53 protein-coding genes (1 of these 53 running past the window's edge) are annotated in these 56,466 nt (G+C 63.9%); 39 read left to right on the top strand and 14 right to left on the bottom strand.

Going from position 1 to position 56,466, the window contains the following annotated elements; translation table 11 throughout:
* Nucleotides 1–258 precede the first annotated feature (258 nt).
* The 3 genes from NYQ83_RS10340 to NYQ83_RS17785 all read right to left on the bottom strand — a co-directional run bounded on the left by NYQ83_RS10340 (nt 259) and on the right by NYQ83_RS17785 (nt 7,257).
* A complete protein-coding gene (locus NYQ83_RS10340; RefSeq protein WP_261214513.1) occupies nt 259–1,467 on the bottom strand; it encodes a porin in 1,209 nt (402 codons plus the stop codon).
* 379 nt (nt 1,468–1,846) lie between these two features.
* A complete protein-coding gene (locus NYQ83_RS10335; protein ID WP_261214511.1) occupies nt 1,847–4,480 on the bottom strand; it encodes a diguanylate cyclase domain-containing protein in 2,634 nt (877 codons plus the stop codon).
* Between the two features lie 344 nt (nt 4,481–4,824).
* Complete coding sequence (locus NYQ83_RS17785) at nt 4,825–7,257, bottom strand: lytic transglycosylase domain-containing protein (RefSeq protein ID WP_314733302.1); 2,433 nt, start codon at nt 7,255–7,257, stop codon at nt 4,825–4,827.
* Between the two features lie 194 nt (nt 7,258–7,451).
* Here NYQ83_RS17785 and dapA point away from each other — a divergent pair, with 194 nt between their 5' ends.
* Complete coding sequence (gene dapA / locus NYQ83_RS10325; protein ID WP_128291848.1) at nt 7,452–8,330, top strand: 4-hydroxy-tetrahydrodipicolinate synthase; 879 nt, start codon at nt 7,452–7,454, stop codon at nt 8,328–8,330.
* A gap of 23 nt (nt 8,331–8,353) precedes the next feature.
* Nucleotides 8,354–8,827 carry an SsrA-binding protein SmpB gene (gene smpB, locus NYQ83_RS10320; protein ID WP_128291372.1) on the top strand — a complete coding sequence of 158 codons (474 nt, stop codon included), beginning with the start codon at nt 8,354–8,356 and terminating at the stop codon, nt 8,825–8,827.
* A gap of 29 nt (nt 8,828–8,856) precedes the next feature.
* Here smpB and NYQ83_RS10315 read toward each other — a convergent pair whose 3' ends face one another.
* The 3 genes from NYQ83_RS10315 to NYQ83_RS10305 form a co-directional block, all read right to left on the bottom strand.
* Nucleotides 8,857–9,216, bottom strand: a complete 360-nt coding sequence (locus tag NYQ83_RS10315) for a hypothetical protein (RefSeq protein ID WP_261214508.1) — start codon at nt 9,214–9,216, stop codon at nt 8,857–8,859.
* Nucleotides 9,217–9,321: 105 nt separating this feature from the next.
* A complete protein-coding gene (locus NYQ83_RS10310) occupies nt 9,322–10,011 on the bottom strand; it encodes a uracil-DNA glycosylase (RefSeq protein WP_261215174.1) in 690 nt (229 codons plus the stop codon).
* 29 nt (nt 10,012–10,040) lie between these two features.
* Nucleotides 10,041–10,682 carry an NYN domain-containing protein gene (locus NYQ83_RS10305; protein ID WP_261214506.1) on the bottom strand — a complete coding sequence of 214 codons (642 nt, stop codon included), beginning with the start codon at nt 10,680–10,682 and terminating at the stop codon, nt 10,041–10,043.
* A gap of 185 nt (nt 10,683–10,867) precedes the next feature.
* Between NYQ83_RS10305 and rpoZ the strand changes: the two genes are divergently transcribed.
* The 14 genes from rpoZ to gatA all read left to right on the top strand — a co-directional run bounded on the left by rpoZ (nt 10,868) and on the right by gatA (nt 22,893).
* Nucleotides 10,868–11,239, top strand: a complete 372-nt coding sequence (gene rpoZ, locus NYQ83_RS10300) for a DNA-directed RNA polymerase subunit omega (protein WP_092810689.1) — start codon at nt 10,868–10,870, stop codon at nt 11,237–11,239.
* 180 nt (nt 11,240–11,419) lie between these two features.
* Nucleotides 11,420–13,618: a RelA/SpoT family protein gene (locus NYQ83_RS10295; protein WP_261214504.1), complete on the top strand. Its 2,199-nt coding sequence runs from the start codon at nt 11,420–11,422 to the stop codon at nt 13,616–13,618.
* A gap of 52 nt (nt 13,619–13,670) precedes the next feature.
* Nucleotides 13,671–14,261: a DUF2062 domain-containing protein gene (locus NYQ83_RS10290; RefSeq protein ID WP_261214502.1), complete on the top strand. Its 591-nt coding sequence runs from the start codon at nt 13,671–13,673 to the stop codon at nt 14,259–14,261.
* On the top strand, nt 14,258–15,019 hold the full coding sequence (locus NYQ83_RS10285; RefSeq protein WP_261214500.1) for a pyridoxine 5'-phosphate synthase: 762 nt from the start codon (nt 14,258–14,260) through the stop codon (nt 15,017–15,019). The genes NYQ83_RS10290 and NYQ83_RS10285 overlap by 4 nt, the downstream gene beginning before the upstream one ends.
* Nucleotides 15,016–15,417, top strand: coding sequence for a holo-ACP synthase (gene acpS, locus NYQ83_RS10280; RefSeq protein WP_128291379.1), 402 nt, complete (start codon nt 15,016–15,018; stop codon nt 15,415–15,417). The genes NYQ83_RS10285 and acpS overlap by 4 nt, the downstream gene beginning before the upstream one ends.
* A gap of 116 nt (nt 15,418–15,533) precedes the next feature.
* On the top strand, nt 15,534–16,304 hold the full coding sequence (gene lepB / locus NYQ83_RS10275) for a signal peptidase I (RefSeq protein WP_092810699.1): 771 nt from the start codon (nt 15,534–15,536) through the stop codon (nt 16,302–16,304).
* On the top strand, nt 16,301–17,002 hold the full coding sequence (gene rnc / locus NYQ83_RS10270) for a ribonuclease III (protein WP_128291381.1): 702 nt from the start codon (nt 16,301–16,303) through the stop codon (nt 17,000–17,002). The genes lepB and rnc overlap by 4 nt, the downstream gene beginning before the upstream one ends.
* Entirely contained in the window at nt 16,993–17,943 is a 951-nt protein-coding gene (gene era / locus NYQ83_RS10265) for a GTPase Era (protein WP_261214499.1), read from the top strand. The genes rnc and era overlap by 10 nt, the downstream gene beginning before the upstream one ends.
* A gap of 295 nt (nt 17,944–18,238) precedes the next feature.
* The gene (gene ppa, locus NYQ83_RS10260; RefSeq protein ID WP_261214498.1) at nt 18,239–18,781 is read left to right on the top strand and encodes an inorganic diphosphatase; all 543 of its coding nucleotides are present in this window, start codon (nt 18,239–18,241) and stop codon (nt 18,779–18,781) included.
* A gap of 148 nt (nt 18,782–18,929) precedes the next feature.
* Nucleotides 18,930–19,670 (top strand): DNA repair protein RecO, encoded by a 741-nt coding sequence (gene recO, locus NYQ83_RS10255; protein ID WP_261214497.1) that lies wholly within the window; start codon nt 18,930–18,932, stop codon nt 19,668–19,670.
* Between the two features lie 103 nt (nt 19,671–19,773).
* Nucleotides 19,774–20,478 (top strand): metal-dependent hydrolase, encoded by a 705-nt coding sequence (locus NYQ83_RS10250; protein ID WP_128291385.1) that lies wholly within the window; start codon nt 19,774–19,776, stop codon nt 20,476–20,478.
* A gap of 152 nt (nt 20,479–20,630) precedes the next feature.
* Nucleotides 20,631–20,918, top strand: a complete 288-nt coding sequence (gene gatC, locus NYQ83_RS10245; protein WP_092810711.1) for an Asp-tRNA(Asn)/Glu-tRNA(Gln) amidotransferase subunit GatC — start codon at nt 20,631–20,633, stop codon at nt 20,916–20,918.
* A 3-nt stretch (nt 20,919–20,921) separates the two neighbouring features.
* Nucleotides 20,922–21,401 carry a GNAT family N-acetyltransferase gene (locus tag NYQ83_RS10240; RefSeq protein ID WP_205649834.1) on the top strand — a complete coding sequence of 160 codons (480 nt, stop codon included), beginning with the start codon at nt 20,922–20,924 and terminating at the stop codon, nt 21,399–21,401.
* Between the two features lie 10 nt (nt 21,402–21,411).
* Nucleotides 21,412–22,893 (top strand): Asp-tRNA(Asn)/Glu-tRNA(Gln) amidotransferase subunit GatA, encoded by a 1,482-nt coding sequence (gene gatA / locus NYQ83_RS10235; RefSeq protein ID WP_261214496.1) that lies wholly within the window; start codon nt 21,412–21,414, stop codon nt 22,891–22,893.
* A 74-nt stretch (nt 22,894–22,967) separates the two neighbouring features.
* Here the strand turns inward: gatA and NYQ83_RS10230 are convergent, their stop codons facing one another.
* Both NYQ83_RS10230 and NYQ83_RS10225 read right to left on the bottom strand, forming a co-directional pair.
* A complete protein-coding gene (locus NYQ83_RS10230; protein ID WP_409976989.1) occupies nt 22,968–24,332 on the bottom strand; it encodes an MFS transporter in 1,365 nt (454 codons plus the stop codon).
* Between the two features lie 493 nt (nt 24,333–24,825).
* The gene (locus NYQ83_RS10225) at nt 24,826–25,167 is read right to left on the bottom strand and encodes a DUF6455 family protein (protein WP_128291388.1); all 342 of its coding nucleotides are present in this window, start codon (nt 25,165–25,167) and stop codon (nt 24,826–24,828) included.
* Nucleotides 25,168–25,381: 214 nt separating this feature from the next.
* Here NYQ83_RS10225 and NYQ83_RS10220 point away from each other — a divergent pair, with 214 nt between their 5' ends.
* From NYQ83_RS10220 to NYQ83_RS10185, 8 genes are all read left to right on the top strand, one after another.
* A complete protein-coding gene (locus tag NYQ83_RS10220) occupies nt 25,382–25,690 on the top strand; it encodes a hypothetical protein (protein ID WP_261214494.1) in 309 nt (102 codons plus the stop codon).
* Between the two features lie 142 nt (nt 25,691–25,832).
* Nucleotides 25,833–27,329 carry an Asp-tRNA(Asn)/Glu-tRNA(Gln) amidotransferase subunit GatB gene (gene gatB, locus NYQ83_RS10215; protein WP_128291390.1) on the top strand — a complete coding sequence of 499 codons (1,497 nt, stop codon included), beginning with the start codon at nt 25,833–25,835 and terminating at the stop codon, nt 27,327–27,329.
* A gap of 71 nt (nt 27,330–27,400) precedes the next feature.
* Complete coding sequence (locus tag NYQ83_RS10210) at nt 27,401–27,751, top strand: hypothetical protein (RefSeq protein WP_261214491.1); 351 nt, start codon at nt 27,401–27,403, stop codon at nt 27,749–27,751.
* Nucleotides 27,752–27,905: 154 nt separating this feature from the next.
* Nucleotides 27,906–28,262, top strand: a complete 357-nt coding sequence (locus NYQ83_RS10205) for a hypothetical protein (RefSeq protein ID WP_261214489.1) — start codon at nt 27,906–27,908, stop codon at nt 28,260–28,262.
* Between the two features lie 392 nt (nt 28,263–28,654).
* Nucleotides 28,655–29,116: a GNAT family N-acetyltransferase gene (locus tag NYQ83_RS10200; protein WP_261214488.1), complete on the top strand. Its 462-nt coding sequence runs from the start codon at nt 28,655–28,657 to the stop codon at nt 29,114–29,116.
* 58 nt (nt 29,117–29,174) lie between these two features.
* On the top strand, nt 29,175–30,758 hold the full coding sequence (gene guaA / locus NYQ83_RS10195; RefSeq protein WP_261214486.1) for a glutamine-hydrolyzing GMP synthase: 1,584 nt from the start codon (nt 29,175–29,177) through the stop codon (nt 30,756–30,758).
* A 93-nt stretch (nt 30,759–30,851) separates the two neighbouring features.
* Nucleotides 30,852–31,463: a transglycosylase domain-containing protein gene (locus tag NYQ83_RS10190; protein ID WP_261214484.1), complete on the top strand. Its 612-nt coding sequence runs from the start codon at nt 30,852–30,854 to the stop codon at nt 31,461–31,463.
* A 301-nt stretch (nt 31,464–31,764) separates the two neighbouring features.
* The gene (locus NYQ83_RS10185) at nt 31,765–33,096 is read left to right on the top strand and encodes a sodium-dependent transporter (RefSeq protein ID WP_261214482.1); all 1,332 of its coding nucleotides are present in this window, start codon (nt 31,765–31,767) and stop codon (nt 33,094–33,096) included.
* A gap of 137 nt (nt 33,097–33,233) precedes the next feature.
* Here NYQ83_RS10185 and NYQ83_RS10180 read toward each other — a convergent pair whose 3' ends face one another.
* Nucleotides 33,234–33,734 (bottom strand): Lrp/AsnC family transcriptional regulator, encoded by a 501-nt coding sequence (locus NYQ83_RS10180; protein WP_128291396.1) that lies wholly within the window; start codon nt 33,732–33,734, stop codon nt 33,234–33,236.
* A 99-nt stretch (nt 33,735–33,833) separates the two neighbouring features.
* On the opposite strand from NYQ83_RS10180, the gene NYQ83_RS10175 reads away from it, so the two are divergent.
* Nucleotides 33,834–34,241 carry a DUF2000 family protein gene (locus NYQ83_RS10175; protein WP_128291397.1) on the top strand — a complete coding sequence of 136 codons (408 nt, stop codon included), beginning with the start codon at nt 33,834–33,836 and terminating at the stop codon, nt 34,239–34,241.
* 168 nt (nt 34,242–34,409) lie between these two features.
* Here NYQ83_RS10175 and NYQ83_RS10170 read toward each other — a convergent pair whose 3' ends face one another.
* Nucleotides 34,410–35,309, bottom strand: a complete 900-nt coding sequence (locus NYQ83_RS10170) for an SDR family oxidoreductase (protein WP_261214480.1) — start codon at nt 35,307–35,309, stop codon at nt 34,410–34,412.
* A gap of 127 nt (nt 35,310–35,436) precedes the next feature.
* Between NYQ83_RS10170 and NYQ83_RS10165 the strand changes: the two genes are divergently transcribed.
* Both NYQ83_RS10165 and NYQ83_RS10160 read left to right on the top strand, forming a co-directional pair.
* Nucleotides 35,437–36,243, top strand: a complete 807-nt coding sequence (locus tag NYQ83_RS10165; RefSeq protein WP_261215172.1) for a helix-turn-helix transcriptional regulator — start codon at nt 35,437–35,439, stop codon at nt 36,241–36,243.
* 551 nt (nt 36,244–36,794) lie between these two features.
* Nucleotides 36,795–37,466, top strand: coding sequence for a hypothetical protein (locus NYQ83_RS10160; RefSeq protein WP_261214479.1), 672 nt, complete (start codon nt 36,795–36,797; stop codon nt 37,464–37,466).
* A gap of 15 nt (nt 37,467–37,481) precedes the next feature.
* Here the strand turns inward: NYQ83_RS10160 and NYQ83_RS10155 are convergent, their stop codons facing one another.
* The gene (locus NYQ83_RS10155) at nt 37,482–38,294 is read right to left on the bottom strand and encodes an IclR family transcriptional regulator (protein ID WP_261214478.1); all 813 of its coding nucleotides are present in this window, start codon (nt 38,292–38,294) and stop codon (nt 37,482–37,484) included.
* A 118-nt stretch (nt 38,295–38,412) separates the two neighbouring features.
* On the opposite strand from NYQ83_RS10155, the gene NYQ83_RS10150 reads away from it, so the two are divergent.
* From NYQ83_RS10150 to NYQ83_RS10095, 12 genes are all read left to right on the top strand, one after another.
* Complete coding sequence (locus tag NYQ83_RS10150) at nt 38,413–39,972, top strand: M81 family metallopeptidase (protein WP_261214477.1); 1,560 nt, start codon at nt 38,413–38,415, stop codon at nt 39,970–39,972.
* A gap of 66 nt (nt 39,973–40,038) precedes the next feature.
* A complete protein-coding gene (locus NYQ83_RS10145) occupies nt 40,039–41,622 on the top strand; it encodes an ABC transporter substrate-binding protein (protein WP_261215170.1) in 1,584 nt (527 codons plus the stop codon).
* A gap of 97 nt (nt 41,623–41,719) precedes the next feature.
* Nucleotides 41,720–42,661 (top strand): ABC transporter permease, encoded by a 942-nt coding sequence (locus tag NYQ83_RS10140; RefSeq protein WP_128291404.1) that lies wholly within the window; start codon nt 41,720–41,722, stop codon nt 42,659–42,661.
* A 94-nt stretch (nt 42,662–42,755) separates the two neighbouring features.
* Nucleotides 42,756–43,550 (top strand): ABC transporter permease, encoded by a 795-nt coding sequence (locus tag NYQ83_RS10135; protein WP_234629372.1) that lies wholly within the window; start codon nt 42,756–42,758, stop codon nt 43,548–43,550.
* A gap of 1 nt (nt 43,551) precedes the next feature.
* Nucleotides 43,552–45,237: an ABC transporter ATP-binding protein gene (locus NYQ83_RS10130; RefSeq protein ID WP_261214475.1), complete on the top strand. Its 1,686-nt coding sequence runs from the start codon at nt 43,552–43,554 to the stop codon at nt 45,235–45,237.
* Nucleotides 45,234–46,403 (top strand): M20 aminoacylase family protein, encoded by a 1,170-nt coding sequence (locus tag NYQ83_RS10125; protein ID WP_261214473.1) that lies wholly within the window; start codon nt 45,234–45,236, stop codon nt 46,401–46,403. The genes NYQ83_RS10130 and NYQ83_RS10125 overlap by 4 nt, the downstream gene beginning before the upstream one ends.
* A gap of 82 nt (nt 46,404–46,485) precedes the next feature.
* A complete protein-coding gene (locus tag NYQ83_RS10120; protein ID WP_261215169.1) occupies nt 46,486–47,622 on the top strand; it encodes a M20/M25/M40 family metallo-hydrolase in 1,137 nt (378 codons plus the stop codon).
* Nucleotides 47,622–49,187, top strand: coding sequence for a gamma-glutamyltransferase (locus tag NYQ83_RS10115; RefSeq protein WP_261214471.1), 1,566 nt, complete (start codon nt 47,622–47,624; stop codon nt 49,185–49,187). Before NYQ83_RS10120 ends, NYQ83_RS10115 begins: the two co-directional genes overlap by 1 nt.
* A 9-nt stretch (nt 49,188–49,196) precedes the next feature.
* Nucleotides 49,197–50,714, top strand: a complete 1,518-nt coding sequence (locus tag NYQ83_RS10110) for an amidase (protein ID WP_261215168.1) — start codon at nt 49,197–49,199, stop codon at nt 50,712–50,714.
* Between the two features lie 103 nt (nt 50,715–50,817).
* Nucleotides 50,818–51,438 carry a biliverdin-producing heme oxygenase gene (locus NYQ83_RS10105; protein ID WP_128291410.1) on the top strand — a complete coding sequence of 207 codons (621 nt, stop codon included), beginning with the start codon at nt 50,818–50,820 and terminating at the stop codon, nt 51,436–51,438.
* 278 nt (nt 51,439–51,716) lie between these two features.
* Nucleotides 51,717–54,191: an ATP-binding protein gene (locus NYQ83_RS10100; RefSeq protein ID WP_128291411.1), complete on the top strand. Its 2,475-nt coding sequence runs from the start codon at nt 51,717–51,719 to the stop codon at nt 54,189–54,191.
* On the top strand, nt 54,188–54,556 hold the full coding sequence (locus NYQ83_RS10095; protein ID WP_128291412.1) for a response regulator: 369 nt from the start codon (nt 54,188–54,190) through the stop codon (nt 54,554–54,556). Before NYQ83_RS10100 ends, NYQ83_RS10095 begins: the two co-directional genes overlap by 4 nt.
* 24 nt (nt 54,557–54,580) lie before the next feature.
* On the opposite strand, the gene NYQ83_RS10090 is transcribed toward NYQ83_RS10095, so the two are convergent.
* From NYQ83_RS10090 to NYQ83_RS10080, 3 genes are all read right to left on the bottom strand, one after another.
* Nucleotides 54,581–54,880: an Hpt domain-containing protein gene (locus tag NYQ83_RS10090; protein WP_261214469.1), complete on the bottom strand. Its 300-nt coding sequence runs from the start codon at nt 54,878–54,880 to the stop codon at nt 54,581–54,583.
* Between the two features lie 243 nt (nt 54,881–55,123).
* Nucleotides 55,124–55,768 (bottom strand): HAD family hydrolase, encoded by a 645-nt coding sequence (locus tag NYQ83_RS10085; RefSeq protein ID WP_261215167.1) that lies wholly within the window; start codon nt 55,766–55,768, stop codon nt 55,124–55,126.
* A gap of 105 nt (nt 55,769–55,873) precedes the next feature.
* Nucleotides 55,874–56,466 carry the 3' portion of a LacI family DNA-binding transcriptional regulator gene (locus tag NYQ83_RS10080; RefSeq protein ID WP_128291415.1) on the bottom strand. Its footprint extends 445 nt past the window's final position, so 593 of the gene's 1,038 nt are visible here — the last part of the coding sequence; its start codon lies beyond the right edge, outside the window — the gene reads right to left on this strand; its stop codon occupies nt 55,874–55,876.

Genomic DNA, 56,466 nt, shown 5'->3' with positions numbered 1-56,466 from the left:
TGTCGCTCTGCCAAGTTCGTTTCGCGCAGTTCCGATCAGCCGGGCCGATTGGGCCCTGGCCGAGCCTGCATGTTCGTCCGAACGGGGGAGCTGAGGCTTGTCGCGCGAGCCTGATAGGATTTCACGCAAAGGGTGCCACGCTTTGAGGCTCTTTGGCGCTCTGAAAACCCGCAGAGTCGGAAGAAGCCGAGCCGCTGGCCCAAAAGAAAAGGCCCGGCGTTGCCGCCGGGCCTTCCCAATTCCGATCGCTTGAAGCGATTAGAACGTGCGCTGTGCGCGGAACATCACGCCCCAGATGTCGTCCGGAGAGTCTTCGTCGGCGAACTCCCAATCGACATTGTTGTAGGCAACTTCGACGCCCATCAGGAAGCCAGAAACCGGCGTCCAAGCGACGTTACCCGTGATGCCGTAGAAGTCGAGGTCACCAAGGGCTTCGTAGTCGATGTCCGTGTAGGACGCATTCAGAGACGCCGTCCACTGCGTGGCGAAGTCAGCCGAAATGCCGCCGCGGACGTTCCATGCCTTCGTCAGCTCGAGGGAGCCGTCTTCGTCGATGGTCACGTCAGAGAGCGTGTTCTCGAGGATGAGGCTGTTCACGCCGGCGGTGATGTAGGAAACAGCACCCTGCGTGTAGTTGGCCTGAACCGAAGCCTCGAAGCCCGTGCCCGGGATGCCGGCGGTCACGCCAGCGCCGATGGCCCAGCCGAGATCGCTGTCGTCGTCGTCGAGCAAGCCGAGGTCGTCAGACACGGAGTCGACGCCGGTGTCGTGAAGGACACCCATGATCTGGGCCGAACCCCAGCCCTGATCGACGCGCACGTTGGCGACGACGTCCGGGAATTCCTGACCGTCGATGACAACGCCATCGAAGTGCGCACGACGGCCGCCGGAAGCGGCGTCTTCGAACGACAGCGTGGCGGAAACGCCATTGCCGACGTTGAAGGTGTACGCGAAGAGCGTCTGCTCGGTCGTGTTATCGTCGATGCCGATACGCGTGCCGTAGCCGTAGGTGCCGAAGAAGTCGAAGAACGACGAGGCATGACCGACGGTGAGGGTGCCCATGTCATTCGAGAGCTGGATGAAAGCGTTCTCGAGATACTGGCCCTCATCGTAGTTGTCGGCGAAGCTCGACGGGCCGATCTGGAGCGAAGAGCTCACATAGGCGCGCAGAAGACCGAAATCGGTCTGCGTACGAGCGTCGAGGCGGACATAGCCACGAGCACGCGAGGTGAACTCGTTGAACGTGTCGCCCTGGTCGTCGCCATTGACGTAGTGCGCTTCAACGCGCACCCGACCGCCGACCTTCAAGCAGGTGTCGGTGCCCGGGATGTAGTAGAATCCAGCGCCAAACGCGTCGCAAATCCGCACGTATTCAACCGGCTCCGCGACCGGCAGATCGGCGGCCTGTGCTCCGGTGACGGCCATCACAGCAGCCGCCGAGCCGAAAAGAAGGCTCTTGAGTTTCATTTGTAGACCTCCAGTCCAAGTTGCACGAGCCGGGGGAGTTGCGTTCCAGTCCGCGCCGTTGTTGGCATCGGTTCTGAGTGGCGTCCCCCGCCCCTCAACCTTCTCCGTTTCGAAGAAGTGGGCTGCCTCGTGGCTGCCTGAGGCCACACTATTCATCCGCCCTGCACAGGCAACATCAGAATGCCCGCGCTGCCGGCTTTGGCAATCGATGTTGCACAATTGCCACGAAGCGGGCCCCAAACCCTAAGAAAGGCTTAACGTGGACGCCGTTTCGCGGCTCTTTCGTGCCTCTGGGGGCCTTGCGCACAGCCTTCAAGGTCGGGGGCCGGGAGAGAATCGTGCGCCGAAGCCACACATTTTGGATGGGCTCAGATTCGGATCAGGCGAATCTCTGTTGCGTCAGCGGGGCCGCGCGGAGGGGAATCACCGGGGACGCGAATCTCTCTTCGAAAACCTGGGGCGGCATCGGCGCTCCGGACAAAGGCCCCTGGATGCGGTCACAACCGGCGGCTGCCAGAGCCCGCCGCTGCGCCTCCGTCTCGACACCTTCGGCGATGACCATGAGGTTGAGGCTGTCGGCGATGCGCATGACCTTGCGGATGAGGGGAGGCGGCTCGGCTGCGATATCGCGCATATGCGCCGGATCGATCTTGATCTCGTCGAAGGGCAGCGCTTTGAGCTGGGCGAGGCGCGTGAGGCGGGCGCCAAGACTCTTGAGAGTGAAGCGTACGCCGGAACGGCGCAGCCGATGCATCTTGTCGGCGAGCGCCACATCGTTCTTGCCGACGATGATCTCCGGCAATTCGAGCGTGAGGCGCCTGGGGTCGGCGCCGGCATCCAGAAGAAAGCGGTTGATCCGTCTGACGGCGCCGCGTTCGTGCAGCATGCGCGCGTTGACACCCACGGAAAGCGACAGCCGGCAGAGTTCCGGCCTTGTGCCCCAGCTGCCGAGGAGCGCGCAGGCCTGAGCGATCGCCTGGCGCGTCAGGGCTTCTGCCTGCCCGGCCTCTTCGGCGAAGCTTGTCAGCTCCTGGCTGCGGAAAGCCCCCCATCTTTCATGGTGCCAGGAGGGCAGGAGCTCGGCGCCACGGCAGTTGCCGTCGACATCATATTGAGCGTCGAGCAGGAACTCGATGTCGCCGCTGTCGATCGCACGGCGAAAGTCGGCAATTGCGCCGACATGCTCGCGGGCGGGGTTTCGCGTTGCGGCGCTGAAGACGCTGAGGCCGTTGCGGCCGGCGGCCTTGGCTTCGTACATCGCGAGATCGGCGCGTTTGAGGAGTTCTTCCGGATCGCTCTCGCGTCCGTCCAGCAAGGTAAGGCCGATCGAGCAGGTGGTCTGAAAGCGCTGCTCGTTGAGGAGGCAGGGCTGGTCGACCGCCTGCAGCACTTTGCGCGCCACCCTGTCGGCGTGGCGCATCGCCTGCGCTTCCGTATCCCCCAGATCCTGCAAGAGCACGACGAACTCGTCGCCCCCGAGCCGGGCGACGGTATCGAGCTCGCGCAGGCACAGACGCAGACGCTGGGCGGTGCTGGCGAGGAGCAGGTCGCCGACATCGTGGCCGTAGCTGTCGTTGATGACCTTGAAATTATCGAGATCGATGAAGAGGAGGGCGCCGAAGCCTTTGCGCCGCCGGCTCGCGGCGAGCGCCATCGCCAGCCTGTCGCGCAGCATCTGCCGGTTCGGCAGGCCGGTCAGCGAATCGAAATAGGCGAGCTCATAGATCTGCCGCTCATTGGTCTTGAGGGCGGTGACATCCGAAACGAGGCCGTGCCAGAGGACGGAGCCATCGGGCTCGCGGTCGGGCACGGCGCGACCGGAAAGCCAGATCGTGCCGCGATAGGGATGATTGACGCGAAATTCCAGCGCCCAGGGCGTCATGCGGGTTGCCGAGCGCAACAGGCTCGCCGACAGACGCAGGCGGTCGTCGCGATGGACGGCGGCGAGGAGAGGAGAGGCGTCGTTGCGCACGTCCTCAGGGGCGACCCCGAAAAGCGGTTCAAGGCCGAGACCGGCATAGGGGACCGCACTGGTCGCGTTCGGCCGCCGCCGCAGTTGAAAAAGACAGGCCGAAATGACGGCGCCGATCCGTTGCAGGCGCTCATGCAGCTTTAGCTGTTCGATCGTTCCGGTCACCTCGCGGACGGTCCCCTCATAATAGAGTGTCTCGCCGGTCGCCGGGTCGCGTACGAGATGGGCGTTCTCCTCCACCCAAATGCGCTCGCGCGTCTTGTGACGGTAGACCTCGGAGATGAACCTCTCCACCCGACCGTGTTCGCGCAGGGCGGTCTGGAACTCGGCTCGCCGCGTCGGGTCGACGTACCATTCGGTGGCGATGTCGTGGACATTCGCCAACATCTCCGCCTCGCTGTCGTAGCCGTTGAGGCGCACGAGGGCGGGATTTGCCGCGAGCTGGCGGCCGTCGATGGACGAACGGTACACGCCTTCCTGAATGTTCTCGTAGATGGCGCGGAACGTCGCCTCCGGCTCTTGCTCTGTCCGGAGAGCCGGGGCCTGTGCAGGCTCGGGCGCGATGCCATGAAGGATGGCGACGCATTCATCGGCGCGCGTGCCGCCGCTCGTGAAGGCGCTCAGCGTGAGATTGACCCGCACGGGACAGCCATTGCCGCCGATGCAGTGCATTTCGCCGCTGCATTCCGAAAGAGCACCGCAGCTGAGGCTCGTCAGGCGCTCGCCCCAGATATTGCGCTCCTCCGGAATTGCGAGAGAGATCAGGGAGCGGCCGGCGAGCCCCTCCGGCTCGAATCCGAGAAGGCTGGCACAGCGATGGTTGATCCGGGTGACGCCGCCGTCGGCGAAACGGATCTGGGCCGCGGCGACGATGTTCTGATCGAACAGAGACGCCGGTGCGCTCGTCTGGAGCGCGCTCGATTGAGGTGCATTCGCCTGAGGTGCATTCGATTGCGGCCCACCCGTCTGCGGGCGCGTGATGGGACACGGCGGCGGCTCAGAATCCGCGACAGCTCTCGCACTCGCCGCTTGTTCCCCCATCGGCTCGTCCTCTCCAACCACCGGTGCAGATTCCCCCAGCCTTATGACCAATTTCCTAGAGGAACGATGCTCCCTGAACCTGTCTGGTCAGTAGGTGAATATAATATTAATTCTGACTGCGTATTTGTATTGTCTCCACCTGCAAATGTAAAACAGGTTCTGCTCGCCTATCAATTGTTCTTTTGTACGACTTTCGCGTCACCGAATAATTTCGGATACGCGACGGTGCGCCGGCCGATGGAGTCTGCCGGCGTCACGTCCGAATGAATACCTGCTTGCGGTTTTAGGGGCGGTGCAGCCCGTCTTGGACGGCGGTCTCTGACGGCAGAGGGCGCGTGAAAGGGCTAACGGACCGGATCGCCGTGCGCCAGATCCTCGGAGATGGAGAGCGTATGGCCGAGGCGGCTGCGATAGGCCTGAAGGTTTTCCATCACCTTCTGGACGTAGTTGCGCGTCTCGTCGAAGGGGATGCGCTCGACCCAGTCGACGGGATCGGTCTCCGCCCCGCGTGGATCGCCGTAACGTTTCACCCAATCGATGGCGCGGCCTGGCCCGGCATTATAGCCCGCGAAGGTCATTATATATGAGCCGCGCAGATTGGTCAGAAGTTCGCCGAGATGGGCGGCGCCCAAAGTGGCGTTGTAGGCGGGGTCGCTCGACAGGCGCACGAGAGAGAAGGGAAGGCCGATCTGCCGCGCCGTATAGCGCGCGGTCGCGGGCATGAACTGCATCAGCCCGCGCGCCCCGACATGGCTGGTGGCCGACGGGTTGAAGGCGCTTTCCTGTTTGGAGACCGCATATAGAAGTGCGCGATCGACGATTGCCGGCTGCGGAATGTCCGGCGGGACGACGATGAGCGGCGCGCGCAGGGCCCCGACCTCGACGCCGCGGGCATCGGCACGGGCGGCGGCGAGCATGCCGTAATGCGGTTCGTTGATGCGCCGGGACAGCGTATCGAGAAGGGAAAGCTCGCCAGGACTATCAAGCTTGTCGCCGAGCGCCATGAAAAAGGCGCGGGTGCGGAAATTGTGCTGTGCCGCCGCGAGGCGTTTGATGGCGTGCACTTCCGGCCTTGCGGCAAAGCGCAGCCTGTCGAGTGCGGTCGGGCGCGGCCGGAGTTCGAGTCCCGTATGGGTGAGGCCCAGCGCTTCGCGCGACAGCTGACCATAATATGTGGCGCCATGGCGGGCGGCGACGGAATAGGCCTTGGCCGCCTGATCGGCATGGCCGCTCGCGGCATGGGCGCGACCGAGCCAGTAATAGCCGCGCGCGATGGAGCGCGGCTGCGTGGCGACGGCGGCGATCCTCGCAAAATGCGCCCGCGCGGCACGCGGGGAATCGAGATATCGGAGTGCCAGCCAGCCGGCATGGAATTCCGCTTCGACAATCGCCTCAGGCGATTGCGCGGCATGGGTGGCCGCCACTGAATAAGCAAGGGCGGGGTAGCCTTCTTCCAGGAGCATGCGCGCCAGATCCTTGCGCAGCTCCCACCACCGGTCGGCATCGCCCAGCTTGCTGCCGTCGCGCTCCACCAGGCTCATGCGCAACGCGGCTTCGACAAGCTGGTCTTTGCGAATGAGCATCAGGATGCGGGCGTATTCCCAGGCGGGCTCGCCACGGAAACGCGTCTTGATGGCCATCAGGCTCGCGGTCGAGCCGCCGCGGTCGACGGCGGCGGCGACGGCACGTGCCAGCTGGTCATAGCCCGGGCCGATCGCCTGGCCGACGCGGATCGCCTCGCCCGTGCGCTTGTGCAGGAGAAGTCTGCGGAAGCGGTAGAGGTGGTCCTCTCGTGTCAGCGCGTCGGCATGCTCGGCCAGAATATGCGCCATCTGCGTGCTCGACAGCGATTCCTCGCGCCAGATCCGGCGAACGATTTTCCGGCTGCGCTTGTGCCAGCCGCGCTCCGAATAGATATCGGCGAGCCGCAGCCAGCCATCATCCGTCATCGGCGCGCCTTCGGCATAGAAGGCGAGAAGGGCTTCGCCCGTCGGATGCGTGCGCAGGAGCGCCTGTTCGGCGCGCAGCCTGAGGAGGTCGGGATCGGGCCAGTCCGGATGGTCGCGTGCGACTTCCTCGATCGTGGCCGGGGCGAGGCCGGAGAAGGGCGCGCGGGCGACGAAGAAGCGAATGAGTTCGCGGTCGAACGCGTTCGGCAGGGTCTCGGAGAAGGCGAGCGCGCTCGTATAGGCATCGGCCGTCACGAGATCTAGGCCGCGCTTCAGGAGGTCGGCCTGCGAAAAGCCGTAAGGCGGGCGATCGTTCTTCATCCGGTTCAGCCGCTCAGCTGCGGCACCCATCGGGATCGGACGCGGGCGCGGCGCCAGAAAGGCAAGCTCCTGCGATCCGGTCTTCTCTGCAGCGTTCTCCTGTGACGGGGCCGGCTTCTCCGTTTGGGCCGAGAGCGTCTCGCCGGTTCCGATCGAGCCGGTGGTCGTTTCGGGCTCGCCGCTGGCCGAGGCGTCCCCATCCGTCTCCTGGGCCGGGTTTTCATCGGCGCTGGCGGCTGCGGCGTCGGCTGCGGCCGTTTCTTCAGGCGCAGCGTTTTCGGGGGCCGCATTCTCGGGGGCCGCATTCTCGGCGGTCGAATCTTCGGATGCAGAGGCGGGTGTCGCCTTCGCTTCCGCGACATCGCCCGGCTTTGCGTCTGGAGTTGCGTCTGCGGCAGGGCGGGGCGCGGGCATGGCTTCAACGCTCGCCGGGGCCTTTTCCACCGGGCGCGGCTTCGGCAGCATCGGCGTTGCGGGTGCGGCGGTCGCCACGGGGGCTGAAAGCACGAGCAGAGACTCCCCAGCCGCGATGGCCAGGGCGAACGCTGCGGCGATCGCCGCGAGTTTCCTGCTCGGCAAGATCACGTGTTCGGTTCTGCTTCCTTGCGGCCCCAGAGCGGAGGCGGTGCGCTTGCTCTTGCCAGGATGCGCCACTATCGTCCGCCGCCACAGTCAAAAGGACAGAATTTTTGGGCCAAGTTATGTTCAAGGGGTCAATTCCGGCGCTGGTGACGCCCATGCGCAACGGTAATGTCGATGAAGAGGCGTTCCGCAACTTCCTGGAATGGCAGATCGGCGAGGGCAGCCACGGCTTCGTGCCGGTTGGCACGACCGGCGAATCACCGACGCTGTCGCATGCCGAGCACAAGCGGGTGGTGGAATTGTGCGTCGAGGTCACGGCCAAAAGGGTGCCGGTGATCGCCGGCGCAGGCTCCAACAATACGCGCGAGGCGATCGAGCTTGCCGAACATGCGGAGAAGGCGGGTGCCGATGCCGTGCTGGTGGTGACGCCTTATTACAACAAGCCGAGCCAGAAGGGCCTCTACGCACATTTCAAGGCTGTGGCGGACGCGATCTCCATCCCGATCATCATCTACAACATCCCGCCGCGCTCGGTGATCGACATGAGCGTGGAGACGATGAAGCAGCTCTTCGAGGATTGCCCGAACATCACCGGCGTCAAGGACGCGACGGCCAATCTGGTGCGCGCCAGCCTGCAGCGCCAGGCGATCGGCACGGAGTTCAACCAGCTCTCCGGCGAAGACCCGACGGCGCTCGGCTTCATGGCGCATGGCGGGCATGGCTGTATTTCGGTGACGGCGAACGTCGCGCCGAAACTCTGTTCGGAATTCCAGAAGGCCTGCATGGCGGGCGATTTCTCAACCGCGCTCGACTATCAGGACCGACTGATGCCACTCCATCGCGCATTGTTCCTTGAGCCGAGCCCGGGACCCACCAAATATGCACTCTCGGTGCTCGGAAAGATGAGCGAGGAAGTGCGCTCGCCGATCACCACGATCGGAGAGGAGACCAAAAGCGAGGTGCAGGACGCGCTTCGCCATGCCGGGCTCCTCAATTAACGCAAGGTTGCAGTTGGATTTCGATGGCGAAGAAGACGACGACGAACAACAAGGTTGTGGCCGACAATCGGCGCGCCCGTTTCGATTACGAAATCGGCGAGACGATCGAGGCTGGCCTGCAGCTCGTCGGAACTGAGGTGAAGAGCCTCCGGCAGAACAAAGCCAATATCGCGGAATCCTATGTGAGCCCGGAACGCGGTGAGGTGTGGCTGATCAACGGCAACATCCCGGAATACGTCCAGGCGAACCAGTTCAACCATGATCCGCGACGCAAACGCCGGCTGCTCTTGCATCAACGCGAGATCGACCGGCTGTCGCAGAGCGTCGACCGCGAAGGCATGACCATCGTGCCGCTGCGGCTTTATTTCAACGATCGCGGCATCGCCAAGCTCGCGATCGCGCTCGCCAAGGGCAAGAAGACCCACGACAAGCGCGAAACCGAGAAGAAGCGCGACTGGCAGCGCGAGAAGAACCGGTTGCTGAAGGAGCTCGGCTAGCCGGGCTTCTGCTGCGGTTCAGTGGCGGCTCACGAGAGGAGCTCGCCTGAACCTGCGCTTCTCTCTGCGAGATAAAGCGCCCGGGGCGGAACGGCGACGCCGGCGAGCAGGAATGCGAGCACCATAAAAGCTGCTGCGATCAGATTGAAGCGCCGCACCGGCGCGCCGAAACCTTTTAGAATTTCAAGGGCTTCCTCGGCCTGGCTCGATGGCACGCGCAAGGCGACGCCGCCGAGTGCAACGCTGTAATGCCAGGCGACGGAGATGTGCTGCGGCCCCACCGGCACCACGACGATGCCGTGGGCCTTGAGCATGCAGATAGCGAGCGATGTCTGGCTCGGACCATAGACATGCGCGATCGTCGTCAGATCTTGTGTCGGCTCGGCCATGCCATTCCCCCCCCATTCCGATAACGGCGTAGCCTTTCAACCAATGTCGCGGCAAGGTTGCGCCGATGTCTGGATGCCGGCTGGAATTTCTTGGTTAGAGAACGATTAACGCGGCTTGCTCAAGAGATTGCGGATCTCTGCGAACACGCCTTTGAACATTTTTTCCGTCAGAACACCGGTGTTCGTGTTGTAACGCGAGCAATGGTAACTGTCGAAAAGGCGGAGGCCGCCTGACGCCTCGCCCGGGATTTCGTGTATCGCTCCATGGCCGAAGGGCGCGTCCTTGAGGCGCAGGCCGAGGGTGCGCACGACGCTGTCATGGGCGATGCGCCCGAGCGCCAGGATGGCCGAAAGCTCGGTGTGGCGGGCGATGGTCGCGGCGAGGAACGGCCGGCAATTGTTGATCTCCGCGCCGACCGGCTTGTTCTGCGGCGGCACGCAGCGGACCGCATTGACGATCGCCGCATCGATCAGTTCGAGCGTGTCGTTGGGATCGGCGCGGTATTCGCCGCGCGCGAAGCCATATTCGATCAGCGTGTCGTAGAGGAGATCGCCGGCATAATCGCCGGTGAAGGGGCGTCCCGTGCGGTTGGCGCCGCGCAGGCCCGGCGCCAGCCCGATGATCAAGAGCCGGGCCGAGGAGGGGCCGAAGGTCGGCACGGGCGCGTTGTGCCAGGTGGGCTCTTTGGCTCGCCATTCGTTGCGGAATTCGACGAGGCGCGGGCAGAGGGGGCAGTCGCTCGGAGGATTTGCGGGCGGACAGGCGCCGCGGGAGGCTTCCGACGAAGACTGCAATTCCCCCGCGGCCGGGTTTTCAGCGTATTTCACCGGGCGCTCGTGTCGACTTCATCATCATCGTCGTAATAATCGAACTCGTCGTCCTCATAGGAGCCGGGGCTGCCGTCGTTCTGGTCATCGGAGGCGGGACGTGTGCGGGCGGGGCCGGCACGACCGAATTCGGCTGCCATGTCGGCAAGCTCGAGAAAATGGTCGGCCTGGCGACGAAGGTCGTCGGAGATCATCGGCGGTTGCGACTTCAAGGTCGAGGCAACGGTCACCTTCTTGCCTTTGCGCTGCAAGGCATCGACCAGATAGCGGAAGTCTCCGTCGCCGGAGAAGAGGATGAGGTGGTCTATGTGCTCGGCGATTTCCATTGCATCGACCGCGAGCTCGATGTCCATATTGCCCTTGACCTTCCGCCGACCCTGCGCGTCGGTGAATTCCTTCAAGGGCTTGGTGACGATACGGTAGCCATTGTAATCGAGCCAATCGATCAAAGGGCGGATCGAAGAATATTCCTGATCCTCGGCAAGCGCAGTATAATAAACCGCGCGCAAGACATAGGCTTTCTTGCGAAAACTATCGAGAAGACGACGGTAGTCGATGTCGAAACCCAGCGAGCGGGATGTTGCGTAAAGATTGGCTCCATCCAGAAATAAGGCAACTTTTTCACGCGCATCGAACATCGTGAACCTCCTCTAAGACAATGTGTTTTCTTGGAAATTTTTGCCGCACCAAGAAAGTTGCCAACGCCTAAGTGAGGGATTCGGCGCTTTCAAGGCAGGCTGTTCGTAAACCTTGCGGGACTGTTGAAAAAGGCCTATGGGGAACCCAATTCCCGTTTTCGAACGATTTTTGAGGAGGTGCATCCATGGCGCGCGTCACCGTGGAAGATTGCGTCGACAAGGTCGATAACCGGTTCGATCTCGTGCTTCTTGCGGCGCACCGCTCGCGCACGATCTCGAATGGTTCGCCGCTGACGGTGGACCGTGACAACGACAAGAACCCCGTCGTTGCCTTGCGGGAGATTGCCGACGAGACGATTCAGCCCGAGGATATGAAAGAAGATCTCATTCATTCCTTGCAGAAGTTCGTCGAGGTCGACGAGCCGGAGCCGGCTCCGGAAGAGATCGAAGCCCAGAGCGGCGGTGCAGAAGACGAAATGACCTTCGATCGGATGAGCGAAGAAGAGCTTCTGCGCGGTCTGGAGAGCCTCGATCCGCCCGAGCGGCGCGACGACTGAGAACGGCCTCAGGACATCGGCGGCGGGAGTTTTCCCCGCCGCGACGATAAAGCCCCGCCGGTGCGGGGCTTTTTTTTTCGCACGGATGCGCTCAGCCTTTGTAAAGCCTATATCCGGCAAAATGGATTGAAAGCGGTTCACTAGCCGCGCAGGGCTACAAGGCCGCGAGGACGTCTGGGGATGATGCGCCAATACGAGCTGGTCGAGCGGGTCGCCGCCTACAATCCAGCCGTCAACGAAGATCTGCTCAATCGCGCGTATGTCTATGCCATGAAGAAGCATGGCACGCAGAAGCGCGCCTCCGGCGATCCCTACTTTTCCCATCCCCTCGAAGTCGCGGCCATCATCACCGAACTCAGGATGGATGACGCCTCCGTCGCCGTCGCGCTTCTCCACGACACGATCGAAGATACGAGTGCCACGCGTGACGAGATCGACAAGCTCTTCGGCACCGAGATCGGCCGCCTCGTCGACGGGCTGACGAAGATCGACCGGCTCGATCTCGTCTCGCGCGAGGCCCGGCAGGCGGAGAGCCTCAGAAAGCTGCTTCTCGCCGTCGCCGACGATGTGCGCGTGCTTCTCGTCAAGCTCGCCGACCGTCTGCACAATATGCGCACGATCCAATACGTGCCGGAGGCGAAGCGCGGACGCATCGCCGAAGAGACGATGGAAATCTATGCGCCGCTCGCCGGGCGCATGGGCATGCAGGCCGTGCGCGAGGAGCTGGAAGAGCTGTCCTTTCGCACGCTCAATCCGGAAGCCTATGCGACGATCGCGGCGAAGCTCGTCGATCTTCGCGAGCGCACCGGCGGCGACATCGAGACGATCCAGGTGGCGCTTGAAAAGAGATTGCAGGACAGCGGCATCAACGGCGAGATCCGCGGCCGGCAGAAGCGGCCTTATTCGATCTTCGCCAAGATGCAGCGCAAGGCCGTCGGCTTTGAGCAATTGTCGGATATCTTCGGCTTCCGCATCTTTTTTCACGACGTGAGCGACTGCTACCGGGCGCTCGGTGCCGTGCATACGGAATGGAGGATGGTGCCGGGGCGCTTCAAGGATTACATCTCCACGCCCAAGCAGAACGGCTACCAATCGCTGCATACTACGGTGGTCGGGCCGGGCAAGCAGCGCGTCGAGCTGCAGCTTCGCACCTATGCGATGGACCGGATCGCCGAATACGGCATCGCCGCGCATCCGCTCTACAAGGACGGTATCGCCGCCGACCGGGACCGGCTGGCGCGCGAATCCTCTGCCTATGCCTGGCTGCGGCAGACGGTGGAACACATCGCCCATGGCGACGCGCCGGAAGAGTTTCTGGAAAACACCAAGCTCGAGCTCTTTCAGGACCAGGTCTTCTGCTTCACGCCGAAGGGGCGCCTCATCGCGCTGCCGCGTGGCGCGACGCCGATCGACTTCGCCTATGCGGTGCACACCGATATCGGCGACACCTGCGTCGGCGCGAAGGTCAACGGCAAGCTGACGCCGCTCGTGACGCCCTTGGAGAACGGCGACGAGGTGGAGATCGTGCGCTCCGAAGCGCAGCGGCCGCCGCCCGCATGGGAATCCGTCGTCGTCACCGGCAAGGCGCGCGCCGCCATCCGGCGTGCTACGCGCGCCCATGTGCGCAAGCAATATGCGGGGCTCGGCCGCCATACGCTGCACCGGGCCTTCGAGCGATTGGAGGAGCCGTGGTCGGAAGCGCGCCTCAAGGAGCATGTCGGCCATTTCGGCTTCGAAGACGTCGAGGATCTCCTCGCCGCTGTCGGGCGCGGTCAGGTCAATGCCGAAGCGGTGATGAACTCCGTCTTCCCCGAGCGCATGGTCGCGACGCAGGCGGGCACGCGCACCAATACCTGGCACGATACGGCGCGAGCGAGCCTCGGCTTCAGCCTCGACGAGGAAGGCCGGCGTGGCGCGCATGACGACAACGCTCTGCCCATCCGCGGGGCAAGCGGCGACATGCCGATTCGTTTCGATCCGGAAGGCGGTGCTGTGCCGGGCGACCGTATCGTGGGCATCCTCACACCAGGTGAGGGGATTACCATCTATCCGATCCATTCTCCGGCCCTGACGGAATTCGAGAACGAGCCTGATCGGTGGGTCGACGTGCGCTGGGATATCCCGGGCGGTTCGGCGGAGAGATTTCCGGCGCGGATCAGGGTGTCGACGCTCAACGAGCCGGGGTCTCTTGCCGAGATTGCAGATTCGATCGGCCGCAGTGACGGGAATATTGACAATCTTCGGATGCTGCAGCGCCGTCGTGACTTTACCGAGCTTGAAATCGATCTAGAAGTCTGGAACCTCAAGCATTTGAACCACATCATGCGGAACTTGAGGGCGAAATCGGTGGTGAGCGGCGTGGTGCGCGTCAACGGATAGTTGGGATTTCAAGCCGCTGCGTCATGCGGGCGGAGAGATCAGAAGGCGAAAGATGCTGTTTCGCAGACGTATAGAGGAAGGCCGTTTTCAACGCTTGCGCGTCTGGCTTTGGCCGCGTTCGAGCTGGCGACGCTCGTTTCTCTATTTCATGAAGCGGATTTTGCGGCTCTCCGCGACGCCGCATGCGATCGCCGCGGGCTGCGCAGCCGGCGTCTTCACCTCGTTCACGCCGTTTCTCGGCCTGCATTTCGTGATTTCTTTTGCGATCGCCTGGCTCATCGGCGGCAACCTCATCGCCGCCGCACTCGGCACCTCGATCGGAAACCCGCTCACTTTCCCCTTCATCTGGGCCGCGACCTACAAGCTCGGCCATCTTCTGTGGCGCGGCGCACACGAACTGCCGCCACCCCGTCTCGGGCACGATCTGGTGGAAAAATCCTTCGAGCAGCTCCTGCCGATCCTGAAGCCGATGACGGTCGGGGCCATCCCGCTCGGGCTCGTCGCTGGCATCATCACCTACACGATTGTCTACAGGCTCGTGGCGGCCTATCAGGCAAACCGGCGAGAGCGTTTCGTCGCGCGGCGCAAGCCCGCGGCGAGCGATGCCCCGCAGAACGGTGCAAGCTTCAACGGAATTCAATGACCTCTTCGCTTCGGCTCGGTATCAACATCGATCACGTGGCAACGGTGCGCAATGCGCGCGGCGGCGACCATCCAGACCCCTTAAGAGCGGCGAAAATCGCCGAGGCGGCTGGCGCCGACGGCATCACCGCACATCTGCGCGAAGATCGCCGCCATATCCGCGACGGGGATATCGACCGGCTCATGAGCGAGATCTCGCTGCCGCTCAATCTGGAGATGGCGGCGACCGACGAGATGCTCGAAATCGCGCTGAAGCACGGCCCGCGTGCGGCCTGCCTCGTTCCCGAACGGCGCGAGGAACGCACCACGGAAGGCGGGCTCGACGCGGCCGGCAGCCTCACGCGGCTCGGGCCGATCGTGAGGGCGCTCAACGAAAGGGGCGTGCGCGTTTCGCTGTTCATCGAGCCGGCGAAAGCGCAGCTCGATGCGGCGCGGACGCTTCACGCGCCCGTCGTCGAATTGCACACCGGGCGCTTCTGCGATCTCTGGCGCGAGGGCGACGAGGCCGGCGCCGAGGAAGAGCGCCAGCGCATTGCGGAGATGGCGCGCTACGGCGTTTCGATCGGGCTCGAAGTGCATGCCGGCCACGGGCTCGGCTACGACAATGTGGCGCCGATCGCCGCGCTCGCCGAAATCCGCGAGCTCAATATCGGCCATTACCTCATCGGCGAGGCGATCTTCGTCGGGCTTGAGGAGAGCATCCGCGAGATGCGCCGGCTGATGGATGCGGCCCGCGCGGAGGCGGGAGAGGCGGCATGATCATCGGGCTCGGCTCCGACCTCATTGACATTCGCCGGGTGGAACAGACGCTCGACCGCTTCGGCACGCGCTTCGTCGAACGCGTCTTCACCGAGGTGGAGCGCGCGAAATCGGAACGCCGGCGGATGCGGGCGGCGTCTTACGCCAAGCGCTTCGCTGCCAAGGAGGCCTGTTCGAAGGCACTCGGGACGGGGCTTCGGCAGGGTGTCTTCTGGCGCGATATGGGCGTGGTCAATCTCCCATCCGGCAAGCCGACCATGCGGCTGACCGGCGGGGCGGCGGAAGTGCTTGCCCGCATGACGCCCGAGGGCTACGAAGCGCTCATCCATCTCACCATCACCGACGACGGCCCGCTGGCGCAGGCTTTTGTGGTGATCGAGGCGGTGCGCGCAGACTGACGGCGCTGCCGCATTCAGGCCTCAAAAACAGAATTAATGCGCAGCGGAGACGGCCCGGCGTTGCAGGCGGGGGACGCTGCCGTTAAACCCGCGAGCAATTTCCCAAGGACGGAGCCATGAACGTGGCCGAACGCAGCGCCGAATCCGAGAAAGCCAAATCGAGCGGAGGCCTGGGCGAAACGCTCAAGGTCGTTATCCAGGCGCTCTTGATCGCGCTCGTCTTCCGCACCTTTCTCTATCACCCTTTCAACATTCCTTCCGGATCGATGATGCCGACACTTCTCGTCGGCGATTATCTCTTCGTCTCGAAGTTCAGCTACGGCTATTCGCGCTACTCTTTCCCGATCGACCTGTCGTTCATCCATGGCCGCATCTGGGAAGGCGACGGGCCGAAGCGCGGCGATGTCGCCGTCTTCCGGCTGCCGCGCGATCCCAAGACCGATTACATCAAGCGCGTCATCGGACTGCCTGGCGACAAGATCCAGATGAAGAACGGCCTTCTCTACATCAACGGCACGCCGGTGGAGCGCGAACGCGTCGAGGATTACACCGGCGAGAACGCCTTCGGTCAGGAGATCAAGGTCGCGCAGTACCGCGAGACGCTGCCGGACGGCGTCAGCTACATGACGCTCGACCTCACGCCGAACGGCGAGAAGGACAATACCGGCGTCTACGAAGTGCCGGCCGGTCATTATTTCATGATGGGCGACAATCGCGATAATTCCTCCGACAGCCGCTTTCTGAATTTCGTCGGCTTCGTGCCGGAAGAGAATCTCGTCGGACGCGCCGAGGTCATCTTCTTCTCGGTCGAGGAGGACAGCCATGTCTGGGAATTCTGGCGGTGGCCGTGGTCGTTGCGCTACAACCGGTTGCTTGAAGCATTATGAGCGGCAAGGCTTCGCTCGGCGATCTTGAAGAGCGGATCGGCCATCATTTCACCCGCCCGGACCTGCTGAAGCGCGCGCTGACGCATGCGAGCGCCATCGGCGACGAGCGGCGCGGCGATCCGCTGAATACCTATGAGCGGCTGGAGTTCCTGGGCGACCGGGTGCTGGGCCTCGTGATCGCCGATTTGTTGATCGAGGAATATCCGCAGGCGCCGGAGGGCGAGTTGTCCCGCCGGCTCGCACGGCTCGTCAATCGCGACGCCTGTGCGGAAGTGGCGGAGGAGATGCATCTCGCCGAGCATTACCGCGTCGGGGAGAGCCTGGCGCGGGCGACGGAGCGCACGGCGCGGTCGATCCTCGCCGATACGTGTGAATCGGTGATCGGCGCGGTGTTCCGTGATGCCGGCCTGGATGCGGCCAAAGTCATCATTCACCGTTTCTGGATCAAGCGGCTGCGGACGATGCAGGGCCCGCTGCGCGACGCCAAGACCGAATTGCAGGAATGGGCGCATCGCAACGGGCACGGCACGCCGCGCTATCAAGAGAGTGGACGCAGAGGACCGGACCATGCGCCGGAATTCTCCGTCAAAGTGTTGATCGAAGGCGCAGAAGGGGCAGAGGGCCGAGGCCCGTCGAAGCGAGAGGCCGAACATGCGGCCGCTTCCGCCATTCTGCGTCGCGAGGGGGTATGGCTGTGACAACCGAGCTTGAAAGCCCGGCATCATCTGAAAGCGAAGAGCGAACGCGGGCGGGCTTCGTTGCCCTGATCGGCGCGCCGAATGCGGGCAAGTCGACGCTGTTGAACCAGCTCGTCGGGACCAAAGTGGCGATCGTCACCCATAAGGTGCAGACGACACGCTCCGTCATCCGGGGCATCGCCATGCATGAGGGCGCGCAGATCGTCTTCGTCGATACGCCGGGTATCTTCGCGCCGAAGAAGCGTCTGGAAAAGGCGATGGTGAGCACCGCCTGGGCGCAGGTGGCCGATGCCGATATCACCGCCGTTCTCATCGATGCACGTGTCGGTCTCGACGAAGCCGCACTCGGCATCATCGACCGCCTGGGCGAATCCGGGGCGCGCGAGGACAAGCGCGTCCTGATCTTGAACAAGATCGACCTCGTGCGCCGCGACGCGCTTCTCGCCATCACGGCGGAGGCGAATGCGCGGCTGCCGTTCTCGCGCACCTTCATGGTGTCGGCGGCGAACGGCGACGGCGTCAGCGACCTTCTCACGTTTTTCTCCGGGGCGATGCCGGGGGGGCCGTATCTCTATCCCGAAGATCAGGTCTCGGACCTGCCGATACGCGCGATCGCGGCCGAGGTGACGCGCGAGAAGCTGATGCTGCGCCTGCATCAGGAGGTGCCGTATTCGGCGACGGTCGAGACGGAAAGCTGGGAAGAAAAGCGCGACGGATCGGTGAGGATCAGCCAGGTGATCTTCGTGGAGCGCGAAAGCCACCGCAAGATCCTGCTCGGCAAGGGCGGCGAGACGATCAAACAGATTTCGATCGCCGCACGCCGCGAGCTGCACCACATGCTGGAGCGCAAGGTGCATCTCTTCCTGTTCGTGAAGGTGCGCGAAGGCTGGACCAACGATCCCGAACGCTACCGGGAAATGGGCCTGGAATTTCCGAAATAGCGGCGTTGCGGCGCTTGTCGTAAAGCGAAATTCACTTTCCTCAGCCTATAAGCTCTTCCAGTCGATGATGCCGATCCCAGCCGAAAGGTGCATTGAGCCCGATCTGCCGGCATGGCAGAGCGCATTTCTTTCAGCGGTAAGGCCATCTCGCGTTTGGCTTTGCCGGCGCAGCTTTCGCCAAGAGACGCTGCGCTCCGGAATCTTCCTGAATCGTCTCAAAGGGCTGGCGGGCGATTTCAAACTTACGAATCTACTTTAAGAAGGGCAGCACGAGCAGCCCGCTGCGAGGATCTTCATGGACCTACGTCATATCTCTGTCGGCAAGAACCCGCCCCGGGATCTTCATGCCATCGTCGAAATTCCGCTTGGCGGCATTCCGGTGAAATACGAGCTCGAGAAGAAGTCGGGCGCGATCTTCGTCGATCGCTTTCTGCACACCGCGATGTTCTATCCGGGCAATTACGGCTTCATCCCGCACACGCTGTCGCCGGACGGCGATCCTTGCGACATCATGGTGGTGAGCCAGGTGCCGGTGGTGCCGGGCGCGGTCATCCGCTGCCGTCCCGTCGGGGCGCTGATCATGGAAGACGAATCGGGTGGCGACGAGAAAATCATCGCCGTGCCGGTCGACGCGCTGCATCCGTTCTATACCGGCGTGCGCAGCTATCTCGATCTGCCGCAGATCATGTGCGAGCAGATCGCCCACTTCTTCCAGCATTATAAGGATCTGGAGAAGGGCAAGTGGGTCGATGTCGGCCGCTGGGTCGACACCGAAGGTGCCGAACAGCTCGTCCTGGAAGGCATCGAGCGCGCCAAGGCCAAGGGCGCCGAAAAGTAAGCATCGACGAGACGCGGCGCGACGCCCGGTGCGTCGCGCCGCTTGCTCTATGCCCGTGTCGCGCTTGCCTGTGTTCGTGCCGGATCGCCCCATCGCGGGCGAACGAGAAGTGTTTCCGTCGCCGGATGAAACACTCTAAGCCTGCGCCATGGAATGGTCGGAGCACGGTATCGTCCTGTCCACGCGCCGGCATGGCGAGGCGGACATCATCCTGGAGGTGATGACGGAAACGCGCGGCCGTCATCTCGGCCTCGTCAAGGGCGGGCGCTCGCGCCGCCAGCGGCCGATCCTGCAGCCGGGCAATACCTTGTCGCTCACCTGGCGGGCGAGGCTCGACGCGCATCTCGGTAATTTTCGCGCCGAGCCGATCACCGAACGTGCCGCTGCCATCATGGCCGACCGGACCGCGTCCTACGGCATGCAGCTTCTCTCCGCGCATTTCAGGCTCCTGGCGGAGCGGGACCCGCATCCGGCCCTGCATGCGGCGCTCAGGACACTCCTCGACGGGGCGCTCAGCGCCGATGCCGCGCGCGCGGGCTTTGCCGCGGGGATGGTGCATTTCGAGATCATGCTTCTGGAGGAGCTCGGCGTCGGGCTCGATCTCACCGCCTGTGCCGCGACCGGCACGACGGAGCGGCTCGTCTATGTGTCGCCGAAATCCGGCCGTGCGGTGAGCGAGGGGGCAGGGGCGCCTTACCGGGACCGATTGCTGCCTCTGCCGGCGTTTCTGCGCGCAGAAGGCGACGAGACGCTGCCCGACGAGGAAGATCTGGCGGCGGGCTTTGCCATTACCGGGCTGTTTCTCGATCGGCATGTGCTCGCGCCCAGGGGTCTCGGCCTGCCCGAGATGCGCCAGGCCTTTATCCGCACGGCGCTGGCGCGACCGTGAACGTTGCCGTGCCGGGCCTCATCATGCCGCGCGCTTTGTCCGGCGCCCTCGTCATGTCGTGAAAGCCCGCTAGAGTTATCGCCGAACAAGGGAGGCTTATCTCATGAAAGTAACCTGGCTCGGACATTCCGCATTCCGTCTCGAATTCGCCGACAAGGTGGTGATGATCGACCCGTTCCTGTCGGACTCGCCCGTCTTCGAGGGCGACCCGCTGGATGTGGCGAAAGGGGCGACGCATGTTCTGCTGACGCATGGCCACAGCGACCATACCGGCGACACGCTGCCTATCCTCAAGGAGACGGGGGCTATGCTCGTCTCTTCTTTCGAAGTGTGCATGTATCTCGCCGCGCAGGGCGTCGACGAGAACAAGATCAATCCCGGCAATCACGGCGGCACGGTCGATTGCGGCGGCTTCACCGTCTCCTTCGTCAACGCGCTGCATTCCTCCTCGATGATGGTCGACGGCAAGCCGGTCTATCTCGGCAATCCGATGGGCCTCGTCGTCAAGGCGCCGGGCGAGAAGGTGCTCTATCATATGGGCGACACCGACATTTTCGGCGACATGGCTCTCGTCCACGAACGCCACAAGCCGGAAATAGGCATCGTGCCGATCGGCGATCGCTTCACCATGGGCGGCGAGACGGCGGCGCTCGCCTGCCAGCGCTATTTCGATTTCGAGAAGATCTTCCCGTGCCATTATCGCACTTTCCCGCTCGTCGATCAGACGCCGGACAAGTTCCTGGCGGCGCTCGGTGACGATGCCGGCAAGGTGCTGGTGCCCGAGGTCGGAGAGACGATGGAGGTCTGAGGCCTGCCTGTTATGAACGACTGAGAGGGCGGGGCGGCGTTTTGTCCGCCCCCGCATCTCCTGCCGGCATCGGATGGTTGGCATGCCGGGGCGCGGGGCGTTGCCGCGCCGGTTTCTGCGGTCTATAGCGGGCCGGAGAAGAGGGGTTTTTTATGTCCGTCGATCTTTCCACCGTCAAACGCGTCGCGCATCTCGCCCGCATCAAGGTCACCGAGGAAGAGGCCGAGGGCCTGCGCGGCGAGCTCAACACCATTCTCGGCTTTGTCGAGCAATTGCAGGAAGTCGATGTCGAGGGCGTCGAGCCGATGACCTCCGTCGCCGCGATGACGCTCAAGATGCGAGCCGACGAGATCACCGATGGCGCCAAGGCCGCCGACATCGTCGCCAACGCGCCTTTGAGCGAGGACAATTTCTTCCTGGTTCCCAAAGTCGTGGAATGAGCCGTGACGGCGGTTCTGGAACAATCGGTTTCTATCGCTGCGGAGCCTCCCGATCAGCCGGAGGTGCATGCGCTCATCGCCGACCTCAACGCCTATCTTCTGTCTTTCTACCTTCCCGAAGCCTGCCACCACATGACGGTGGCGGAATTGTCGGAGCCCAATATCGTCTTCTTCGTCGCCCGTGAGCGGGGAAAGGCGGTCGGCTGCGGCGCGCTGCGGGTCCTGTCTGAGGACGAGGGTGAGGTGAAGCGGATGTATGTGGCGCCGGGCCAGCAGGGGCGTGGCCTCGGCCGGCTGATCCTCACGGCGATCGAAGCGCGTGCCCGCGACATGGCGCTTGCCACGCTTCTTCTGGAAACCGGCGACCAGCAACCGGCCGCCCTCAACCTCTACCGTTCGGCCGGCTTCGCCGTCCGCGGTCCCTATCTCGATTATCCCGATGACGGCGTCTCCATCTTCATGGAAAAACGCCTTTCCAACTGAGCCGATTTCGATGACCGATCTTACTTCCCTTACCATCGCCGAGATCGGCGATGGCCTCGCCGCCAAGTCGTTCTCCGCCGTGGAGCTGACGGAGGCGTATCTGTCCGCCATCGATGCGGCGAACGATGCGCTCAACGCCTATGTGGCCGTGACGCCCGACAAGGCGCGCGAGATGGCGAAAGCTTCCGATGAGCGCCTCGCCAGGGGCGAGGGTGGAACGCTCGAAGGCGTGCCGCTCGGCATCAAGGATCTCTTTGCCACCGAAGGCGTGCATTCGCAGGCGGGCTCGCACATCCTCGACGGCTTCGAGCCGCGCTACGAATCGACGGTGACCGCCAATCTGTGGGCCGACGGCGCGGTCATGCTGGGCAAGCTCAACATGGACGAGTTCGCCATGGGCTCCTCCAACGAGACCTCGCATTACGGCCCGGTGGTCAGCCCGTGGCGGGCGAAGGGGTCGAACACCGATCTCGTGCCGGGCGGTTCCTCGGGCGGCTCGGCGGCCGCGGTTGCCGCCAATCTCTGCGCCGGCGCGACGGCGACGGATACAGGCGGTTCGATCCGCCAGCCGGCGGCCTTCACCGGCACTGTCGGCATCAAGCCAACCTATGGGCGCTGCTCGCGCTGGGGCATCGTCGCCTTCGCCTCCTCGCTCGACCAGGCGGGCCCGATCGCGCGCACCGTCAAGGATGCGGCGATCATGCTGAAATCCATGGCCTCGGTCGACGCGAAGGATTCCACCTCCGTCGACATCGCCGTGCCGGATTATCCGGCCGCGCTCGGCGAAAGCGTCAAGGGGCTCAAAATCGGCGTGCCGAAGGAATACCGCGTCGAGGGAATGCCGGAGGAAATCGAAAAGCTCTGGCAGCAGGGCATCGACTGGTACCGTGACGCAGGCGCCGAGATCGTCGAAGTGTCGCTGCCGCACACCAAATACGCGCTGCCGGCCTATTACATCGTGGCACCCGCCGAGGCTTCTTCGAACCTCGCGCGCTATGATGGTGTCCGCTATGGCCTGCGCGTCGACGGCGACGACATCATCGACATGTACGAGAAGACGCGCGCGGCGGGCTTCGGCCGCGAGGTGAAGCGGCGCATCATGATCGGCACCTATGTGCTCTCCGCCGGCTATTACGACGCCTATTATCTGCGCGCCCAGAAGGTGCGCACGCTGATCAAGCGCGATTTCGAGGACGTCTTTGCCGCGGGTGTCGACGCCATTCTGACGCCGGCGACACCGTCGGCCGCCTTCGGCATCGCCGATCAGGAGATGAATTCCGATCCGGTGAAGATGTATCTGAACGACGTCTTCACGGTGACGGTGAACATGGCCGGGCTTCCGGGCATCGCGGTGCCGGCAGGCCTCGACGCCAAGGGCCTGCCGCTCGGCCTGCAGCTCATCGGCCGTCCCTTCGACGAGGCGACCTTGTTCAAGGCCGGGCAGGTGATCGAAGACGCCGCCGGCTCATTCAAGCCGGAACGCTGGTGGTGACCGCGGGCCTCATCGACCCGGACTGGCTCGTCGAGATCGAGTTCGAGGCGGTGATCTCCGAATAAACGGTTCTCTCAGAGCTTGCTGAGGCCGCCGCCGCTGCCGGCGGCGGGGCTAGCAATATGGCCGCTCATCTCCGAGCCCGCATCGTCCGGCAGGCGCAGGAAGAAGAGCATGGAGAGGGCGGAGACGATCGCCACGCCGTAAAAGGCGAAGTGGAAATCGCCGATCTCGATCCCTCCGCCGTGGCTGAGCATCGAAACCTCCAAGAGCGTGCCGCCGACGGCGACGCCTGTCGCGAGCGAAATCTGCTGTGCCGTCGCCCAAAGGCTCGTCGCATGGCTCATGCGCTCGTGGTCGATATCGGCAAAGGCGAGTGCGTTGAGCGAGGTGAATTGCAGCGAGCGGGCGAAGCCGCCGGCAAGCAGCAGCCCCATCATGACGAGCGCCGGGGTTTCCTCGGTGAAGAAACCGATGACGCCGAGGAAGGCCGCGCCGATCAGCGTGTTGGCCACGAGGACGGCGCGAAAGCCGAGGCGGCGCAGAATGGGCTGCGCCAGAAACTTCATGAACAGCGCACCGGCCGCGCCGGTGAAGGTGATGAGGCCGCTTTGAAACGGGCTGAGGCCAAAACCCATCTGCAGCATCAGGGGCAGGAGGAAGGGCATGGCGCCGACGCCGATGCGGAAGAGGGTGGCGCCGCCGAGGCTCAAGCCGAAAGACGGCACGCGGATGAGGGAGAGATCGACCACCGGATAGGTGACGCGCCGCGCGTGGCGGAGATAGGCAAGCGCGGACACGCCGCCGATGACGATCATCGTCTGCCAGGCGATTGCCGGCAGCACGCCGAGGCTTGCGACCGAAAAGCCGAAGACGAGGCCTGAACTCGCAAGGCCCATCAGAACGACGCCGAGTGAATCGAGCGGGCGCGTCTCCTCCGATTTCAATTCCGGCACGAAGCGGAGCGCGAAGAAGATGCCCAGAATGCCGATCGGAATGTTGATCAGAAAGATCCAGTGCCAGGAGAAATAGGTGGTGATGAAGCCGCCGAGCGGCGGACCCGAGATCGGCCCCAGCAGAGCGGGGATCGAAAACCACGCCATGGCATTGACGAAATCGCGCTTTTCCACCGTGCGCATGATCACGAGGCGGCCGACGGGCGTCATCATGGCGCCGCCCAGCCCCTGCAGGAAGCGCGCGCCGACGAAGTTCATGAGCGAATTGGACGCGGCGCAGGCGAGCGAGCCGATCATGAAGACGATGATCGCCGAGGTGAAAACCCGCCGCGCGCCGAAACGGTCGGCCGCCCAGCCGGACACCGGGATGAAGATCGCAAGCGACAGAAGATAGACGGTCAAGGCGAGCTTGAGCGCGATCGGCGTGGTGCCGATGTCGGCCGCGATCTGCGGGAGCGACGTGGAAATCATGGTCGCGTCCATGTTTTCCATGAAGAGCGCGACCGCGACGATAAGCGGGATAAGACGGTGGGCGGGCATTGAAAAAGAAAGGCTGGGACGGAGGTCTTATTCCCGCGTTTTGTCGCAGGGCGCAATCTTTTCAATGCAGGGATAGACGCGGAAGGCCTGACCTGCGGGCCTGACGGCGAGGGTTATGCGATCAGCGGGCGGGCGCGGCGCGTGCGGCGAGAATCGGTCGGTCGCGGCAGAAATCTCGCGGAGGTTGTGCGCGGGAGGCTCGTCAGTGAAGCGTGGTGATGGCGGTTTTCTCGGGCGACCGGTAGGTCGTCTCCTGTCTCACGCCTCCAGCGGATTGGGCTCAGGGGAAATGCGCCCCAAGCAAAATGGGGCAGGCGGAGACGGAGCGGATCCTTGGCACGAGACCGAAGTCCCGAGCTCCCCCCAAGCCGCTCACGTCACCGCCTACCCCGGCCCCCATCCGGTGGGCGTATTCGCTTTGGCTGCCCTCCGAGGTTCAGGCAGAGGCGCCGAAGCGGACGCCGCGCCGATCAATCGAGTGCCAGGCACTCACATCGGCGCTTTCGGACCGGGCCTGTCTCGGGTCGCCGTCCAACTGGGCGGCGAGTGCCTCGATAAGTTGCAGGTTCGGGCAAAAAACCGGCGCGTCCGCATTCTCACCGTCTGCAAGGTATGCTTCGCAAGGGCATACAGAGTCGCAGGTGATACAGCGGCCGAGGGCGTTGCGCGTCTCGTTGTCGCCGAGCTTGTTCGTGACATCGCTCGGGCCCAAGCCGTAGATCGCCATCATTCGGCGCATCCGGTTCAGGTGTTCGAGGTAGCGCTTCTTGAGTGCCATACTCGCCTCCGCCGTGCTGCGGGCTGCCCGCTTGCGGCGAAATTATGGCCGAGTGCGAAGGCCAACATTGATCAGGATCAATTGGCGGGTCCTGCGCGTGTTAACTGAAAATTTACGATGGCAGCAACTCGGCCGGGAACACTTCGTCTTGTTAACCATTTCGAGCCCGATTTGCCTCAATTTGGGCAAGGTTGATCGAGCGCTGGGGAGTAGCATGAGACGAGAATACTGGCGTACGGCGCGGCAGATGCTCGCTGTGGCTGCATTGTCGGCGGCGGCCATCGGAATGTTGGCGGCGAGCGTTTCCGCCGCAAGAGCGGCCGATCTCGATGTCGGCTATTATCCACCGGTCAATCCGCAGCCGCAGGTCGTGGTGTGTCCGATCGGCGGGGAGACCGTGAAGCTCTTCGACAAAGAAGGGCGGCCGACCGTTCCGGCGCGCACGCCGTATTTCTATTGCGCCACCGGCGAGACGCTCCTGCCGGGCGAGATCCCGCCGCCGCCGGAATATTGCTGCTACTGAGGTTTGGCCTCTGGGGGCTGAGCCTTACCGGCATGCCGGGTGCGGCTTTGCGATCTGATGCGCGGCCGGCGGCGGGCGACTGGCCTCTTTCCTTTCGGCGAAACGGTGGTCTATAGCGGGCGCAACGCTGGAGCCTTTGCGAATGATCGCCGAAAACCGCAATACAAATCCGAAAAACCTCATTGCCGGTGCGACCGGTGACTGGGAAATCGTCATCGGCATGGAAGTCCATGCCCAGGTCGCCTCGAACTCGAAGCTCTTTTCCGGCGCCGCTACGGCGTTCGGGGGCGAGCCGAACGATCATGTGAGCCTCGTCGACGCGGCGATGCCCGGCATGTTGCCGGTGATCAACGAGGAATGCGTGGCGCAGGCGGTGCGCACGGGGCTCGGCCTCAAGGCTGAGATCAACTACCGCTCGGTTTTCGCCCGCAAGAACTATTTCTATCCCGATCTGCCGCAGGGCTATCAGATCTCGCAGTACGACCAGCCGATCGTCGGCGAGGGCGAGATGATCGTCGAGGTCGGCCCGGACAAGAAGGGCGAGTTCGAAGAGATCACGATCGGCATCGAGCGGCTGCATCTGGAACAGGATGCCGGCAAGTCGCTGCACGACCAGCACGAGACGATGAGCTTCGTCGATCTCAACCGTTCGGGCGTCGCCCTGATGGAGATCGTCTCCAAGCCCGATCTCCGGTCGTCCGACGAGGCCAAGGCCTATCTCGCCAAATTGCGTTCGATCCTGCGCTATCTCCGGACGTCCGACGCGGACATGGACAAGGGCAATCTCCGCGCCGACATCAACGTTTCGGTGCGGCGGCCGGGCGAGCCTTTCGGAACGCGCTGCGAGATCAAGAACGTCAATTCCATTCGGTTCGCCGGTCAGGCGATCGAATATGAGGCGCGCCGCCAGATCGGCGTCATCGAGGATGGCGGCACGATCGATCAGGAGACGCGGCTCTTCGACCCGAACAAGGGCGAGACGCGGTCGATGCGCTCCAAGGAAGAGGCGCATGATTATCGCTATTTCCCCGATCCCGACCTTCTGCCGCTCGAGATCGACGCCGCCTATGTCGAGGCGCTGGCCGCGGATCTGCCGGAATTGCCCGACGACAAGCGCGTGCGTCTGATCCAGGCTTTCGGCCTGTCGGCCTATGATGCGTCGATCCTCGTCTCTGAGCGTGCCATCGCCGATTACTTCGAGCATGTCGCCGAGGGCCGTGACGGCAAGCAGGCGGCGAACTGGGTGATCAACGATCTCCTGGGCGCGCTCAACAAGGACGGTCGGACGATCGAGGAATCGCCCGTCTCTCCGGCGCAGCTCGGCGAAATTCTCGACATGCTCAAGGAAGAGGTGATCTCTGGCAAGATCGCCAAGGACCTTTTCGAGATCGTCTACAGCGAGGGCGGGGATCCGCGCGAGATTGTCGAGGCGCGGGGCATGAAGCAGGTGACCGACACCGGCGCCATCGAGAAGGTGGTGGACGAGGTGATCGCCGCCAACCCGGACAAGGTCGAGCAGGCGAAGGCCAAGCCGACGATGATCGGCTGGTTCGTCGGCCAGGTGATGAAGGCGAGCCAGGGCAAGGCCAATCCGCAGGCCGTCAACGCCCTCTTGAAGGAAAAGCTCGGCATCGAATAGGCTGAGACGGCAACGAGAGCGGATCGGTGGGGGCGCCCGCCGATTGCCTTTCCCGGGGGGCGCAGTTCGGAATGGATTCGCAGGCTCTCGCGATGACCGCGCGGTTTTGTTCTGTCATCGCGTTCTTTCTCGGCGTGCTGATCTGGGCGGAGGGCGCTTCCGATCTCGTCCTCAATCTTCACATGATTGCCGGGGGCATTTTTCTCGCCGCCTTGTGGATCCTGAGCCGCCGCCTGCTGACGGTGAGGCCCTGGATTTCGGCAGCGGGCTTCATTCTCATCCCCCTCGTCGTGCTTGCCGGCATTGCGCCGATCCTTAATTTGATCGACGGGCGGGTGACGGGCGCCTTGCATCTCCTGCTCGCCGTCGCGGCTATCGGTGTCGCGGAGATGACCGCCGAACGGTTGAAGCTTGCGGCTTGAGCGCGAGATTGCGGACCGTCCGCAGGCCCGCTGCAACCCTCTTTCCCGTCCCATGCCTCACGCTGATCAGATCTTCCTGCGCGGTTGGCGAGCGATGACCGCCGGCTCACATGCCGGTTCGACAGACATCAATTTCTGAATTGGAGAGCGAACGATGACGAAAATGCTGATCATGGCCGCCAGGGTGTTGGCCCTCGTTGCGCTCGCCCTCGGGGCGGCGTGGTGGTTCGGCTATTACGAATTGCCCATCCACCTGCATATGACCTTCGGCGGGCTTTTCGTGCTGATCTTGTGGGCGCTCGCCTTCAAGGTGATGCCGGTTTCGAAGGGGGTGGCTGCAGGAGCTTTCGTGCTCGGCCTTCTTCTGCCCGTCGTCGGGCTGGCGCAGCTCCACATGCCGATCGCGAGCGCACCCTGGCTCCTGAAGCTCGTGCACGTGGTGGTCGCACTCGCCGCCATCGGTATCGCCGAAGCGGCAGCAAAGCGCGCCAAGTCCGTGGCAAATGCGTGACGGCGGGGAGTAGGAAAAAGTCGATGTGCGGGCAGCTCGCGGTCTCTGCGCGAGTGCCCCGCTTATTCTAAGCATTTAAGAACAAAAAGGCGACTGCACTTGCGTGCAGCCGCCTCCACAATACCTGGACTGGAAGAGATTACTTCTTGCCGCCCTTACCGCCCTTCGGATCCTTCGGGCCCGGCTTCGGAGTATTTGCCATCGTCTCTATCCTGAAAGCATCGGCGGTGTTGGCTGGGCCGGAATTGGCCTTTAGAGCTCACCGTCGATAGTTGAAATCTTGTTTTTGACTTGTGTCCGCGTTGAGGCGGAAATGCGGCGCAAATCCGGCATCGTGAAGGTAATGCCGCGGCTTTGCGCCGGCGAAGGAATGGTCGAGAGGATGCAATGAGATGGTTGAATTGGTGATCCGCCGAGCCAAACGGGGTGACCTTGCGGCGTTGATCGCCATCTTTGCGGCCGATGATATCGGCGGCCATGGCGACACGCTGCATCCTGCGGCCTTGCCGTCCTACCAGAAGGCGTTCGAGGAGCTGGCGGGCAGCCCGGACGAGTGTCTTTACGTCGCCGAACAGGACGGCGAGGTGATCGGCACCTTCCAGCTCGGATTTCGTTATTCGCTACCCGATCGCGGCGCTCTGAAAGCCACGCTCGAAGCCGTCCAGGTGCGCTCCGCCGAGCGGGGGCAGGGGATCGGCGGCAAGCTCGTCCGCTTTGCCATCGCCGAGGCGCGACGCAAGGGCGCGCATTCGCTCTCCCTCACGTCGAACAACGCCCGCCGCGACGCGCACCGCTTCTACGAGCGCCTCGGGTTTCAGAACACGCATCGCGGCTACAAGCTTTTTCTGGACTGAGGCCTTCTCCGGCGATTGGGTTATTGAGCTCACGCGCACATGCGCCTAAAGGCGTGCCATGAAAGAGCATCCCTCCGAACAGCACGATACGCTGCTCATCATCGATTTCGGTTCGCAGGTCACCCAGCTCATTGCGCGGCGGGTGCGCGAAGCCGGCGTCTATTCCGAAGTCGTGCCCTTCCAGAAGGCCGAAGAGGCGCTTGAGCGGCTCAATCCCCGTGGCATCATCCTTTCGGGCAGTCCGGCCAGCACGACGGAAATCGACACGCCGCGCGCGCCGCAGGCGATCTTCGAGGCCGGCCTGCCGGTGCTCGGCATCTGTTACGGCGAGCAGACGATCTGCCGGCAGCTCGGCGGCGAGGTGGAGCTTTCCGACCATCGCGAATTCGGCCGCGCCTTCGTCGAGGTGAAAGAGGCCTCGCCGCTGTTTGAAGGCGTGTGGGACAAAGGCTCGCGCTACCAGGTGTGGATGAGCCACGGCGACAAGGTGACGGCCATCCCTGAAGGCTTTCGCGTCATCGCCGCCTCGAGCGGGGCGCCGTTTGCCGCGATCGCCGATGAGAGCCGCAAGATCTACGGCGTGCAGTTCCATCCCGAAGTGGTGCACACGCCGGATGGGGCGCGGCTGATTGCGAATTTCGCGCACAAGGTCGTGGGCCTCAAAGACGACTGGTCGATGGCCGCCTTCCGCGAGGAGGCGATCTCCCGCATCCGCGAGGATGTGGGCTCCGGCCGTGTCATCTGCGGGCTTTCCGGCGGCGTCGATTCCTCCGTTGCCGCGGTTCTCCTGCATGAGGCGATCGGCGATCAGCTCACCTGCATCTTCGTCGATCACGGGCTGATGCGGCTCGGCGAGGGCGAGGAGGTCGTCTCGCTCTTCCGCGACCATTACAATATCCCGCTCGTGCATGTGCGCGCCGAGGACATGTTCCTCTCGGCGCTCGAAGGCGAGGCGGACCCTGAGACGAAGCGCAAGACGATCGGCCGCCTCTTCATCGAGACCTTTGAAGCCGAGGCGGAGAAGCTTGCCGCCGACGGGCGCAAGGCGCCGGAATTTCTGGCGCAGGGCACGCTCTATCCGGACGTGATCGAATCCGTGTCCTTCACCGGCGGGCCTTCGGTAACGATCAAATCGCACCACAATGTCGGCGGGCTGCCGGAGCGGATGAATCTGAAGCTCGTCGAGCCGCTGCGCATGCTCTTCAAGGATGAGGTGAGGGCGCTCGGGCGCGAGCTCGGACTGCCTGAAAGCTTCGTCGGACGCCATCCCTTCCCGGGGCCGGGCCTTGCCATCCGCTGCCCGGGCGGTGTGACGCGCGACAAGCTCGACATTTTGCGCAAGGCCGATGCGATCTATCTCGACGAGATCCGCAAGGCGGGGCTCTATGACGCGATCTGGCAGGCCTTTGCCGTGCTTCTGCCGGTGCAGACCGTCGGTGTGATGGGCGATGCCCGCACCTATGATTTCGTCTGTGCGCTGCGCGCCGTCACCTCGGTCGACGGTATGACGGCCGACTTCTTCCACTTCGACATGGACTTCCTGGGCGCGGCCGCGACCCGCATCATCAACGAGGTGAAGGGCATCAACCGCGTCGTCTACGACGTGACCTCGAAGCCTCCGGGAACCATCGAGTGGGAGTGACGAGATAAACGGCGGCACCTGGGACAAGCAAATAGAATGACGCGGATACTGAAATATGCGGTCATCTTATTTGCTCTCTTGCTTGTCGGTCTCGTGGGTTATGGCGCCAAGGGATACTGGGATGCGGTCTCGGATGCCGAGGGCTTGTGTGCTCAGGCTGACGCGGCGATTGCTCAAGGGCGAGGCGGGGGCTCTCTGGGGCCGGCCCGCCGGGATATCCTGCTCGCTGTCGAAGACCCGAATTTTTCAACGCATCCCGGCGTGGATTTCTCCACCCCGGGCGCCGGCTTGACCACCATCATCCAATCGGCGGCCAAGCGGCTCGCCTTTGAGGAATTTCACCCCTGTCTCGGAAAGATGCGCCAGACCGGCTATGCGCTCGGGATGGAGAGCCGTCTTTCCAAGGAGCAGATCCTTGCCCTGTGGCTGGAGACGCTGGAAATGGGCAACAGTCCCGATGGCTGGATGGTCGGCTTTCATTCGGCAAGCTCAGCGATTTATGGGCGGCCTCCAGCCGAACTGACCGAAGCCGAGTTCATCAGGCTCGTGGCGGTGCTGATCGCGCCGGCTTCCTATGATCTCGTTGGAAGCGACGCCAAGCTGGACGAACGGGTGGCCCGGATCCACCGTTTGGTGGCGGGGGCGTGCGCGCCTGCGGGTTTTTCGGATGTCTGGCTCGAGGGATGCGGGCAGCGAGCCGAGTGAACTGCGGCTCAGGCTTCCGCTGGATGCGCCTGCTGCCGGCCCACTGCCGGCCCTTTGAAAGCCGACATGGTACGATGTGCCCAATCGTCGCGACCTGGCAAAAATGCCCCTCGAAAACATGGATCGCCGAACTTTTTTGCTTTTGGTCATCGACTTTCGGCTCCGGACCGGGTTTTTAGTCCGCCAGCCTGAGCCGGTCACGCGATGATCCTTCCCTGTGCCGGCATCAACTCACACCAGCGCATCCGTTTCGGCCCCAAGACGGCCGGTCGGCATGCCAAGAGCCCCACAGGATCGGTTCATGAACGCTCCGCGCGAAAAGTGGCATTCCCGCATCGGCTTTGTCGTTGCCGCTGCCGGCTCCGCCGTCGGCCTCGGCAATATCTGGAAGTTTCCCTACATCACCGGCGAGAACGGCGGTGCCGCTTTCCTCCTGCTTTATCTCGCGATCGTCTTCACGATCGGCCTGTCCGTGCTGCTGGCTGAAGTCGCCGTCGGGCGCGCGAGCCAGAGCGATGCGCTGTCGGCCTTCAAGGTGCTCGGCCATAAGGGCTGGACCGTGGTCGGCGCGATCGGCCTGACCGTCGCCTTCCTGATCCTGTCGTTTTATTCGGTCATCGCCGGCTGGACGATCGCCTATGTGATCAAGTCCGCCGACGGCGCCTTCAGCGGCCTCGACATCGGCGGTATCGGAGATTCCTTCGTCGGCTTCATCTCCGATCCCTGGCAGCCGTTGATCTACCAGGCGGCGTTCGTCGTGCTCACCGTTTTCGTGGTGTTGAAGGGCGTCGCCTCCGGCATCGAACGGGTCAGCAAGATCCTGATGCCCGTCCTGTTCCTGATCCTGCTCGCCCTCGTCGCCCGCTCGATGACGTTGCCGGGCGCGGAAGCCGGCCTGAAATTCTTCCTGTCGCCGGACTTTTCCAAGATCAACGGCACGGTTTTCATGGCCGCCCTCGGCCAGGCGTTCTTCTCGCTTTCCATCGGCATGGCGGCGATGCTGACCTACGGCTCCTATCTCGACCGCGACACCCGCATCGGCCGCTCGGCCTGGTACATCGTCTCCCTCGACACGATGGTGGCGGTGCTGGCCGGCCTTGCCATTCTGCCGGCGGTCTTTGCCTTCGGTCTCGACCCGGAAGCCGGTCCGGCGCTCACCTTCATCACCCTGCCGACGGTGTTCCAGGCCATGCCCGGCGGCGCGATCTTCGGACCCGCCTTCTTCGTGCTGTTGCTGATTGCGGCGCTGACCTCCTCGGTCTCGCTCCTGGAACCGCTCGTCGCCCTGTTCTGCGACCGCGGTTTCGGCCGGGTGCCGACGACCATCGCCATCGGCGTCGTCACCTTCCTGCTCGGCGTTCCGTCTTCGCTGTCGCAGGGCATCTGGGCCGACTACAAGCTGTTCGGCATGGGGTTCCTTGATCTCCTCGACTTCCTGACCGCCAACATCATGCTGCCGATCTCCGGCCTGATGGTGGCGATTTTCGTCGGCTGGGTGCTGGGGCCGCGGGCCGCGAACGAGGTGACCATGGACGGCGAGCATCCCGGCATCTTCTTGACTCTGTGGATCTTCATCCTGCGCTTCGTCGCCCCGGTCGCGATCCTGGCGATCCTCATCAACGGGCTGATGTAGGGACATCCGGCCCTATCAATATGACAGGCGAGGGGACGCGCGAGAGGCGCGCCCCCTTGCGGATGGAACGGGTGCCGGCCGGCGGCCGGCATTTCCGTGCTTTGGGAGCCCCGCGCGGTTTCTATCGGCCGATGCTCCTAATCGTCCGCGACCGGGCTCGGTCCGCGTTCGAGATAGGTCGACAAAGCGATGTAGCTGCGGGTCCCCTTGAAGCCCTCGATGGAATGGATGCGCTCCAGAAGCTCCTCCAAGGCCTGCGTGTCGCGCGTCCTCACCTTGAGGAGCATGGCGCTTTCGCCCGTGACAGTGTGGATCTCTTCCACTTCGGGAAGCTCCTTGAGCGCCAGCAGCTGGCGCGTCACCGCCCAGCTCGTCGTGTCGATATGCACGAAGGCCAGAAGGGGTCTTCCGAGCCTTGCGCCGTCGAGAACGGCGATATTGGCCTTGATCACGCCATCCTGCCGCAGGCGCTTGACGCGCTCGTGCACGGCCGGAGGCGATAGGTGGAGCAGCTTGCCCAGCTCGGCATAGCTCCGCGTGGAATCCTCAGCCAAAAGACCTAACAGGGTTCGGTCCTTGTCGTCCAAACGGGCCGGCGGTGCGAGCCGCTGCCGAACCTGGTTCGTATCTTTCGTCATCGCCCGAAATGCCTTTGGTGCGGAATATCATTCGGCATTATGATGTCTGGATCTTATGAAATGCAATAAATACCCGTTTAGTCTGAAGGAAAGTAAGGCATGTTCGATACGAAGGTCGCCATTCTGGTGCTGGACGATCTCGCGACCTGGCAGAAGCTGAACGTCACTGCGTTCCTCGCGACCGGCGTGGCCGCCATGGCTCCGGAGGCGATGGGCGAGCCCTATGAGGATGCGGCGGGACGACGGTTCGCCAGTCTCCTCGGACAGCCGATGCTGATCTTCGCGGCGGGAGAAAGCGAGCTCAAGCGCGCCCACCGCATTTCGGGAGAAAAAGGGCTTCTCACGGCCGCCTATGTCAGGGCGATGTTCTCGACGGGCCACGACGCGGCGAACCGCGAGGTGTTCAAGGCCGAACCCGCCGATGCCCCCGATCTCGTCGGGATCGCGATCCGCGGTCCGAAGAAGGACGTCGACAAGGCGACAAAGGGGGCGAAGCTGCATCCATGACGCGAAGCTTCGGCTGTCGTCTCTCCTAACTCTTGTCCTTTGTGACCTTCGGCGCCGCGGGGCGCGGCGCCGAAGGTTTTGCGTCCGTCGAGGAGGTCGGCGTGATGGTCCGCCTTTCCGGCGGCATCGATCAAGGTCATGCCGCGAGACGGCGCGGTCGTTCGTGAATCAACCGGCGCTGGCTGCGTAATCCATGCGAGCGAGGTCTTCCAAAAGCGTCGGTCCCGTCGGCTTCCAGCCGAGCCGTTCGCGGGTGAGGGCACTGGACGCCGGCATGTCGAGACTTGCAAAGCCTGAGAGCCATCCAAAGTGGGTCTCGGCCTCGTTCTTCGTCAAGGATTGGACCGGCACATCGAGGCCGGCCCCGATCGCTTCCGCTATGGCGCGCATCGGAACGGCTTCCTCGGCCACGGCGTGCCAGCGGATGCCCGGCGCGTGGTGATCGAGCGCGAGGACATAGAGGCGGCCGACGTCTTCGACGGCGGCGGCGCACCAGCGGTTGCTGCCCTCATCCACATAGGCCGACACGCCTTTTTCGCGGGCGAGGTCGATCAGTGGCGAGATCAGGCCCTGTTTGACGGGATCGTGGACCTGAGGCAGCCGCACGACGCCGACGGAGACGCCCCGTTCCCCGACGGCGAGGCCCGCGAGCTCGCTCTTGATCCGGGGGATCGGATGCTCGCGATCAAAGATATCCTCGCGGGCGAACTGTCCCGGCCCGGGGCTGCCCATCGCGGTGCCCGAGGTGATGAGGAGCGGACGATCCGACCCGGCCAGCACGTCGCCGATCGCCTCGATCACCCGCCGGTCCTTGTCGCAATTCTCCTCATATTGCGCGAAATTATGGTCGAATGCCGTGTGGATCACGGCGTCGACGCCCTCGGCGCCCTTCGCCAGGGCTCTCGGGTCGTCGAGATCGCCGCGGTGGACTGCGGCGCCGGCCTCCTGCAGCCGGCGCGCACCCGCCTCGGAGCGGGTGTTGCCAAGCACCTGGTGCCCCTCCGCAAGCAGATTGGGTAGGATTCGCGAGCCGATAAAGCCGGTTGCGCCAGTCAGAAATACACGCATCAGGTTCTTCCTCTTTGAGAGGATCCGTATTTCGCGAGCTTCCGATACCTGTTAAAGTAGTGAGCTTATCATGGTATAATTCGCAACAGGATGGATCGTGCCGGACGAGACGCCAAACCAGCTCGGCATGTACCTGCGCGATCGCCGCACGCGGCTCGATCCGGCGTCGTTCGGTTTCGTCGGAGGCCGGCGCCGCACGCCTGGACTGCGCCGCGAGGAGGTCGCCGCTCGCGCGAATATCAGCCCGACCTGGTACACCTGGCTCGAGCAGGGGCGCGGCGGCGCGCCCTCCGCCGACGTGCTCGACCGGATCGCCAAGGGGCTGATGCTGACGGAGCCCGAGCGCGAGCACCTCTATATGCTGGCCCTCGGCCATCCGCCGGAAGTGCGGTACCAGCCGGTCGAAGGCGTCACCCCGCGGCTCCAGCGCGTGCTCGACGCGATGCCGCTCAGCCCCGCCATCATCAAGACGGCGCTGTGGGATGTTGTCGGCTGGAACAGGGCCGCGGCGGCGCTTTTGACCGACTATTCCAAGCTGCCGCGCGAGCGACGCAACATCCTCCGCCTCATGTTCAGCAGCTCCCGTGTGCGCGCCAAGCAGGAGGGGTGGGAGAGCGTCGCTCGCTTCGTCGTCGGCTCGTTCCGGGCGGATGTGGCGCGAGCGGGCGCGAGCGGCAGCGCCGAGGTGATGCGGCTCGTTGCCGAGCTATGCGAGATGAGCCCCGAGTTCGAGGCGCTGTGGCAGGACAACGACGTGGTCGCGCATGGCGAGGGCGTGAAATGCATTCATCATCCGGAGGCGGGAATGCTCGATCTGGAATTCTCCTCCTTCGCCGTCGAAGGGCGGCCCGAGCTCGGCATGATCGTCTATAACCCTGCATCGCCAGAGGACGCCGAGCGCTTGCGAGCTCTCATCGACGCGAAAACGATCTAGTCGGGTTGCAGCGGACTAGGACCAAGGGTGTCCGTGACATGATGCATATCCGTTCGGGCGCGTGCCGCTCTTTCTATGGACATAGGTCGTCGCGGCCTTTGGCGCGACGGCGGGAAGCGCCGCCACGATGAAACACTCGTGCGGGTCCGGACTGTTCTCGATGAAGATGTCTGTATGGTCTAACGCACAATCGAGTTTGTACTATAGTTCACATTAAATAATAATTGAATATTGTAAAGTTTATCGGGATGATGCCTGGCGTCTGCGTGGGGTTTTGCGTGGTGTGGCGGGCGGTATGTCAGAGTTTGCGTTTCGTCGAGGTCATCGCTTCTCGCGTGTTGCCGCTCCAATTTTTGTGGAGGCAAAGGGCGGAAATCTTTCCGCGAGTTTTCTCGCATGTTTCGCCTGACAAGCGGTCGGGCCGGGGCGGGGGTGTCGCTGACGGCTCTCCTTGCCGAAGCTTCTTCGTCGTTTCTCTCGCCTTGTCTTTTCTCGTCGGAAATTCTGCTGCACTCGCAGGTGCGTGGACGCTGCAGAAAGGCGCCGGTCAGGTGATCGGGACGTTGGTCTTTTCGCAAAGTCCAGGCGACCTCACGGGCCTCGTCTACGACACCACGAAGACGGAATTCACGCTCTTTGCCGAATATGGCGTCACACGCGACCTGACGGTGATCGCGGCACCTGGATTTCGCCGTGCCTCGGTCGGAGATTCGACGAGCAGCGGGCCGGGATATTTCGATTTCGGTGCGCGCTATCAGGTCTTCAGGAAAGGTGCGGCGGTCGCATCACTTCAGGGGATCGCGCGCATTCCGGGCGCCTCCGATCCCACAGTTTTGGCCAATCTCGGCTCCACCAACGCGGAATATGATCTGCGTGGTCTCTTCGGCTACGGCTTCAAGCTCGGCGAGAACGATGCATTCGTCGACATTCAGGCCGGCTACCGGTTCCGGACGGCCGGACCGGCGGACGAAGTGCGGGCCGATCTCACGTTCGGCTACCGCTTGCGGCCGGATCTGCTCCTCATCGGTCAGTCCTTCAATACGGTGAGCGTCGGAGAGGTTCAGGGCGGCTTCCGACGCGTTCGGGAGCATAAGCTGCAGGTGAGTGCCGTCTACGACGTCAACGCCCGTCTCTCCGTGCAGGCCGGCAGCTTTGCGACTGTCCTGGGAGAGAACGCGCTTCGCGAGCGGGCCGTCTTCTCCGCCGTCTGGGTCCGTTTCTGAGCCATCGAGAGGTCCTCAGAGACTGCCCATAATCGCCCGCGCCGCTTCCATAGCGAGCGGAGAGGCCCGTTTGACGAAATCCTCAGGTGTCCATTCCGACAGCGATCCTGCCACGTGGATCGCGCCGAGGGGGACACCGTCGCCGCGCGAGATCGCCACGCCGAGCGCCACTTCGCCGTGCAGAAACTCCTCGACGACCAGAGCGTAGCCGTCGGTGCGGGCCTTTTGGATTATCTTCATGATTGCGTCGGGCTCGACGACCGTTTTGGCGGTGTACTTGTGCAAAGGCGTGCGCTGGACGATGTCGCGTGCTGCCTCGTCCGGCAGGAGCGAGAGGAGGGCGCGGCCGCCCGCCGTGCAATAGGTCGGCACGCTGTGGCCGACGAGGGTGGCGTGGAAGGTCTCGCGTTTGCTCTGCATGCGCAGAGCGTAGATGATGCGGGTCTCGTCATAGAGGCTGAAATCGACGCGCTCGCGGATCGTCTTGCGCAGCTCCAGGAGCACGGGCGTCGCTTTCTGTATGACGGGATCGAGCCGGAGCACGTCGAGCGTGTGGTCGAGAAGGCGGATGCCCGGGAGATAGCCGCGATCGCCCGGGCCGCGTCGCAGATATCCGAGTTTCGAGAGCGTGTGGACGAGCCGCTGGGCCGCCGATCTATCGATGCCGGCGCGAAGGGCGATTTCCGAAAGGCTGAGAGGGCCGGACGCGTGATGAAAGGCGCTCAAAACCTGCATGGCCCGGCCGGCCGCGCGGACGAAGAGGCTGTCGTCCTCATAGGGAAGGGAATCGATCGGTTGGGAGGGGTCAGCCCGTAGACGCTTATTCATGGATAGCTTGACGGCTCGTTCGAGGGGGTTACTATGATCGTTGTGCAATATATTTGTATTGCATAGAGATACACAACCTCTTTTAACGGTGTGTGCCGATGGGTGGGGGCAGGCGGAGATGACGTTCAGGGTCGCGGTGGCGGGCTTCCTCCACGAAACCAATACGTTCGCTCCGGTTCGGGCGGATCTCGAGGCTTTCCGGGTCGGCGGAGGCTATATCGGGATGACGCGGGGGGCCGCGCTTCTCGATGCGGCGCAGAAGGTCAATCTCGGCATTGCCGGCGCGCTCGACGTCGCCAGGGAGCAGGGCTGGGACGTGGTGCCGACGCTCTGGGCCGGGGCGATTCCCTCCGGCTATGTGACGCGCGAGGCGTTTGAGTCGATCGCCGGCGAGATCGTGCAGCGGATTTCCGAGGCCGGGCCGCTCGACGGCGTCTTTCTCGATCTCCATGGCGCGATGGTGGCGGAGCATCTCGACGACGGGGAAGGCGAGATCGCCCGCCGCGTCCGCGCGGTGGTCGGTGACGCCGTCCCGATCACATCGGCGCTCGACCTGCACGGCAATATCTCAGCGGCCTTTGTCGACACGGTCGACGCGCTCGTCGCCTTCCGCACCTATCCCCATGTCGATATGGCCGCGACCGGCGCGCGGGCGGCCCGGCTTCTCCATGAGATGATGGCAACGGGCAGGCGGCCTGCGAAAGCCTTCCGGCGCATGTCCTATCTCGTGCCGATCCCGTTTCAGGCGACGGAGATGGCGCCGGGGGATGCGCTCTACGCCGAGATCGGTGCGCTGGAGCGGGAGGGGGTGCTCTCCGCCTCACTCTTCATGGGTTTTCCAGCGGCGGATATTCCCGATTGCGGCCCGACGGCCATGGCCTTCGCGGCGACGCAGGAGGAGGCCGAGCGTGCCGCCGACCGTATCGCGGCCGCCTATGAGGCGGCCGAGCCGCTCTTCGACAATCGCACTTTTACGGCCGAGGAAGCCGTGGCGGAGGCGGCGCGCATCGCCGCCGTCAAAACGGGTCCGGTCATCATCGCGGATACGCAGGACAATCCCGGGGCGGGCGGCGTTTCGGCGACGACCGGGATGTTGCGGGCACTCATCGCGGCCGATGCCCAAGATGCCGCGATCGGCCTCATCGTCGATCCGGCGAGCGCGGAAAAGGCGCATCAGCTCGGCGAGGGGGCGACGGCGCATTTTGCGATCGGCAGTCACCCCAGCGTTCCAGGCGACCATCCGGTCGAGACGGAGGCGGTGGTGGAGCGTCTTTCCGACGGGCGGCTTCATGCGACGGGTCCCTATTACGGCAGCGGACGGCTCGACCTCGGGCGATCGGCGTGCCTGCGCATCGGCGGTGTGCGCGTCGTCGTGACGAGTGGCATCGCGCAGATGGCGGACCGCGAAATGTTCCGTTTCGTCGGCGTTGTCCCGGAGGAGCAGGCGATCCTGGTGGTGAAAAGCTCCACGCATTTCCGCGCCGATTTCGCGCCCATCGCCTCAGAGATTCTGGTGGCCCTGTCGCCCGGCCCGATGCCTTTCAATCCTGCCGATCTGCCGTTCACGCGGCTTCCGGCCGACATGAAACTCTTCCCGAACGGACCTCTGTTCGGAGAAGCGAGCGCCGCAAAGGCGCATTCCGACCCAGGCGGGGAGAACATCGCCGCGGTCCAATAACGATAAAGCACAAACAGATCGAATCCGAGAGAGGGATGTATGCAGAGCTTGAAACCACTTTCTTGCATGAAGCGTAGCCTCGCCGCCGCGCTTCTTGCAGGCGGCGTGCTGTCCGCACCCGCTGTCGCCAACGCGCAGGATGATGGCAAGACCATCACGGCGGTGATGCATTCGGGTCTGCGCGTGCTCGACCCCGTGATCACCACCGCGCACATCACCCGCGACCACGGCTATATGATCTATGACGTCCTGACGGCCGTGGACGAGAATTTCGAGCCTCAGCCGCAGATGGCGGATTGGGACGTCTCCGACGACAAGCTGACCTACACCTTCACCCTGCGCGACGGGCTGAAGTTTCATGACGGAGCGCCGGTGACCGGCAAGGACGTCGTCGCCTCGCTCACCCGCTGGGGCAAGCGCGATTCCGGCGGTCAGATGATCTTCGACGTGACGGAGAGCCTCGAGGCGCCGGACGACAAGACCATCGTGTGGAAGCTCTCGGAGCCTTTTCCGCCGCTCCTCAACGTCATTTCCAAGCAATCGGCCGTGCCGCCCTTCATCATGCCGGAGCGGGTGGCGGAAACCTCGCCGGACGAGCCGATCACCGATTACACCGGCTCCGGCCCGTTCGTCTTCAATACGGACAAATACGAGCCGGGCGCTTCGGTCACCTACGATAAGTTTGAAGATTACGTGCCGCGCGACGAGCCGCCCTCCTGGATGGCCGGTGGCAAAAAGGTCAATGTCGATCATGTCGTCTGGACGACGATGCCCGACAATCTGACCGCGATGAACGCGCTCGCGGCCGGAGAGATCGATTATCTGGAACAGGTGCAGGTCGACCTGTTGCCGGTGATCGAGAACGCGCCGGACGTGACGGTCGAGATGCGTGACCCGCTCGGCTTCGTCACGATCGGGCGGCCGAACTTCCTGCATCCGCCCTTCGACAACAAGAAGGTGCGCCAGGCGGCGCTTCTGGCTCTGAGCCAGGAAGACGTGCTCGCCACCATGATGGGCTCCGACAAGTACTATAAAGTCTGCGGTGCGATCTTCGGCTGCGGAACGCCGCTCGGCGATGAATCGGGCTCCGAGCCGATCACCTCCGGCGCGCATCCGGAAGAGGCCAAGAAGCTTCTGGAAGAGGCCGGTTACGACGGCACGCCCGTGGTGCTCATGCAGCCGACGGACGTCGTCAGCCTGACCAATCAGCCGGTCGTCGCCGCACAGGCCCTTCGCCAGGCGGGCTTCAACGTCGACATGCAGGCCATGGATTGGCAGTCGGTCGTGCAGCGGCGCGCGCAGCAGAATCCTCCCTCCGAGGGCGGCTGGAACATCTTCTTCACGAACTGGATGGTGCCGGAGATTTCCGATCCGCTCATCAACGTGATGGTGAACGGGCGTGGCGACGATGCCTGGTTCGGCTGGCCGGACGATCCCGAGATCGAAAAGCTGCGTGACGACTTCGCGCTCGCTGAGGATCAGGAGGCCCGCAAAGCGGCCGCCGTCGCGATCCAGAAGCATGTGATGGACAATGTGAACTACATCCATCTCGGCGAATACAACATGCCTCAGGCGCGGCGGAATTCGATCCAGAACATGATCCCGTCGCCGGTTCCGGTCTTCTGGAACATAACGAAAGAGGCGGAGTGATCCACCTTCGGAGACGCGCTTTTGCGCGCGTCTCCGGCCGTCCTGTCTCGCAATTTGCGCTGAGGTTCGAACAGGCCTCGCGGCAAGGAGACCGATCATGTTCGGCTATATCCTGAAGCGGATCCTCGCCACGATCCCCGTGATGGCGATCGTCGCGGTCTTCGTCTTCCTTCTGCTTCGCCTGACCCCCGGCGATCCGGCGGCGATTCTCGCCGGCGATGCCGCCACGCCCGCGCAGCTCGAGCGCATCCGTGACCGGCTCGGCCTCAACGATCCTCTGCATATCCAGTTCTTCACCTGGATCGGGCAGATGCTGCACGGCGATCTCGGAACCTCCCTCATTTCCAGCACACCGGTTGCGGGCATGATCGGAGACCGGCTCGGGCCGACGCTCAGCATCGCCATCATGACCATCATCATCTCGGTGCTGCTGGCCGTGCCGATGGGCGTGATCGCGGCATGGCGCCATCGCACCTGGGTCGACTTCCTGGTGATGTCCTTCTCGGTGCTGGGCTTTTCCGTCCCCGTCTTCGTGATCGGCTACATCCTGATCCAGATTTTCGCGATCGAGCTGCGCTGGGTGCCGGTGCAGGGCTATGCGCCGCTTTCCTCGGGCATCGGTCCGTTCCTGACGCGGGCGATCCTGCCGTCGCTGACGCTCGCCACGATCTATGTGGCGCTGATCGCGCGCATGACGCGCGCCTCCATGCTGGAAGTTCTGGGCGAGGATTACGTGCGCACCGCCCGCGCCAAAGGCGTGCGGGAGAACGTCGTGCTTTTCCGCCATGCGCTGCGCAACGCCGCGGTGCCGATCCTGACGATCATCGGCACGGGCTTCGCGCTCCTCATCTCCGGCGTCGTGGTGACGGAAAGCGTCTTCAACATTCCCGGCATCGGCCGGCTCACCGTCGATGCGATCCTGGCGCGCGACTATCCGGTGATCCAGGCGATGATCCTGTTCACCGCCGGCATCTACGTCTTCGTCAATCTCATCGTCGACGTCTCCTATTCCTTCTTCGACCCGAGGATCCGCTACTGACATGGCTGAGATTTCCCCATCCCGCCATAGCGCCTTCCAGGTCTTGACCGGGGTGTTTTCGCTCCCGGCCGGAGCGCGTCTGGGCGCGGGCCCGATGATCGCGGCTGTCATCCTTGTCGCGATCGTGCTCGCTTCGCTGCTGGCACCGCTTTACGTGCCCTACGATCCGCTGGCGATGGATTCGATGTCCCGCCTGAAGCCCCCTTCGGAGGCGCACCTTCTCGGCACGGACCAGTATGGCCGCGACACCTTCAGCCGGGTGATGACCGGCGGGCGCGTCTCGCTCCTCATCGGCGTCGGTGCGGCTCTCGTCAGCGTCGTCATCGGCCTCATCATCGGCCTGGTCGCCGGCTTCTTCCGCGCCGCGGACGGCATCATCATGCGCATCATGGATAGCCTGATGGCGATCCCGGCGATCCTTCTCGCCATCGCGCTCGTCGCCCTCAACGGTCCGAGCCTCGGCTCGGTGATCATCGCCATCACCATTCCCGAAGTGCCGCGCGTCGTCCGCCTGGTGCGGTCCGTCGTGCTGTCGGCGCGCGAAGAGCCCTATGTGGAGGCCGCCATCGCGCTCGGCTCGTCGATGCCGAAGATCCTGGTCCAGCATCTGATGCCGAACACGCTCGCGCCACTCATCGTGCAGGGGACCTATGTGTGCGCCTCGGCGATCCTGATCGAAGCGATCCTGAGCTTTCTCGGCGCTGGCGTCTCAACCGAGATCCCGACCTGGGGGAACATCATGGCCGAGGGCCGAAGCTATTTTCAGGTGAAGCCCGGGCTCATCTTCTGGCCGGGACTTCTTCTGTCGCTGTGCATTCTGGCGATCAACCTCCTCGGCGACACCGCGCGCGATCTCCTCGATCCGCGGATGAAGAAGCGGGAGGGCTGAGATGCAGCTTTCATCGCGAGACTTTTCGAACGCGCACCGCGTCCTCAAAATCCGCGGGCTGAAGGTCGTCCTGACGGGACGCCCCAATGCGGCACCGGTCTTGAACGGCATCGATCTCGATATCCGGGCGGGGGAAAACCATTGCCTGGTCGGCGAGAGCGGCTCGGGGAAATCGGTCACCTCGCTCGCCGTCATGGGGCTTCTGCCGAAAGGGGCGCTCGAGGTGCAGGGCGGCGAGATCGACGTCGAAGGCTTCGAGATCACCACCGCGACGCATGCGCAGCTGCGCGAATTGCGGGCCCGGCGGATCGCCATGATCTTTCAGGAGCCGATGACGGCGCTCAATCCCGTGCTGCGGGTCGGCGAACAGATCGAAGAGGTGCTCAACATGCACACCGATCTGTCGCAGGCGGAAGCCAAGAAACGCACGCTCGACATCATGGAGCAGGTGCATCTTCCGGACGTTGAGCGGATCTATCAATCCTATCCGCACCAGCTGTCCGGCGGTCAGCGCCAGCGCATCATGATCGCCATGGCGCTCGTTCTCGATCCGCATTTGCTGATCGCGGACGAGCCGACGACGGCGCTCGATGTCACGACGCAGCTGCAGATTTTGAAGCTCATCGCGGAATTGCAGGAGCGCAAGGGAACGGCGCTTCTCTTCATCACGCACGATATGGGCGTGGTGGCGGAAATCGCCGACACGGTGAGCGTGATGCAGAATGGCCGGATCGTGGAGAAGGCCCCGATCCGCGAGCTGCTGACGAACCCGAAAGAGGCGTACACCAAAAAACTCCTGACCGCCGTTCCGAACCTGGCGCCGCGGCCGGCGCGGCCGGCTGCCTCGGCCAAGGACGTGCTCGACGTCCAGGATCTCGAAATGGTCTATGGCGGCGGCGGCCTTCTCAAGCGCCAGGGCGGCGTGAAGGCGGCGCAGGAGGTGAGCTTCACGATTGCGCCGGGCCGCACCCTCGGCATCGTCGGCGAAAGCGGCTCCGGCAAGTCCACGGTGGCGCGCTGCATCATCCGCCTGATCGATCCGACGGGCGGCCAGGTGAATGTCGCCGGCACGGATATCTCGACGCTGTCGCGCCGGCAGCTTCGGCCGCATCGCAAGCATCTGCAGATCGTCTTCCAGGATCCCTACCGCTCGCTCAATCCGCGCTGGACCGTGGCGCGCAGCCTTTGCGAGGGGCCGATCAATTTCGGCACGTCGAAGGCTGCGGCGATGGAGCATGCCGCGGAGCTGATGGAACTCGTCGACCTGCCGCGCGATGCCCTGAAACGCTATCCGCACCAGTTTTCGGGAGGACAGCGCCAGCGCATTGCGATCGCCCGCGCCGTCGCCATGAAGCCCGACTTGCTGATCGCCGACGAGGCGGTCTCCGCGCTCGATGTGAGCGTGCAGGCGCAGGTGCTCGACCTCCTGGACGACGTGCAGGAGAGGTTCGGTATCGCGATGCTCTTCATCACCCACGATCTGCGGGTCGCCGCACAGATCTGCGACGAGGTGCTCGTCATGCAGAAAGGCCGGGTGGTGGAGCATGGTGCCGCCGGCGCCGTCCTGCAGAACCCGCATGATCCCTACACATGCAATCTGATCGAGGCCGCGCCCGGCCGGGAATGGGACTTCGCCAATTTCCGTGCGCTCGGCACGCCGCCGTTCAACGAAGGAGCCTCCGCATGAGCGTCATCCCGAAGATCGAAGAATTCGCTGCCGAGCTGACTGCGATCCGGCACGACTTTCATGCGCATCCCGAGCTCGGCTTCGAGGAGACGCGCACCGCCGGTATCGTTGCGGAAAAGCTGCGCGCCTATGGCGTCGACGAGGTGCATGAGGGCATCGGCGGCACCGGTGTCGTGGCGCTGATCAAGGGAGAGGGCGGCGGCAACCGCAGGGTCGGGCTGCGCGCCGACATGGACGCTCTGCCGATCGAGGAGGCGTCGGGTGTCCCCTATGCCTCGCAAAACCCGGGGCGGATGCATGCCTGCGGTCATGACGGGCATACGACGATGCTTCTCGGCGCGGCGCGATATCTCGCCGAAACGCGCGATTTCGACGGCACCGTGGTGTTGATCTTCCAGCCGGCGGAAGAAGGGCTCGGCGGGGCACGACGGATGATCGCCGAAGGTCTCTTCGAGAAATTCCCCTGCGACGAAATCTACGGCATGCACAACGATCCGAATGCGGAGCCCGGGGTCGTCACCGTCGCGCCGGGGCCGGCGATGGCGGGGGCGAGCTTCTTCGACATCGCCGTGAAGGGCACCGGCAGCCATGCCGCCATGCCGCATCAGTCGAAGGATCCGATCGTCATCGGCACGGCGCTGGTGCAGCAATTGCAGAGCGTCGTCAGCCGCAACGCGCCGCCGACGAAGCCGGTGGTGATCTCGGTGACGACGTTCCATGCCGGCGCCGCCTACAACGTCGTGCCGGACACGGCGACGATTTCCGGCACGATCCGCTATTTCCACGACGACGTGGCGGAGATGGCGCATCAGCGGATCAAGGATCTCTGCGCCGGGCTGAGCCAGGCCTATGGCATCGAGATCACGGCCGATCTGCGCAACGTCTTCGACGTGCTGATGAACGACCCGGAACTCTCCACCGCCTATGTCGATGCGGCGAAAGAGGTCGTGGGTGCCGACATGGCCTTCGAAACCAGCGATCAGATGACCGGTTCGGAAGATTTCGCCGACATGCTGAAGGTGGTGCCGGGGGCTTATTGCCGGGTGGGGCATGCGGGGTCGATCGGGCTGCACAATCCGGCTTTCGTGCTCGACGACGCGATCCTTCCCGTCGGTGCCTCGATCTATGCGCGCATCGTCGAAAACCGCCTGAAGCGCGGCGCCTGACACAGCCGAAGCACTTTCCTTCTCCGATATTCAACCAGCCCGGCCCGCCCGAAGCGGCGGCCGGTAGAGGAGCTGTCTGATGATGAATCCGCTCGATCTGCCCTTCCATGCGGAGGAGATGCTCGCGGGCCTGAAGCCCTGGATCGAGACCGAAAGCCCGACCTTCGATGCGGCGGCGGTCAATCGCATGATGGACCTCGTGCAGCACGAGCTGGCAGCGCTCGGGGGCAAGGTCGAACGCATTCCGGGCCGCATGGGGCTCGGCGACAGCGTGCGCGCGACGATGCCGCATGCGCGGGCGGGCGAGGGGGGCATCCTGCTTCTCGGCCATCTCGACACGGTGCATCCGCTCGGCACGATCGACGTCCTGCCGTTCAAGCGGGAGGGCGAGATCTGCTACGGCCCGGGCCTGATGGACATGAAGGGTGGCAATTACGTCTATCTCGATGCGCTTCGGAAGCTCTTTGCCGCCGGGATCGAGACACCCCTGCCGGTCACCGTCCTGTTCACGCCCGACGAGGAGATCGGCACGCCCTCGACGCGTGAGCTGATCGAGGCGGAGGCGAAGCGCCACAAATATATCCTGGTTCCGGAACCGGCGCGCCCCGACGGCGGCGCGGTGATCGGGCGCTATGCCATCGCACGCTTCAACCTGACGGCGCGCGGCAAGCCGAGCCATGCGGGCTGGCAGCTCGCCGAAGGGCGTTCGGCGATCGCCGCGATGGCGAAGAAGGTCGCGGAGATCGAAGGCATGACGACGGAAGACTGCACGTTTTCTGTCGGCGTCTTCAATTCCGGGCGATGGGTGAATTGCGTCTCCTCCGTCTGCGATGCCGAGGTTCTGAGTATGGCGAAGACGCAGGAGCTTCTGGATGAAGGCATCGCCAAGATGATGGCCTTCAACTCCTCCAACGGCGATGTGACGCTGGACGTCACACGCGGCGTCACCCGGCCGGTCTGGGAGCCGGATCAAGCGGGCACGATGGAGATGTTCGGGCTCGCCAAGGAGATCGCCGGCGAGATCGGTTTCGAGCTGAGCGCCGCTTCCGCCGGCGGTGGCTCGGACGGCAATTTCACGGGCTTTCTCGGCCTGCCGACGCTCGATTCGATCGGCGTGCGCGGCAAGGATCTGCACACGCTCAACGAACATATCTATGTCGACAGCCTCGTCGAGCGGGCAAGGCTCGCCGCGGCGCTCTACTGCCGGCTGGGTGCGTGATGTCGGAAGCTCTGTCGCGGACGATGGAGATCCGCAAACATGTCGTTGAGACGGAACGCGGCGTCGTCGCCTCGCAGCATCGTCTGGCGTCGGAGGCGGGCGCCGAAGTGCTGCGGGCCGGCGGCGATGCCGTCGATGCGGCGGTGGCCTGCAGCTTCGTCTGCGGGGTCCTCGAACCATGGATGAGCGGCCCGGCCGGCGGCGGTGCAGCCATGCACTGGCGTGCCGACAGCGGCGAGGCGCATGCGCTCGATTTCGGCATGCGTGCGCCGGGGGGGCTGAAGATCGAGGATTTTCCTCTGTCGGGCGAGGGGGCGACCGCCGACCTGTTCCCGTGGGAGCGCGTCGTCGACGATCGCAACGTCATCGGTGCGAAAGCCGTGGCGGTGCCGGCGCTAGTCGACGGGCTGGAGGCCGCGCATCGGCGCTGGGGGCGCATGCCCTGGGCGGAACTGCTGGCGCCCGCCATTGCCCATGCCCGCGAGGGGATGAGGGTCGACTGGTATGCGGCGCTCATCATCGCCACGGCCACCCGCGATCTGGCGCGTGATCCGGATGCGGCGGCGATGTTTCTCGCCGACGGGCAGTGGCCGCGGCCGTTCTCATGGACGGGGATCGGGGAAGACCGGATCGACCAGAGCCGCATGGCGGACAGTCTCGACATTCTCGCGCGAGAGGGCGCGGCGGCGATGCATGGCGGCGATCTCGGCGCTGCGATGGCGCAGGATATCCGCGACAAGGGCGGCTATCTCACGCGCGATGATCTCGCCGGCAACTGTGCCGCGTTCAAAGCGCCGCTGTCGGTCGCCTATCGCGATGCGCTCTTTCACGCCGTGCCCGGGCTCACCGGCGGGGCGACTTTTGCCGGCGCCATCGCCGGGCTCGCCAAGACGGAGCTGCCGTCGCCGGATAAGGCCTATCCCGCCTATGCGCGCGCCCTCTTTGCGGCCTATCGCGATCGGCTGGAGCGCATGGGGCATGACGGAGAAATCCCCGAATGCGCCGGCTCGACGACGCATTTCTCCGTCGTCGACCGCGACGGCAATATGGTGGCCCACACCCAGACCTTGCTGTCGCTCTTCGGCTCGCGCGTGGTGTCGCCGTCGACCGGCTTTCTGATGAACAACGGCATCATGTGGTTCGATCCGGTCGCGGGGCGGGCGAACTCGCTCGGACCCGGCAAGACATGTCTGATGAATGTCTGTCCGGTGCTGGGCGAGGCGAATGGGCGGCGCTTTGCGCTAGGCGCCTCTGGCGGGCGCAAGATCGTTTCGGCGGTGACGCAGCTTGCCTCTTTCATGGCCGATTTCGGCATGGATCTCGGCGCGGCGTTTCGGCAGCCGCGCATCGATGCGTCGAGCGGGGAGCAGATCGTCGCCGATGCGGCGCTGCCGGCGGAAATCGTCTCGGCTCTGGAGGCTATCGCGCCGGTCAAAGCCGTGCGCCGGTCGATGCTGCCTTATCCCTTCGCCTGTCCGTCGGCGGTGATGGATGAGGGCGACAGGCGCTTCGGCATGACGGAAACGATGAGCGCCTGGGGCGACGCCGTCGCCGAGGGGGAGTGAGCTGTGGCCATGGTCGCGAATTCCAGACCTGACGCGTCAGATCCGGCCGATCTCAGCGCCATCGAGGCGCGGCGATTGATCGGGCGGGGAGAGCTTTCCGCCGAAGAACTCGCCCGCGCCTGCATCACCCGCGTCGAAGCGATCGATCCGGCGGTGAACGCGCTGGTGGCGCGCGATTTCGACGCCGTGATCGAAGGCGCGCGGAAGGCGGACCGGGACAGGGCGGCCGGGAACGCTCTCAGTCTTCTGCACGGCCTGCCCGTCGCCATCAAGGATATGAACGACGTCGCGGGTCTTGCGACGACGTTCGGCTCCGAGATTTTTCGGGGCAACGTGCCGAAGCGCGACGATGCGCTCGTCGCGGGGCTCAGACACGCCGGTGCGCTGCCGCTCGGCAAGACCAACAATCCCGAATGGAGTGCCGGCGCCAATACGCGCAACCGCGTCTACGGCACGACGGCCAACCCGCATGACCTCACCCGCAATTGCGGCGGCTCGTCGGGCGGGTCCGCCGTCGCGCTCGCCTGCGGCTACGCACCTCTCGCCTCGGGCTCGGATCTCGGCGGTTCGCTGCGCACGCCGGCCGCCTTCTGTGGGGTCGTCGGGTTTCGCCCGAGTTTCGGCGTGGTGCCGGGAGGCGCGCGCCGCACGAGCCTGTTGCCGCTTGCGACCTCCGGGCCGATGGCGCGCAACGTCGCCGATTGCGGGCTGATGCTCTCGATCATGGCGCGTCCCGATCCGCGCGATCCGTTTACGGCCGTTGTGGGCGGCAAGACGGCGTGGAAGCCAGATGATTTCGCCTATCTGCCGCGCTGCGATCTCGCCGCGCTCCGCTTTGCGGTGACGGAGGATTTCGGTTTCGCTCCGGTCGAGGCGACGAGCCGGCGCGTATTCCGCAAAGGGGTCAACGCCCTTTTGCCGTTTCTACGCTCGTGCGAGGAGACGAGCCCCGATTGCACGGATGCCGATCGCATCTTTGCCGTGCTGCGGTCGGTCATCTTTCTCTCCACGCATGCGGCCTTCGTCGACAAGAGCCCCGAGCTCGTCGGCGAGAACGTGACGGAGAATGTTCGCGAGGGACGGTCCTACAGCGCCGAAGACGTGGCGCAGGCGCTGGTCATGCAGGGCAATTACGACCGGCGCTGGCAGCGTTTTTTCGACGAGTGCGATTTCATCCTGTCGCCGGCGGTCACGGCGCAGCCTCGGGACTGGCACGAGGCCTATCCGAGGGAGATCGATGGGCGGCCGACCGCGAGCTATTATCACTGGCTGGCTTGCGCTTATGCCGCGACGATCGCCGGATGTCCCTCGATCACGATCCCGTGCGGGCGGGACGAGAACGGTATGCCGTTCGGCCTGCAGATCATCGGGCGACGGCATGACGATCTGCGGCTTCTTGCCGTCGCGGCCGAACTCGAAGCTTTGATTGCCGGCCTGTCGGAGTTGGCGCCGAAAGGCCCCGACCTCGTGGCGCTTTCGAATGCGCCGAAGCTCAGTGCAGCCGAGGGGTTCTGGGATGTTCCATGAGGCGGGGCGGCGCTGTGGGCGGGCAGCGCTGCGTCAGCCGGTCCTCCCGGGACGGGCGAGTTGAAGGGGGACGCGACGGCGCGCACATGTTATGGCCGGTTTCATGAGTGCCACCGATTTCGCGCAATGTGTGGAACCGAGCCGGGCGAAACGGCTCAAGGCCGCGACGGACGAAACGCATCAGCGGCTCGACCAGACGGTCATGGCCTGCGACCCGTTTTCCAGCCTTGAACGCTACCGGTTGTTTTTGAAGATGCAGCATCGCGTGTTCTTCGACGTCGACGCGCTGTGTTTTCATCCCGAGCTCATCGCTCTCCTGCCCGACCTTCCCGAGCGGCGGCAGCTGCATCTCGTCGAGCAGGATTTCGCCGATCTCGGGCTCGTCCTGCCACCGCCGGAACTGGAGCCCGTCTTCGGCAAGGGCGCGATCGATGTGCCGACGGCGCTCGGCTATCTCTACGTCACCGAAGGCTCCAATCTCGGCGCGGCTTTTCTCATCAAGGAAGCCAAGAAGATCGGCCTGTCGGAGAGTTTCGGGGCGCGCCATCTCGCCGGTGCGGAAGAGGGCCGGGCCCGGTCCTGGCGAGCCTTCACGAATGCGCTCGACGCCGTCGAGCTTTCGCCGGAAGAGGAGGCCCGGGCCGTGGCCGGGGCGGAAGCCTCCTTCGAGCGCGTTTTCGTGCATGTCGAGAGTGCCTTCGGCAAGGTTCAGGCGCCCCGCTAGGGCTGCGCGCGGCAGCGGGGGACCGTTGCGCGCCGAAGCATGTGTGTGCCGCTTTGCGCCTGTTGCGCTCATTTTACATTCTGTCGTTGTTTTTTGCGCCTTGCGGCACATCGTGCTGCGGTTTTCGCGTGTTTGTGCGGTTGAGAGAACGCCGTCGGCCAGAGCTTTGTTCGTGCGCAGTTTACGAGATTGGCGGATAGAGCGACGCCGGCCTTGTATTCTTAAGCCTTTCCATCAACTTTGACGGGTGAAGATGCGCAGGCGGCGAAGATATTAGAATGCTCCAGTTTATCCATATGATCGAGAGTGCGGCTCTTGTGACGCTCGCCATCCTGGCGCTGTCGTTTCTCGGGCCGCGGCTCGACCGGTCGCATTGGCTGAAGGGCGGCGTCACCGGTCTGATTTTCGGATTGACGGGATTGTTGAGCATGGCGGCGCCGATCGTGCTTGCGCCGGGCATCGTGGTGGATGCGCGCAATGTCGTGATGGCGCTCTCTGCTGGTCTCGGCGGGCCGATCAGCACGGTCGTCACGGGCGCGATGCTCGTTGCCATGCGCGTCTGGTTCGGCGGGGCCGGGATGGTCGCCGGCATTTTCGCGATCCTTGTCGTGGGCGCTGGCTCGACGGTCGTCTGGTTCGTCATCAACCGGCGATATCAGGGGCGGCTCAACATCGGCGGGCTCTTTGCGCTTGCCGCGATCGCAGCGGCGACGCCGGCGCTCCTGCTCGTCTTCATCCCGAATCTGTCGGGGAAGATGGCCTTCTCCCTTCTGTCGCTGCTGGTGCCGACCAACTTCGTCGCTGTCATCGTGCTCGGGCTTTTGTTCCTGGGCGATCTGCAGAGACGCTGGGCAATCGCCGCCTATGGCGAAAGCCGGCTGTTGCTGCAGGCGATGGTCAACAACGCGCCGGGGGTTCTCTTTCAGCTCAAGGAGGAGCGGCCGGGCTCTGCCTCGTTCACCTATGTGTCGGCGGGCGTGAAGCGGTTCCTCGGCATCGGAGTGGAGGAATTGCTGGCGGATTCCTCGCATATCGACCGCCTGTTTTCGCCCAATGATCTGGCCCGGGTGAGGGAAAAGCTCGCCACTTCGGCGAGCAGCATGCAGTCCTGGGTGATGGAAGCCGAGCTCGCCGTTCGCGGTGGCGGCAAGGTGTGGGTGCGTATTGCCGCCAAACCCCGCATGGATCCGAGCGGCAAGGTGATCTGGGACGGCTCGCTCTTCGACATCACCGACCGCAAGCGCATGGAGCAGATGAAGAACGATTTCATCTCCACGGTCAGCCACGAATTGCGCACGCCGCTCACCTCCATCCGCGGCTCTCTCGGCCTTGTCGCCGGCGGTGCGGCCGGCGAGCTGCCGAAGAAGGCCGCGAGCCTGATCAACATCGCGCATTCCAACTCGGAACGGCTCGTGCGCCTCATCAACGATATCCTCGATATCGAAAAAATCGAATCCGGGCGCATGCCCTTCGAGCCGATACCGGTCGGGCTTCATCCCGCCGTCGAACAGGCGGTGGAGGCGAGCCGCGACTATCTTGCGGACCGGAATGTCGAGATCAGCGTCGTCGACGATGCGCCGGATGCGAATCTCTACGTCGATCCCGACAGGCTGCATCAGGTGCTGACGAACCTCTTGTCGAATGCCATCAAATATTCGCCGGAAGACGGGACCGTCGTCGTCAATCTATGCCGCCATGGCGACAGTCTGCGCATCTCCGTCATCGACAACGGGCCGGGCATTCCCGAAGCCTTCAGGAGCCGCATCTTCCGACGCTTCGAGCAGGCTGATTCCTCGGCGACACGCCAGAAGGGCGGCACCGGCCTCGGCCTCAATATTGCGAAAGCCATCGTGGAGCGCTCCGGCGGGGACATCAGCTTTGAGAGCGAGCCGGACGTCCGCACCGTCTTCCATGTCGATCTTCCCGAATGGCACGTCACGCGCGAGGCATCGCCGGCGGTTGAGATGTCTTTGCCTGCCGAGACGTCGCGGACGGTTTTGATCTGCGAAGATGCCGAGGACGTTGCGGAACTGATTGCCGAGAACCTGCAGCAGGAAGGCTTTCAGAGCACGATCGCCCGCAATGTCGCAGCTGCACGCCGCGACATTGCTGCCAAGGATTATCTGGCCGTGATCGTCGATCTCGATCTGGAGAACGAGGCAGGTTTGTCGCTCATTCGCGAACTCTGCGATGCGACCGCCGACCGAGGCATGCCGGTCATCATGATTTCGGCCAGCATCGACGATGCGCAGCGGGTGCTCAACGGCTCTGCCGTCGGGGTGGCCGCGTGGCTGGAGCGGCCCAGGAACATGGAGGAGTTGCGGCGGGCGGCGTCAGTGATCGCGGCGCGTCTATCGCACCGGCGTCCATCCATCCTGCATGTGGAAGACGACGACAGCCTTCTGGAGGTGATGGCGGCCGAACTTGGCGAGGAGATGCAGGTCGTCAAGGCGCGCACGATCGCAGAAGCGAAAGCCGCTCTGTCGCGCACGACGTTCGATCTCGTCATCCTCGATCTCGGCCTGCCGGACGGACAGGGCGCCTGCCTTCTCGGCACGATCCCGAGCGGGACGGCGGTGATCATCTTTTCTGCTGCCGATGCGGAAAAGGATGTCGCCAAACGGGTGCAGGCGGCGATGACGAAGACCCGGACGTCGGAGAAGGCGATCGCCGATCTGGTGCGCAAGCTCGCCTTCGAGCACCTTGAAAAGGATGAGGCCGCGCAACGCCGCGAAATGGGAGCCATCAGATGAACTTTCGTGTGCTTTATGTCGACGACGAACCGGATATCCGCGAGGTCGCTGCGCTATCGCTCGAACTCGACGAGGCATTCACGGTGCGCACCTGTTCGTCGGGAACCGAAGCGCTCGTCGAGGCTCCCAAGTTCGAGCCGCATCTCATTCTGCTCGATGTGATGATGCCAGGTATGGATGGGCCGGAAACCCTGAAGCAGCTGAAAGCCGATCCGCGGACCGCTGACGTGCCGATCGTCTTCGTCACGGCGAAGACGCAGACGACGGAGATCGCTCGCTTCATGGCGATCGGTGCGGCCGGCGTCATCCGGAAGCCCTTCGATCCGATGACGCTTGCCGAGCAGGCCCGCAGTTATTTGAGCTGAAGAATGTGAGGCCGGCGCCGCGGGCTATTCTTCCGCGGCCGCCTCGAGAGCCTGAAGCAGGGCTTCAAGCGCTTCGCGGCTTTCTGCGCAGGTGCAGGACGTTTGCCGCATCACCTGCTCGGCCCGCAAAGCGCGCTCGCTGATTTCGGGATAGCCGAAAGTTCCGCCCGCCCCGGCGAGCGAATGCACGCGCAGGATCAGCTCCGCCTCTTCGTCGGACGAGAGCGGCTCATTGCGATTGATGAGTTCGTCGATCCAGTCGTGCTCGCGCCGGCAGCGCTTACGAAAGCGGTTGTGGATCGATCCGGAAGTGGGGGCCGACATCTGCGCTCCTGGAGACGGTGTCTCGCCTTCGGGTCTATGGCGGTGGCTGGCGGAGACGCTGCCTGCCAGAATGTCTCTTTTTGAATGCCATCGCCCAAACTGCAGGGCCACTACGACAGGCATACGCAGTTGCGGTTAAGAAAAGACTGGCAGGTCTCGTAAATGCCTAACGATTTGCCGGCTTAATACCGGTTTGAGTGCGTGCCGCCGATGCTTCTTGCAAGGCGCCCGCGGCGGGCTGCTTCAGCGTTCGATGTGGGAGAGAAGGAAGGGCCGCAGACGCGGATCGTGGTAGTCGCGGATTGCAAGTGCCGCACCCGCGTCCAGCAAAGCCTTCTCTTCAAGGCTCGATCGAAGGCCGACGGTCGGCACGCCGGCCCTCACGGCTGCCGTCAAACCCGGAATCGCATCTTCGAAGGCGACCGAGTTTTCAGGGGCGACGCCGAGCCGCTCCATCGCCGTTTGATAGGGCAGCGGGTCCGGCTTGCCGCGCGGAAGCTCGTCAGCGGAGATCAGGATGTCGAACGCGTCGGAAAGCCCGACACCGGCGAGGATCGCCTGCTGATTGGCGATCGGCGCATTGGTGACGAGCGCGAGCCCCCAGCTCTTCTTCCGCGCCCAGGAGAGAAGCTCGGGCATCCCGGCGATCGGCTCCGCACCCCGCTCCAGAAGCTCGCGGAACAGCGCTTCCTTCTCATCGGCGATGTCGGCGTGCTGCGATGCGTCGATATGGGGGAAGAGTTCGGCGCAAATCTCGTCGTTGGTGTGTCCGGAGATGCGGGTGCGGAAGATCTCCTCGTCGATCTCGGCGCCGTATTTCTCGCCGATCTTCTGAAAGGCCTCGTAATGATAGGGATCGCTGTCCATCACCGTGCCGTCGAGGTCGATGAGGAGAGCGCCTTTGAGCGAGCGGGAAGGGGACAGGATGGCCTCGTTCGGGTGAGAGGTTGAGATTTGCGTAGGCCCCGGTGCTCAGGACCGCGAGCGCGTGCCTCAGGCGGAATCGCGCATGATCAGCTTTGCTTCAAGAAGCGTCGGCCCGGCTGGTTCCGTTTTCGACGGCGTTTCGTCGGATTTGCCGATCATATCGAGAAGACGTTTCAGGCTTGTGGTCGCAAGCCCCGAATAATCCTGGGCAACAGTCGTCAGGGCAGGACAGGTGTAGCGGCTCAAGGGATGATCGTCATGGCCCGCGACCCGGAGATCGGCGTCGGCGCTGCGGCCGATCTTGAGACCGCGCTGATAGGCGGCCGCCATGACGCCGAAGGCGAGGCGGTCGTTGGCGCAGAGGACCGAGCGCGTCGGAAAGCCGCCGCGAGCGAGGATCTTGTTGGTCTCCTCGAAGCCGACGGTTTCAAAATCCCAGTCGGCGGATTCCACGGAGAGCACATGCGCCTCGAAGCCGAGATTGGCCATCGCCCGTTCATAGGCGGCGCGGCGTTCCGTGGCGTTGCGGTTGACGCGCGGCATTTCGAGGAAGCAGGGGCGCTCGCCGGTGCGGCAGAGATATTCCACCATCAAGGAGACGCTCTGCGCATTGTCGGTGCCGACGAAGGGCTGGTCTTCGGCGGCGCGCGAATCGAGGA

Origin of the sequence: Afifella sp. JA880, from assembly GCF_025379905.1 — a bacterium.
GTDB lineage: Bacteria > Pseudomonadota > Alphaproteobacteria > Rhizobiales > Afifellaceae > Afifella > Afifella aestuarii.
The sequence above is the reverse complement of the archived record's forward strand: the minus strand, read 5'-3'. Positions and strand labels throughout refer to the sequence as shown.

Bases quoted from the DNA above. Each gene is read 5' to 3' on its own strand.
- NYQ83_RS10140 (WP_128291404.1), top strand. From the start codon at position 41,720: ATGTTCGGCTATATCCTGAAGCGGATCCTCGCCACGATCCCCGTGATG.
- NYQ83_RS10095 (WP_128291412.1), top strand. From the start codon at position 54,188: ATGAACTTTCGTGTGCTTTATGTCGACGACGAACCGGATATCCGCGAG.
- NYQ83_RS10210 (WP_261214491.1), top strand. From the start codon at position 27,401: ATGGATTCGCAGGCTCTCGCGATGACCGCGCGGTTTTGTTCTGTCATC.
- recO (WP_261214497.1), top strand. From the start codon at position 18,930: ATGGAATGGTCGGAGCACGGTATCGTCCTGTCCACGCGCCGGCATGGC.
- NYQ83_RS10115 (WP_261214471.1), top strand. From the start codon at position 47,622: ATGTCGGAAGCTCTGTCGCGGACGATGGAGATCCGCAAACATGTCGTT.
- NYQ83_RS10305 (WP_261214506.1), bottom strand. From the start codon at position 10,682: ATGTTCGATGCGCGTGAAAAAGTTGCCTTATTTCTGGATGGAGCCAAT.
- rnc (WP_128291381.1), top strand. From the start codon at position 16,301: ATGAGCGGCAAGGCTTCGCTCGGCGATCTTGAAGAGCGGATCGGCCAT.
- NYQ83_RS10090 (WP_261214469.1), bottom strand. From the start codon at position 54,880: ATGTCGGCCCCCACTTCCGGATCGATCCACAACCGCTTTCGTAAGCGC.
- rpoZ (WP_092810689.1), top strand. From the start codon at position 10,868: ATGGCGCGCGTCACCGTGGAAGATTGCGTCGACAAGGTCGATAACCGG.
- NYQ83_RS10185 (WP_261214482.1), top strand. From the start codon at position 31,765: ATGAACGCTCCGCGCGAAAAGTGGCATTCCCGCATCGGCTTTGTCGTT.
- NYQ83_RS10155 (WP_261214478.1), bottom strand. From the start codon at position 38,294: ATGAATAAGCGTCTACGGGCTGACCCCTCCCAACCGATCGATTCCCTT.
- ppa (WP_261214498.1), top strand. From the start codon at position 18,239: ATGGACCTACGTCATATCTCTGTCGGCAAGAACCCGCCCCGGGATCTT.
- NYQ83_RS10150 (WP_261214477.1), top strand. From the start codon at position 38,413: ATGACGTTCAGGGTCGCGGTGGCGGGCTTCCTCCACGAAACCAATACG.
- NYQ83_RS10205 (WP_261214489.1), top strand. From the start codon at position 27,906: ATGACGAAAATGCTGATCATGGCCGCCAGGGTGTTGGCCCTCGTTGCG.
- NYQ83_RS10295 (WP_261214504.1), top strand. From the start codon at position 11,420: ATGATGCGCCAATACGAGCTGGTCGAGCGGGTCGCCGCCTACAATCCA.
- NYQ83_RS10180 (WP_128291396.1), bottom strand. From the start codon at position 33,734: ATGACGAAAGATACGAACCAGGTTCGGCAGCGGCTCGCACCGCCGGCC.
- NYQ83_RS10315 (WP_261214508.1), bottom strand. From the start codon at position 9,216: ATGGCCGAGCCGACACAAGATCTGACGACGATCGCGCATGTCTATGGT.
- era (WP_261214499.1), top strand. From the start codon at position 16,993: ATGGCTGTGACAACCGAGCTTGAAAGCCCGGCATCATCTGAAAGCGAA.
- guaA (WP_261214486.1), top strand. From the start codon at position 29,175: ATGAAAGAGCATCCCTCCGAACAGCACGATACGCTGCTCATCATCGAT.
- NYQ83_RS10100 (WP_128291411.1), top strand. From the start codon at position 51,717: ATGCTCCAGTTTATCCATATGATCGAGAGTGCGGCTCTTGTGACGCTC.
- gatA (WP_261214496.1), top strand. From the start codon at position 21,412: ATGACCGATCTTACTTCCCTTACCATCGCCGAGATCGGCGATGGCCTC.
- NYQ83_RS10290 (WP_261214502.1), top strand. From the start codon at position 13,671: ATGCTGTTTCGCAGACGTATAGAGGAAGGCCGTTTTCAACGCTTGCGC.
- gatB (WP_128291390.1), top strand. From the start codon at position 25,833: ATGATCGCCGAAAACCGCAATACAAATCCGAAAAACCTCATTGCCGGT.
- NYQ83_RS10120 (WP_261215169.1), top strand. From the start codon at position 46,486: ATGAATCCGCTCGATCTGCCCTTCCATGCGGAGGAGATGCTCGCGGGC.
- NYQ83_RS10225 (WP_128291388.1), bottom strand. From the start codon at position 25,167: ATGGCACTCAAGAAGCGCTACCTCGAACACCTGAACCGGATGCGCCGA.
- dapA (WP_128291848.1), top strand. From the start codon at position 7,452: ATGTTCAAGGGGTCAATTCCGGCGCTGGTGACGCCCATGCGCAACGGT.
- acpS (WP_128291379.1), top strand. From the start codon at position 15,016: ATGATCATCGGGCTCGGCTCCGACCTCATTGACATTCGCCGGGTGGAA.
- NYQ83_RS10175 (WP_128291397.1), top strand. From the start codon at position 33,834: ATGTTCGATACGAAGGTCGCCATTCTGGTGCTGGACGATCTCGCGACC.
- NYQ83_RS10285 (WP_261214500.1), top strand. From the start codon at position 14,258: ATGACCTCTTCGCTTCGGCTCGGTATCAACATCGATCACGTGGCAACG.
- smpB (WP_128291372.1), top strand. From the start codon at position 8,354: ATGGCGAAGAAGACGACGACGAACAACAAGGTTGTGGCCGACAATCGG.
- NYQ83_RS10145 (WP_261215170.1), top strand. From the start codon at position 40,039: ATGAAGCGTAGCCTCGCCGCCGCGCTTCTTGCAGGCGGCGTGCTGTCC.
- NYQ83_RS10105 (WP_128291410.1), top strand. From the start codon at position 50,818: ATGAGTGCCACCGATTTCGCGCAATGTGTGGAACCGAGCCGGGCGAAA.
- NYQ83_RS10335 (WP_261214511.1), bottom strand. From the start codon at position 4,480: ATGGGGGAACAAGCGGCGAGTGCGAGAGCTGTCGCGGATTCTGAGCCG.
- NYQ83_RS10165 (WP_261215172.1), top strand. From the start codon at position 35,437: ATGTACCTGCGCGATCGCCGCACGCGGCTCGATCCGGCGTCGTTCGGT.
- NYQ83_RS10135 (WP_234629372.1), top strand. From the start codon at position 42,756: ATGATCGCGGCTGTCATCCTTGTCGCGATCGTGCTCGCTTCGCTGCTG.
- NYQ83_RS10200 (WP_261214488.1), top strand. From the start codon at position 28,655: ATGGTTGAATTGGTGATCCGCCGAGCCAAACGGGGTGACCTTGCGGCG.
- lepB (WP_092810699.1), top strand. From the start codon at position 15,534: ATGAACGTGGCCGAACGCAGCGCCGAATCCGAGAAAGCCAAATCGAGC.
- NYQ83_RS10110 (WP_261215168.1), top strand. From the start codon at position 49,197: ATGGTCGCGAATTCCAGACCTGACGCGTCAGATCCGGCCGATCTCAGC.
- NYQ83_RS10220 (WP_261214494.1), top strand. From the start codon at position 25,382: ATGAGACGAGAATACTGGCGTACGGCGCGGCAGATGCTCGCTGTGGCT.
- NYQ83_RS10130 (WP_261214475.1), top strand. From the start codon at position 43,552: ATGCAGCTTTCATCGCGAGACTTTTCGAACGCGCACCGCGTCCTCAAA.
- NYQ83_RS10125 (WP_261214473.1), top strand. From the start codon at position 45,234: ATGAGCGTCATCCCGAAGATCGAAGAATTCGCTGCCGAGCTGACTGCG.
- gatC (WP_092810711.1), top strand. From the start codon at position 20,631: ATGTCCGTCGATCTTTCCACCGTCAAACGCGTCGCGCATCTCGCCCGC.
- NYQ83_RS10230 (WP_409976989.1), bottom strand. From the start codon at position 24,332: ATGGACGCGACCATGATTTCCACGTCGCTCCCGCAGATCGCGGCCGAC.
- NYQ83_RS10340 (WP_261214513.1), bottom strand. From the start codon at position 1,467: ATGAAACTCAAGAGCCTTCTTTTCGGCTCGGCGGCTGCTGTGATGGCC.
- NYQ83_RS10250 (WP_128291385.1), top strand. From the start codon at position 19,774: ATGAAAGTAACCTGGCTCGGACATTCCGCATTCCGTCTCGAATTCGCC.
- NYQ83_RS10170 (WP_261214480.1), bottom strand. From the start codon at position 35,309: ATGCGTGTATTTCTGACTGGCGCAACCGGCTTTATCGGCTCGCGAATC.